This is a genomic window from Pseudomonas campi, from assembly GCF_013200955.2.
Classification (GTDB): Bacteria; Pseudomonadota; Gammaproteobacteria; order Pseudomonadales; family Pseudomonadaceae; genus Aquipseudomonas; species Aquipseudomonas campi.
In genome coordinates this window covers 1645286-1700295 of the sequence record NZ_CP053697.2, presented here as the reverse complement: position 1 = coordinate 1700295, position 55010 = coordinate 1645286, and the positions used below count along the sequence as shown (strand labels likewise).

Annotated in this window: 51 protein-coding genes and 6 tRNA genes (1 of these 57 cut by a window edge); 18 read left to right on the top strand and 39 right to left on the bottom strand. The window is 64.1% G+C overall.

What is annotated here, in order from left to right; all coding sequences use genetic code 11:
- Positions 1 to 1417: the 5' portion of an FAD-binding oxidoreductase gene (locus HNE05_RS07870; protein ID WP_173205266.1), read on the bottom strand. The gene continues 182 nt to the left of window position 1, outside the view; 1417 of the gene's 1599 nt are visible here — the first part of the coding sequence; its start codon is at positions 1415 to 1417; its stop codon lies off the left edge, out of view.
- A 126-nt stretch (positions 1418 to 1543) separates the two neighbouring features.
- Between HNE05_RS07870 and gliR the strand changes: the two genes are divergently transcribed.
- A complete protein-coding gene (gene gliR, locus HNE05_RS07865) occupies positions 1544 to 2572 on the top strand; it encodes an AraC family transcriptional regulator GliR (RefSeq protein ID WP_173205263.1) in 1029 nt (342 codons plus the stop codon).
- A 30-nt stretch (positions 2573 to 2602) separates the two neighbouring features.
- Here the strand turns inward: gliR and HNE05_RS07860 are convergent, their stop codons facing one another.
- Both HNE05_RS07860 and moaB read right to left on the bottom strand, forming a co-directional pair.
- Positions 2603 to 3799, bottom strand: a complete 1197-nt coding sequence (locus HNE05_RS07860; RefSeq protein WP_173205260.1) for a molybdopterin molybdotransferase MoeA — start codon at positions 3797 to 3799, stop codon at positions 2603 to 2605.
- Positions 3796 to 4335 (bottom strand): molybdenum cofactor biosynthesis protein B, encoded by a 540-nt coding sequence (gene moaB / locus HNE05_RS07855; RefSeq protein WP_173205257.1) that lies wholly within the window; start codon positions 4333 to 4335, stop codon positions 3796 to 3798. Before moaB ends, HNE05_RS07860 begins: the two co-directional genes overlap by 4 nt.
- A gap of 65 nt (positions 4336 to 4400) precedes the next feature.
- On the opposite strand from moaB, the gene mobA reads away from it, so the two are divergent.
- From mobA to HNE05_RS07840, 3 genes are all read left to right on the top strand, one after another.
- On the top strand, positions 4401 to 5000 hold the full coding sequence (gene mobA / locus HNE05_RS07850; RefSeq protein WP_173205254.1) for a molybdenum cofactor guanylyltransferase MobA: 600 nt from the start codon (positions 4401 to 4403) through the stop codon (positions 4998 to 5000).
- Between the two features lie 78 nt (positions 5001 to 5078).
- Positions 5079 to 5300: a YgdI/YgdR family lipoprotein gene (locus tag HNE05_RS07845; protein WP_173205251.1), complete on the top strand. Its 222-nt coding sequence runs from the start codon at positions 5079 to 5081 to the stop codon at positions 5298 to 5300.
- Positions 5301 to 5419: 119 nt separating this feature from the next.
- Positions 5420 to 5496 (top strand) — tRNA-Pro (locus HNE05_RS07840).
- 289 nt (positions 5497 to 5785) lie between these two features.
- On the opposite strand, the gene HNE05_RS07835 is transcribed toward HNE05_RS07840, so the two are convergent.
- Entirely contained in the window at positions 5786 to 6322 is a 537-nt protein-coding gene (locus HNE05_RS07835) for a methylated-DNA--[protein]-cysteine S-methyltransferase (RefSeq protein ID WP_173205248.1), read from the bottom strand.
- 120 nt (positions 6323 to 6442) lie between these two features.
- On the opposite strand from HNE05_RS07835, the gene HNE05_RS07830 reads away from it, so the two are divergent.
- On the top strand, positions 6443 to 6844 hold the full coding sequence (locus tag HNE05_RS07830) for a hypothetical protein (RefSeq protein ID WP_173205245.1): 402 nt from the start codon (positions 6443 to 6445) through the stop codon (positions 6842 to 6844).
- 115 nt (positions 6845 to 6959) lie between these two features.
- Here the strand turns inward: HNE05_RS07830 and HNE05_RS07825 are convergent.
- Positions 6960 to 7036: transfer RNA gene (locus HNE05_RS07825), tRNA-Arg, on the bottom strand.
- Positions 7037 to 7144: 108 nt separating this feature from the next.
- Between HNE05_RS07825 and HNE05_RS07820 the strand changes: the two genes are divergently transcribed.
- Both HNE05_RS07820 and HNE05_RS07815 read left to right on the top strand, forming a co-directional pair.
- Positions 7145 to 7624, top strand: coding sequence for a GNAT family N-acetyltransferase (locus tag HNE05_RS07820; protein ID WP_173205242.1), 480 nt, complete (start codon positions 7145 to 7147; stop codon positions 7622 to 7624).
- 240 nt (positions 7625 to 7864) lie between these two features.
- The gene (locus HNE05_RS07815) at positions 7865 to 8191 is read left to right on the top strand and encodes an Arc family DNA-binding protein (RefSeq protein ID WP_173205238.1); all 327 of its coding nucleotides are present in this window, start codon (positions 7865 to 7867) and stop codon (positions 8189 to 8191) included.
- An 87-nt stretch (positions 8192 to 8278) separates the two neighbouring features.
- Here the strand turns inward: HNE05_RS07815 and mgtE are convergent, their stop codons facing one another.
- Entirely contained in the window at positions 8279 to 9721 is a 1443-nt protein-coding gene (gene mgtE, locus HNE05_RS07810; RefSeq protein ID WP_173205235.1) for a magnesium transporter, read from the bottom strand.
- A 390-nt stretch (positions 9722 to 10111) separates the two neighbouring features.
- Here mgtE and HNE05_RS07805 point away from each other — a divergent pair, with 390 nt between their 5' ends.
- On the top strand, positions 10112 to 10552 hold the full coding sequence (locus HNE05_RS07805) for an outer membrane protein assembly factor BamE (RefSeq protein ID WP_240008832.1): 441 nt from the start codon (positions 10112 to 10114) through the stop codon (positions 10550 to 10552).
- A 39-nt stretch (positions 10553 to 10591) separates the two neighbouring features.
- Here HNE05_RS07805 and HNE05_RS07800 read toward each other — a convergent pair.
- The 23 genes from HNE05_RS07800 to HNE05_RS07690 all read right to left on the bottom strand — a co-directional run bounded on the left by HNE05_RS07800 (position 10592) and on the right by HNE05_RS07690 (position 34397).
- Positions 10592 to 10668: transfer RNA gene (locus tag HNE05_RS07800), tRNA-Arg, on the bottom strand.
- Between the two features lie 72 nt (positions 10669 to 10740).
- Positions 10741 to 10817, bottom strand: a tRNA-Arg gene (locus HNE05_RS07795).
- A 72-nt stretch (positions 10818 to 10889) separates the two neighbouring features.
- A tRNA-Arg gene (locus HNE05_RS07790) sits at positions 10890 to 10966 on the bottom strand.
- Between the two features lie 52 nt (positions 10967 to 11018).
- A tRNA-Ser gene (locus HNE05_RS07785) sits at positions 11019 to 11109 on the bottom strand.
- Positions 11110 to 11171: 62 nt separating this feature from the next.
- The gene (gene csrA / locus HNE05_RS07780) at positions 11172 to 11357 is read right to left on the bottom strand and encodes a carbon storage regulator CsrA (RefSeq protein WP_069517029.1); all 186 of its coding nucleotides are present in this window, start codon (positions 11355 to 11357) and stop codon (positions 11172 to 11174) included.
- A gap of 184 nt (positions 11358 to 11541) precedes the next feature.
- Positions 11542 to 12780 (bottom strand): aspartate kinase, encoded by a 1239-nt coding sequence (locus tag HNE05_RS07775; protein WP_173205228.1) that lies wholly within the window; start codon positions 12778 to 12780, stop codon positions 11542 to 11544.
- Positions 12781 to 12881: 101 nt separating this feature from the next.
- The gene (alaS, locus tag HNE05_RS07770; protein ID WP_173205225.1) at positions 12882 to 15506 is read right to left on the bottom strand and encodes an alanine--tRNA ligase; all 2625 of its coding nucleotides are present in this window, start codon (positions 15504 to 15506) and stop codon (positions 12882 to 12884) included.
- Positions 15507 to 15673: 167 nt separating this feature from the next.
- Entirely contained in the window at positions 15674 to 16666 is a 993-nt protein-coding gene (gene astE, locus HNE05_RS07765; RefSeq protein ID WP_173205222.1) for a succinylglutamate desuccinylase, read from the bottom strand.
- 157 nt (positions 16667 to 16823) lie between these two features.
- On the bottom strand, positions 16824 to 17111 hold the full coding sequence (locus HNE05_RS07760) for a topoisomerase II (protein ID WP_160490414.1): 288 nt from the start codon (positions 17109 to 17111) through the stop codon (positions 16824 to 16826).
- Between the two features lie 14 nt (positions 17112 to 17125).
- Entirely contained in the window at positions 17126 to 18472 is a 1347-nt protein-coding gene (gene astB, locus HNE05_RS07755) for an N-succinylarginine dihydrolase (protein WP_173205218.1), read from the bottom strand.
- A complete protein-coding gene (gene astD, locus HNE05_RS07750) occupies positions 18472 to 19935 on the bottom strand; it encodes a succinylglutamate-semialdehyde dehydrogenase (RefSeq protein ID WP_420826994.1) in 1464 nt (487 codons plus the stop codon). Before astD ends, astB begins: the two co-directional genes overlap by 1 nt.
- Before the next feature lie 2 nt (positions 19936 to 19937).
- Positions 19938 to 20960 carry an arginine N-succinyltransferase gene (gene astA / locus HNE05_RS07745; protein WP_173205215.1) on the bottom strand — a complete coding sequence of 341 codons (1023 nt, stop codon included), beginning with the start codon at positions 20958 to 20960 and terminating at the stop codon, positions 19938 to 19940.
- An 88-nt stretch (positions 20961 to 21048) separates the two neighbouring features.
- Entirely contained in the window at positions 21049 to 22065 is a 1017-nt protein-coding gene (gene aruF / locus HNE05_RS07740; RefSeq protein ID WP_173205212.1) for an arginine/ornithine succinyltransferase subunit alpha, read from the bottom strand.
- 161 nt (positions 22066 to 22226) lie between these two features.
- Entirely contained in the window at positions 22227 to 23447 is a 1221-nt protein-coding gene (locus tag HNE05_RS07735) for an aspartate aminotransferase family protein (protein WP_173205210.1), read from the bottom strand.
- Positions 23448 to 23773: 326 nt separating this feature from the next.
- Positions 23774 to 25591, bottom strand: coding sequence for a sensor domain-containing diguanylate cyclase (locus tag HNE05_RS07730; RefSeq protein ID WP_173205208.1), 1818 nt, complete (start codon positions 25589 to 25591; stop codon positions 23774 to 23776).
- A 260-nt stretch (positions 25592 to 25851) separates the two neighbouring features.
- The gene (locus HNE05_RS07725; RefSeq protein ID WP_173205206.1) at positions 25852 to 26838 is read right to left on the bottom strand and encodes a GlxA family transcriptional regulator; all 987 of its coding nucleotides are present in this window, start codon (positions 26836 to 26838) and stop codon (positions 25852 to 25854) included.
- Positions 26839 to 26855: 17 nt separating this feature from the next.
- Positions 26856 to 27620, bottom strand: a complete 765-nt coding sequence (locus tag HNE05_RS07720) for an ABC transporter ATP-binding protein (protein WP_173205204.1) — start codon at positions 27618 to 27620, stop codon at positions 26856 to 26858.
- Between the two features lie 40 nt (positions 27621 to 27660).
- Positions 27661 to 28359 carry an ABC transporter permease gene (locus HNE05_RS07715; protein WP_173205202.1) on the bottom strand — a complete coding sequence of 233 codons (699 nt, stop codon included), beginning with the start codon at positions 28357 to 28359 and terminating at the stop codon, positions 27661 to 27663.
- Positions 28360 to 28368: 9 nt separating this feature from the next.
- Positions 28369 to 29058 carry an ABC transporter permease gene (locus HNE05_RS07710; RefSeq protein WP_173205200.1) on the bottom strand — a complete coding sequence of 230 codons (690 nt, stop codon included), beginning with the start codon at positions 29056 to 29058 and terminating at the stop codon, positions 28369 to 28371.
- A gap of 139 nt (positions 29059 to 29197) precedes the next feature.
- Complete coding sequence (locus HNE05_RS07705) at positions 29198 to 29974, bottom strand: ABC transporter substrate-binding protein (RefSeq protein ID WP_173205196.1); 777 nt, start codon at positions 29972 to 29974, stop codon at positions 29198 to 29200.
- Between the two features lie 179 nt (positions 29975 to 30153).
- Positions 30154 to 30429, bottom strand: coding sequence for a hypothetical protein (locus HNE05_RS07700; protein ID WP_173205193.1), 276 nt, complete (start codon positions 30427 to 30429; stop codon positions 30154 to 30156).
- 73 nt (positions 30430 to 30502) lie between these two features.
- A complete protein-coding gene (gene acs / locus HNE05_RS07695; RefSeq protein WP_173205190.1) occupies positions 30503 to 32458 on the bottom strand; it encodes an acetate--CoA ligase in 1956 nt (651 codons plus the stop codon).
- Positions 32459 to 32843: 385 nt separating this feature from the next.
- Positions 32844 to 34397 carry a sigma-54-dependent transcriptional regulator gene (locus HNE05_RS07690; protein ID WP_173205187.1) on the bottom strand — a complete coding sequence of 518 codons (1554 nt, stop codon included), beginning with the start codon at positions 34395 to 34397 and terminating at the stop codon, positions 32844 to 32846.
- Positions 34398 to 34607: 210 nt separating this feature from the next.
- Here HNE05_RS07690 and HNE05_RS07685 point away from each other — a divergent pair, with 210 nt between their 5' ends.
- Entirely contained in the window at positions 34608 to 35405 is a 798-nt protein-coding gene (locus HNE05_RS07685) for a winged helix-turn-helix domain-containing protein (RefSeq protein ID WP_173205183.1), read from the top strand.
- A complete protein-coding gene (locus tag HNE05_RS07680; protein ID WP_173205179.1) occupies positions 35398 to 35904 on the top strand; it encodes a hypothetical protein in 507 nt (168 codons plus the stop codon). The genes HNE05_RS07685 and HNE05_RS07680 overlap by 8 nt, the downstream gene beginning before the upstream one ends.
- Positions 35905 to 35922: 18 nt before the next feature.
- Here HNE05_RS07680 and HNE05_RS07675 read toward each other — a convergent pair whose 3' ends face one another.
- The 3 genes from HNE05_RS07675 to HNE05_RS07665 form a co-directional block, all read right to left on the bottom strand.
- Positions 35923 to 37491 (bottom strand): ATP-binding response regulator, encoded by a 1569-nt coding sequence (locus tag HNE05_RS07675; protein ID WP_173205176.1) that lies wholly within the window; start codon positions 37489 to 37491, stop codon positions 35923 to 35925.
- 17 nt (positions 37492 to 37508) lie between these two features.
- On the bottom strand, positions 37509 to 38669 hold the full coding sequence (locus tag HNE05_RS07670) for a response regulator (RefSeq protein ID WP_173205172.1): 1161 nt from the start codon (positions 38667 to 38669) through the stop codon (positions 37509 to 37511).
- Positions 38670 to 38775: 106 nt separating this feature from the next.
- Positions 38776 to 42465: a PAS domain S-box protein gene (locus HNE05_RS07665; RefSeq protein ID WP_173205169.1), complete on the bottom strand. Its 3690-nt coding sequence runs from the start codon at positions 42463 to 42465 to the stop codon at positions 38776 to 38778.
- A 416-nt stretch (positions 42466 to 42881) separates the two neighbouring features.
- Here HNE05_RS07665 and phhA point away from each other — a divergent pair, with 416 nt between their 5' ends.
- The 3 genes from phhA to HNE05_RS07650 all read left to right on the top strand — a co-directional run bounded on the left by phhA (position 42882) and on the right by HNE05_RS07650 (position 45349).
- Positions 42882 to 43667, top strand: a complete 786-nt coding sequence (gene phhA, locus HNE05_RS07660) for a phenylalanine 4-monooxygenase (protein ID WP_173205166.1) — start codon at positions 42882 to 42884, stop codon at positions 43665 to 43667.
- A gap of 132 nt (positions 43668 to 43799) precedes the next feature.
- Entirely contained in the window at positions 43800 to 44156 is a 357-nt protein-coding gene (locus HNE05_RS07655) for a 4a-hydroxytetrahydrobiopterin dehydratase (RefSeq protein ID WP_173205163.1), read from the top strand.
- Complete coding sequence (locus HNE05_RS07650) at positions 44153 to 45349, top strand: amino acid aminotransferase (RefSeq protein WP_173205160.1); 1197 nt, start codon at positions 44153 to 44155, stop codon at positions 45347 to 45349. The genes HNE05_RS07655 and HNE05_RS07650 overlap by 4 nt, the downstream gene beginning before the upstream one ends.
- A gap of 143 nt (positions 45350 to 45492) precedes the next feature.
- On the opposite strand, the gene HNE05_RS07645 is transcribed toward HNE05_RS07650, so the two are convergent.
- The 3 genes from HNE05_RS07645 to selD are packed head-to-tail and all read right to left on the bottom strand — an operon-like array spanning position 45493 to position 48001.
- Positions 45493 to 45864, bottom strand: coding sequence for a hypothetical protein (locus HNE05_RS07645; protein ID WP_173205157.1), 372 nt, complete (start codon positions 45862 to 45864; stop codon positions 45493 to 45495).
- Entirely contained in the window at positions 45861 to 46967 is a 1107-nt protein-coding gene (gene mnmH, locus HNE05_RS07640; protein ID WP_173205155.1) for a tRNA 2-selenouridine(34) synthase MnmH, read from the bottom strand. Before mnmH ends, HNE05_RS07645 begins: the two co-directional genes overlap by 4 nt.
- On the bottom strand, positions 46967 to 48001 hold the full coding sequence (gene selD / locus HNE05_RS07635) for a selenide, water dikinase SelD (protein ID WP_173205153.1): 1035 nt from the start codon (positions 47999 to 48001) through the stop codon (positions 46967 to 46969). The genes mnmH and selD overlap by 1 nt, the downstream gene beginning before the upstream one ends.
- A gap of 170 nt (positions 48002 to 48171) precedes the next feature.
- Here selD and HNE05_RS07630 point away from each other — a divergent pair, with 170 nt between their 5' ends.
- From HNE05_RS07630 to HNE05_RS07610, 5 genes are all read left to right on the top strand, one after another.
- Entirely contained in the window at positions 48172 to 49023 is an 852-nt protein-coding gene (locus HNE05_RS07630; RefSeq protein ID WP_173205150.1) for a putative selenate ABC transporter substrate-binding protein, read from the top strand.
- Positions 49020 to 49817, top strand: coding sequence for a phosphonate ABC transporter ATP-binding protein (locus tag HNE05_RS07625; protein ID WP_173205148.1), 798 nt, complete (start codon positions 49020 to 49022; stop codon positions 49815 to 49817). Before HNE05_RS07630 ends, HNE05_RS07625 begins: the two co-directional genes overlap by 4 nt.
- Before the next feature lie 163 nt (positions 49818 to 49980).
- Complete coding sequence (locus HNE05_RS07620; protein WP_420826993.1) at positions 49981 to 50850, top strand: PhnE/PtxC family ABC transporter permease; 870 nt, start codon at positions 49981 to 49983, stop codon at positions 50848 to 50850.
- Entirely contained in the window at positions 50847 to 51614 is a 768-nt protein-coding gene (phnE, locus tag HNE05_RS07615) for a phosphonate ABC transporter, permease protein PhnE (RefSeq protein ID WP_173205142.1), read from the top strand. The genes HNE05_RS07620 and phnE overlap by 4 nt, the downstream gene beginning before the upstream one ends.
- A 136-nt stretch (positions 51615 to 51750) precedes the next feature.
- Positions 51751 to 52368, top strand: coding sequence for an eCIS core domain-containing protein (locus HNE05_RS07610; RefSeq protein WP_173205138.1), 618 nt, complete (start codon positions 51751 to 51753; stop codon positions 52366 to 52368).
- 136 nt (positions 52369 to 52504) lie between these two features.
- On the opposite strand, the gene HNE05_RS07605 is transcribed toward HNE05_RS07610, so the two are convergent.
- The 4 genes from HNE05_RS07605 to HNE05_RS07590 all read right to left on the bottom strand — a co-directional run bounded on the left by HNE05_RS07605 (position 52505) and on the right by HNE05_RS07590 (position 54951).
- The gene (locus HNE05_RS07605) at positions 52505 to 53479 is read right to left on the bottom strand and encodes a diguanylate cyclase (RefSeq protein WP_173205135.1); all 975 of its coding nucleotides are present in this window, start codon (positions 53477 to 53479) and stop codon (positions 52505 to 52507) included.
- Positions 53480 to 53525: 46 nt separating this feature from the next.
- Positions 53526 to 53939 (bottom strand): alternative ribosome rescue aminoacyl-tRNA hydrolase ArfB, encoded by a 414-nt coding sequence (arfB, locus tag HNE05_RS07600; protein ID WP_173205132.1) that lies wholly within the window; start codon positions 53937 to 53939, stop codon positions 53526 to 53528.
- Between the two features lie 162 nt (positions 53940 to 54101).
- Positions 54102 to 54518: a VOC family protein gene (locus HNE05_RS07595; RefSeq protein WP_173205129.1), complete on the bottom strand. Its 417-nt coding sequence runs from the start codon at positions 54516 to 54518 to the stop codon at positions 54102 to 54104.
- 10 nt (positions 54519 to 54528) lie between these two features.
- Positions 54529 to 54951 carry a YciI family protein gene (locus tag HNE05_RS07590; protein WP_173205126.1) on the bottom strand — a complete coding sequence of 141 codons (423 nt, stop codon included), beginning with the start codon at positions 54949 to 54951 and terminating at the stop codon, positions 54529 to 54531.
- Positions 54952 to 55010: the final 59 nt, after the last annotated feature.

Sequence of the window (55010 nt, the reverse complement as noted above, 5' to 3'; positions counted from 1 at the left end):
CCTGCTTGAGCTTGCTCCAGCGCGCCAGGGTCTCGCCGTAGCTGCTGCCGGGGCGGAACACGTAGGTGGTGTAGATGCTCGAACCCTGGCCATAGACATGCGACAGGTGGGTGAACACATGCACGCGCTCGCCCTCCTCGCTCAGGCCATGACGCAGACTGTCCTCGACCTTGTTCAGCAGGTTGTCAACATTGCTCCAGTCGGTGGCAGTTTCCAGGGTGTCCACCGCGTAACCAGCCTCCCATAGACCGTGGCGCAGGTAGGGGAAGCGGAAGCGGTTTTCCGCCCACTTCTTGCCCAGCAGGGTGCCGGTAAAGACCCCACCTTGAGTGCGCAGGATGCGCTTGGCCTGTTTCACCGAGAGCGCGTTCTGCGCGCGGTTGCCGGTGACACCGAAGGTCAGCATGCACTTGCCGGCACGGGCGCCGCGCAAGGCCAGGTATTTTTCCAGCCAGGCGATCTGCTCGGGGTGGCCGGCCAGGGCCAGCTGGGTCTCGGTCTCGATGGCGTTGGACAGGCGCAGCATCGACAGTGGCACGCGCGCCTGCACCAGGGCACGAATGCCGGCCAGGGCCTGCTGCCAGCTGGGCAGGAACACGGCGAAGAACTTCTCCTGCTCGGCCAGCTTGGTCACCCGCACCTTGACCTCGGAAATCACCCCGAAGCGCCCTTCCGAACCGAGGATCAGCTCGCGCAGGTCGGGGCCGGCGGCCGAGGCCGGGAAGGTCGGGATCTCCAGGGTGCCGGCGAAGGTCTCCACCTTACCGCCGGCGAACAGCTGCTCGATGCGCCCGTAGCGCAGCGACTGCTGGCCGCTGGAACGACTGGCCACCCAGCCGCCGAGGGTCGACAGCTCCCAGGACTGCGGGAAGTGGCCGAGGGTGTAGCCGCGGGCGCGCAGCTGCGCTTCCACCTGCGGGCCGTTGGCTCCGGGAGCGAAAGTGGCGATCAGGCTGCTCTCGTCGAGGTCGAGCAGCTGGGTCATGCGCTCCAGCGACAGGGTCAGCACCGGTTTCTCGGACTCGACCGGGTTGATGTGCCCGGCCACCGAGGTGCCGCCACCGTAGGGAATCAGGATCACGTCGTGCTGGCGGGCCCAGGCCAGCAGCTCGCGGATCTGCGCCGGCGTTTCCGGCAGGGCCACGCCATCGGGGAATACGCCGAAGTCGCCGGAGCGCATGGCCAGCCAGTCCGGCAGGCTCTGCCCGCGGGCATGCCGCACACGCACCTCGGCGTCCAGGCTGATCAGCGGATGACGTACGAGCAGGCGCGACGCCGGCACCTGGGCCAGCACCTGCGCCAGGCTGGCATCGGCCAGCGCCTGCCCCGTACCGACCCGCGCCTCGAGGAAGGCGCCGCCATTGGCCGGCAGCACCACCTGCGTGGCCTCGTCACCCCATCCGTTCCAACGTCGCATCTGCCGCTCCCCTGTGTGTTCCGCTGACCATCGATGGGTGCCTATACTAGCCGGCCGCGTCATCCGGTCACTGTCAGATCGGGACAGCGGTTATCGCCAATCAAGACAAGCAGAACAACAAGAACCATGCTGACCCTTGGCTATACCTCGGTTCCCGCCCTGATCAAATACCTGCGCCATGCCGAACGCCTCGGCCTGGACGTGGAAGCCGTGCGCACAGCGGTCGGCATCAGCGCAGAAGACCTCGCCGACAACGGCAAGCGCATCCCCAGCGAGCTGCACGAGCGCCTGCTCAGCCATCTGCTGGAAATTTCCGGAGACCCGCTGTTCGGCATGCGTTCGGCGCAGTTCGTGCAGCCCGGCTACTGGAGCGTGCTCGGCTACATCACCATGAACTGCGCCACCCTGGGCGAAGCCATGAGCCGCATCGTGCCCTACGAGAAACTGGTCGGCGACATGGGCACCAGCCAGCTGCTGGCCGCAGGCGACCACGTCAAGCTGGTCTGGAACTGCCGCCACGAACGCCCCGACATACGCCGGCACATGGTCGAGGGCGTCCTCGCTTCGTGGATGCTCTATGCGCGCTGGATCGCCGACATGGACAAGTCGCCGCGTGAGGTGTGGATGCAACATGCCCGCCCCGATGGCACCACCCAGGCCGATTACGAAGCCGTGTTTGGCTGCCCGGTGCTGTTCGAGCAGCCCTGCAACGCCCTGCTGGTGCCCATGGACTACCTGGCCATCCCCTTGCGCCAGGCCGACGCCAACCTGCTGCGCACCCTGGAAGAACACGCGCTGACCCTGATGGCCGGCCTCGACGACAACGAGCCGTTGCCGCAACGGGTGAAGAACGCCCTGCGCCTGCTGCTCAAGGACGGCCTGCCGCGCAAGGAGAAGGTCGCCGAGAAGTTCCACATGACCGTGCGCACCCTGCAGCGCCACCTGCAGAACGCCGGTACCAGCTACCAGGAAATCCTCGACCAGCTGCGCCAGGAACTGGCCGAGCACTACCTGCTACGCAGTGACCTGGCGATCGAAGATATCGCCAGCTACCTGGGCTTCACCGAAGCGCGTTCGCTGCACCGCAGCTTCAAGGCACGCACCGGCATGACCCCGGGCGAATACCGCGAACGGCACAAGGGCAATCTGCTGTAGCGCAGGGTAGGTGGCGAGCTGTGCTTTGCCCTACCCCAGCAGCTCGCTCAGCGGAATAAAGCGCAGCAGCTCACCTTCGGCATAGGTCCTGTCTTCCAGCACTTCCACCAGGCCATCGGCCCAGGCGGCGCTGCGCAGCACGCCGGAGCTCTGGTTCGGATAGAGCACCGCGCGGCCGCCTTCGAGGCGTGCGCGCAGGTACTCGCGGCGTTTGCCGGCCTTGCTCCAGGCGAAACCGGCCGGCACCTGAATGGCCAGCGGCTCGACCTCGACCACACCCAGGCGTCGCAGCAGATAGGGCCGCGCCAGCAGGCCGAAAGTGACCAGGGTGGAGGCCGGATTACCCGGCAGGCCGATCACCGGCACACCGCGGTAGTGGCCACAGGTCAGCGGCTTGCCCGGCTTGATCGCCAGCTTCCACAGGGTCAGCTCGCCGTCCTCCTGCAATACCTGGCCGAGGAAATCCGCCTCACCCACCGAGACCCCGCCGGTGGACAGGATCAGGTCGACATCGGCCAGCGCCGTCAGGGCATCACGGGTGCGCTGCAGGTCGTCGGCGAGGATGCCAGCATCCACCACCGCGCAACCCAGGCGACGCAACCAGGCGCACAACAGGCTGCGGTTGCTGTTGTAGATCTGCCCCGGGCCCAGCGGCAGACCGGGCTCGATCAGCTCGTCACCGGTGGACAGCACCGCAACCCGCGGTCGGCGCCGCACCGACAACTCGGCACGACCCAGGGAGGCGGCCAGGCCCAGCTCGACCGGGCCCAGGCGCGTGCCGGCGGCCAGCACCTGCTCGCCGGATCGGGTTTCCTGGCCCTGCGGGCGCACGTTCTGCCCCACCCGCAGTGGCTCGTTGAAGCGCACCCGGCCATCGGCCAGCACTTCGGCGTTTTCCTGCATTTCCACGCAGTCGGCGCCGGCCGGCATTGGCGCGCCGGTGAAGATCCGCGCGCAGGTGCCCGGCTGCAGCGGCGCGGGCGCCTGGCCGGCGAGGATGCGCTGGCTGACCGGCAAAGGCTCACCGCTGTAGTCGGCCAGGCACAGCGCGTAGCCGTCCATGGCACTGTTCGGCCAGGGCGGCAGGTCCAGATCGGCGATCAGCGCTGCGGCCAGTACGCGGCCATCGGCATCGGCCAAGGGCACGTTCTCGCACTCGTCAATCGGCGCCGCAGCGGCCTGGGCCAGCAGGCGCGCCAGGGCCTCCTCGACCGGCAGCAGGCTCATCCGCGGCTCTCGCAGGCCCCGACCGCCTTGAGGTGTGGCACGAAATTGCAGGGCCGGTGACGGTTGTCCAGTTGCTCGGCAAGGATGCCGTCCCAGGCCGTGCGACAGGCATTGGTCGAACCCGGCAGGCAGCACACCAGGGTGCCATTGGCCAGGCCGGCCAGGGCGCGCGACTGGATGGTGGAGGTGCCGATATCGGCCACAGAAATCTGCCGGAACAGCTCGCCGAAACCATCCACCTGTTTGTCCAGCAGGCAGCGCACGGCTTCCGGGGTGCTGTCGCGGCCGGTGAAACCGGTGCCGCCGGTGATCAGCACCACCTGCACCTGGTCTTCGGCAATCCAGCTGGCGACCTGGGCGCGGATCTTGTACAGATCGTCCTTCAGCAGCACCCGCGCGGCCAGGCTGTGTCCGGCGGCACTGAGGCGATCGACGAACAGCTGGCCCGAGGTATCGGTGTCCAGGCTGCGGGTATCACTGACGGTTAAAACGGCGATATTCAGCGGCACGAATGCCGCCTCGGCCTTGTGGCTCATGGCGCAATCCGGTTGTGGCGAAAACAGGCCGGTGTTATATCACAGGCCCCAGCCAGAGCACCGCCATGACCGACTCCAGCCCCCTTCCTGCCTGCTCCATCCTGCTCCTCGCCGGCGGTCGCGGGCAGCGCATGGGCGGCCAGGACAAGGGCCTGCTGGAATGGCGCGGACAACCGCTGATCGCCCATCTGCACGCCGTGGTGCGCCCGCTGAGCGACGACCTGATCATCTCCTGCAACCGCAACGCCGAGCGCTACGCGGCCTTCGCCGATCAGTTGGTGCAGGATGACGACGGTGAATTCCCCGGCCCGCTGGCCGGCATCCGTGCCGGTCTCAAGGCCGCCCGCCACCCCTGGCTGCTGGTTCTGCCCTGCGATGCCCCACTGATTGATGCGGCCTTGCTGCAGGCCATGCGCGCCCGCGCCGCCGAGGAGCCGGACAAGCCGCTGCTGATTCGTCGCGGCGAGCAGTGGGAGCCACTGTTCTGCCTGCTGCCACGCAGCCTTGCTGGCGCCGTCGAGCAGGCCTGGCAAGCCGGCGAGCGCAGCCCCCGGCGCCTGTTGCTGCAGCTCGGCGCCCAGTCTATCGCCTGCGCCGCAGACGACCCGCGTCTGGCCAACCTGAACACCCCCGAGCTGCTGGCGGCGAGTGCACAGCGAGGCTGACGGGCACTTTTTTGCGGAACTTGCCCAGCGCTACCCCGTCAGAAACCGGGTACCCACCGGATAAGACGGGAGAACCCCATGACTCGACAAACCCTTGCCAGCCTGTTTATCGCCCTTGGCCTCAGCACCTTGGCCGGCTGCGCCACGCCCAGCGTGATCACCCTGAATGACGGCAGCGAAATCCAGACCGTGGACGTACCGGAATATGACGACGAGGCGGGTTTCTACGAGTTCGAACAGCTCGACGGCAAACCGGCCAGAATCAACAAGGACGAGGTACTCAGCGTTAAGGAACTGTGAGCCTTCACCCCGTTCCCACGGCGGCTGCCCAAGGACCTGAGCAGCCACTGTGGGAACAAAAATCTTCGCGCTAACCCCTTGTGCAGCAAAACCTTTTCGGTACAATGCGCGCCATTGAACGGAGCGTAGCGCAGCTTGGTAGCGCGTCTCGTTCGGGACGAGAAGGTCGCAGGTTCGAATCCTGTCGCTCCGACCAAATCCCGATTTATAGCTGCCTAAAGCAGTCTATAAACCTCACAACAAAGCCCGCCTAGTGCGGGCTTTGTTGTTTCTGCCGCACAGGCTGCGCCGCACTTACCCACTGAACCCCAGGCGCGCTTAGCGGGCATCTACCAGCACCCGGGCAACCAGCAAGCCCAACGCCAGCCCCCGCTTAACCCGTTAAGAGCGGAATGGTAAAACTGCGTGGCGCGCCAATCACGAAGGGCGAGTCGGGGTGCATCAGAGCACCTTATGAGCACTTCAGATCTTTGCGAGACAGGCTCTCAGAGCAGCACCTGCTGACGCGCAGCCGTGTGCACACCTTCCAACTCCAGCAAGGCCAGCTTGCGCTGCAGTCCGCCGGCATAGCCGGTCAAACTGCCATCGGCACCTATGATGCGGTGGCACGGCACGATGATCGAGATCGGGTTGAGCGCGTTGGCCCGACCGATGGCCCGAGCCGAGGTCTTGTGTGGCAACAAGCGCATGCCCAGCTCGGCGTAGGTCAGGGTCACGCCGTAAGGCACCTGGCGCAGATGGCGCCAGGCCTCATGCTGATAAGGCGTACCACGCGGCGCCAGAGGCAGATCGAAGACCCGCCGCTGACCGGCGAAGTATTCGTCAAGTTGCCGGGCCACTGGCGCCACGGCGGCCGTATCACGCTGCCAGGTATAACCGTGCCACTGCGCGGGCACCTGATTGTCAGGCAAAAAATCCAGACGCAGCAACGCGCCCTGCTCATTCAGCAAAGCCAGCATCGGCCCCAGCGGGGAATCGAGCAGATCGCCGCAGACCGCTTCCTGATCAGTTGTTCTCGGCATAGGGCCTCATGCTGTCGGGCACTTGATTGCAATTAATGGCGATACCGCCCGTAATACCTGACGAGCAGCGGCGCCCAACCGATAGGCAAGCGGGCCGCCGCATGGCTATGATCGAACACCATGACCTCCCCTGTCCAAGTTCGCCAACCTTGTCCGCCCGGTGCCTGTAACTGTGGACGTGACGATCTGCTGGATACGCCCGGCGCCGATCTGCGCATCCTCCTCCTGACCCGTACTGAGGAGAAGCGCCTGCTCGATCGGCTGGAAAACATTGCCGACCTCAATGATCTCGAGCATCTGCAGCGGCGCCTCCATGAACAGCTAGGCATCCACCTGGAAGTCGCCCCTGGCTTCAACGAAGTCCGCAGCATGCGTGGCATCGCAATCAAGCTCGATGAACTGCCCGGACTGTGCCGCAAAACCCGCCAATCGATCCCGGCTGCAATTCGGCGCGGGCTGGAGAAACACCCGGAGATTGCCTACGAACTGCTCAACGCCCACGACCTCTTGCGGGATGCCTGAGGCAGTCGAACAGACGAATGCCCGGTAGACGCTGGAACAGCGCACTTAACGAAAAGAAGGGATTGGCACGACAGGCCAGAATCATCAACACAGATTCTGCAGCCGTTGAGTCAAATGGCGTCCCAGAGTGGGTTCGAACCACCAACCTTCCCCTTAGGAGGGGGATGCTCTATCCAATTGAGCTACTGGGACCTGTAAGAAGCGGCAAGCTGAGCCACCTTTGACGGGCCCGCATGTTAACGGGCATGCCTGGATTTGTCATGCCGTAGACCCTGTTTTACTCATCAGCAGGTACCCAGCATGCCGAGTCATTCCTCCCACAGCAAAACCACGGACTGCGATCTTAAAATTCGCCGCGCCCGACCCAGCGACGCCAGCCGACTGGTCAGTTTGCTCAAGCAGCTCGGCCACGATGAGCCGGCGGCAGACAGCATCAGGCTTGCACAGCACCTGAACCCAAGAGCCAACCGCGAAGTCCTGGTGGCAGAACGGGACAACCTGCTGCTGGGGACCTGCACACTGCACCTGATCGAGCACCTCGCCCATGGCTTCGCCCGCTCGGCAATCATCGAGGACATGGTCGTAGACAGTGAACAACGCGGTCGCGGGATAGGCAGAGCTCTGATGCTCAATGCGATCGACCAGGCAACCCTCTGGGGTTGCTACAAAGTCGGATTATCGAGCGCGGCATCGCGCCAGGCCGCCCATCATTTCTATCAGGACCTGGGCTTCGCGGAACACGGCATAAGCCTTGCCCTCAATCTGAAAGCGCCGCTCTAGCTCGGCACCCGGGAGATACTGGTACGATCGTTTTGCATAGTGGCACGCATTTCAGACAACTGGTGCTGGCAATGAGCCTGCATCCGGAGGCAAAATCTGACACGCAATTGGCGTCAAATAATCGACCCACTAACGAAATGTCGATGAGACGGTGAACGGCTAGTGCCAAACGCAGTCAGAGCAGTAACAATCGCATAGCCCAATGCCAGCATCGCTTTCCTGAACTAACCGGTTTAATGTATGCGCCCTATGAAACAAGCTCTCTATTCCAGCCGCACGGCTGACAAGTTTGTGGTTCGTCTCCCCGACGGCATGCGCGAGCGCATCGCTGACGTGGCACGCAACCATCATCGCAGCATGAACTCGGAAATCATCGCCCGCCTGGAGCAGACCCTGCTGCAGGAAGGCGTACTGGGAGATGACCAAGGCCTGCGCCTGGACAGCCCGGAGCTTTCCCTGCACGAGCGCGAACTGCTGCAGCGTTTCCGTCAGCTATCGCACCGTCAGCAGAATGCCCTGGTTGCCCTGATCGCCCACGATGCTGAGTTGGCTGCCGAACAGGCATAAGCCATAAACCGAAAAAGCCGGCTTGATCGCCGGCTTTTTCATGCCCATGAAAAAGCCGCCCGCAGGCGGCTTTTCTATTGCGGCGGACTACAGCAGGAAAATCGTGGCCAAGCCCAGGAAGATGAAGAAACCGCCGCTGTCGGTCATCGCTGTGATCATCACACTGGCACCTATCGCCGGATCACGCCCCAGGCGCACCAGCGTCATCGGAATCAGCACACCCATCAGCGCAGCCAGGAGCAGATTCAGCGTCATCGCCCCAGTCATCACCACGCCCAGAGACCAGCTGTCATACAGCAGGAAAGCCACCACGCCGATAACACCGCCCCAGACCAGGCCATTAACCAGCGCCACCCCGAGCTCCTTGCGCACCAGGCGGGAGGTATTGCCGGTGCCCACCTGATCCAGCGCCATGGCGCGCACGATCATGGTGATGGTCTGATTACCCGAGTTCCCCCCGATACCCGCCACAATCGGCATCAGCGCCGCGAGCGCCACCAACTTCTCGATCGAACCCTCGAACAGACCGATCACCCGTGAGGCAAAAAAAGCGGTGATCAGGTTGATCGCCAGCCAGGACCAGCGGTTGCCAAGCGACTTCCACACCGACGCGAACAGGTCTTCCTCCTCGCGCAGACCGGCCATGTTGAGCACTTCGGTCTCACTCTCCTCACGGATAAGGTCGACCATCTCGTCGATGGTCAGACGACCGATCAACTTGCCAGAGCCATCGACTACGGGAGCAGAAACCAGGTCGTAACGCTCGAAAGCCTGCGCAGCATCATAGGCATCCTCATCCGGACCGAAGCTGACCGGGTCGCTGGCCATGATCTCGCCGACCTGCTTTTCCGGGTCATTGACCAGCAGGCGCTTGATCGGCAACACACCCTTGAGGATGCCGTCATAGTCGACCACGAATAATTTGTCGGTATGGCCTGGCAGCTCCTTGAGGCGCCGCAGATAACGCAGCACCACTTCGAGACTGACATCCTCGCGAATGGTGACCATCTCGAAGTCCATCAGGGCGCCGACCTGATCCTCCTCGTAGGACAACGCCGAGCGCACGCGCTCGCGCTGTTGCGCATCGAGGGACTCCATCAGCTCGAGCACAACATCACGCGGCAGTTCGGGAGCCAGATCCGCCAGCTCGTCCGCATCCATTTCGCGGGCAGCCGCAAGGATCTCGTGATCATCCATGTCCGCGATCAGCGACTCACGGACAGCATCGGAAACTTCGAGGAGGATGTCGCCGTCGCGCTCAGCCTTGACCAGTTGCCAGACGGTCAGGCGCTCATTGAGTGGCAGGGCTTCAAGGATATGGGCGACGTCGGCCGAGTGCAGCTCATCAAGCTTGCGCTGCAACTCGGCGAGGTTTTGCCGATGAACCAGGTTTTCCACCAGGTCCCGGTGCTGGCCTTCCTGGCGATGCGCCAGGCCTTCGACCAGCTTGTGCCGATGCAGCAGTTCAACCACCTGCGCCAGGCGGTCCTGCATGCTCTCTTGCGGCTTTTTGGCTTCTACTTCAGTCATATGGCGCGCTCCACCCCAGCAGCAGAGCACGCCACGGGGATCAATCAGTCAATACGCGATTGGGCAATCGGGGTTTTGAGTAACTACTGGGTAAGTCCATGGTGGGAATCCACAAGCCCCGGCGGGGCTGACACAACAATGATAGCACTCCAGCCAGCCCGACAGGCGACAAAATCGCGGCAAGAACAAGCGCTTGCATCACATACCTCAGTAGCGATTACAGGCTTGGCTCTGACGTTTGCAGTGCGTCACAAGACACCACTGGCGCATTGAACCACCGCGACTAGGCTTGCCCAGTAACGTCAAGGAGGACGCCTTATGCTACGACTGATATGCGCAGGATTTTGCGCAGCCCTACTCTCCCCTAACCAAGACTCACTCGCCTCGACCGTGTTTCGCTGCGAGGATGCCAGTGGCCATATCACCTACACCCGCAACGGCTGCCCGCTAGATACCAGCCAGGCGCTGCAGAGCGCCGACAATCCAACCCCAGGCCAAGGCAAGCCGGTGCCATTGGCCAAGACCAGCAAGAGCCAGACCAGCAAGAGCCAGAGCAGCAAGAGTGATAAAAGCAGCAGCATGCAGGTGCTTGTCACAGGCGAGAAGCAGGACGGTTGCGGCAATCGGGTCATCGGCAGCGAGCGACGCAACGCCATCATCCGTCAGCAGGTGCGCAGCGGCATGACCCAGAGCGACGTGGAAAGCAGCCTGGGTAAGCCGGACAAGGTCACCACCCAGGATGGCCAAACCCGTTATCAATACACGGATACGGATGGCAATCGACGCCAGGTGACGTTCGATGAAGGCGGCTGCGTGAAGGGCAAACGCTGAAAAGCAAAAAGCCCGCATAAATGCGGGCTTTTTGGTGTTTGGTGCACTCAGGAGGATTCGAACCTCCGACCGCTCGGTTCGTAGCCGAGTACTCTATCCAGCTGAGCTATGAGTGCAAATGGCGCTTTTTAACCAGATCACCGCTGGCTGAAACAAAATGGCCTGCATCACTGCAAGCCATTTCAATTTGGTGCACTCAGGAGGATTCGAACCTCCGACCGCTCGGTTCGTAGCCGAGTACTCTATCCAGCTGAGCTATGAGTGCAAATGGCGCTTTTTAACCAGATCACCGCTGGCTGAAACAAAATGGCCTGCATCACTGCAAGCCATTTCAATTTGGTGCACTCAGGAGGATTCGAACCTCCGACCGCTCGGTTCGTAGCCGAGTACTCTATCCAGCTGAGCTATGAGTGCATGTAACGCTTGCACTGTGGCATCTAACATCAACGCCTACAGCACTAAATAATGGCGGAGAAGGGGGGATTCGAACCCCCGACACCCTTTTGAGGTGTACTCCCTTAGCAGGGGAGCGCCTTCGGCCACTCGGCCACCTCTCCGCAACACGGGGCGCATGATAACCATGTTTTCCCCGTTTGCAAAGCCAAAATTTCGATAAAAATTAGTGGCTTGGTTCGTCGCCCTTCTCTTTCTGAATACGTTGGTAAATTTCCTCACGGTGCACGGCAACTTCCTTCGGAGCGTTGACGCCGATGCGCACCTGATTACCTTTCACGCCTAACACAGTGACGGTCACTTCATCACCGACCATCAGGGTCTCTCCGACCCGGCGAGTCAGAATCAGCATTCCTTTCTCCTCACGGATTTAGTTCAGGACAACAAGTCTGCAGAAAATAAAATAGTGGCAGCCCCGCGAAGCTCTAATCGGAACCTTCACTCAAGTATTGACCAGTGCGGGCAAAAGGAAAGTTCCGCCGCACCACTCAAAAAGACAAAAGGCGCGGACTAGTCCGCGCCTTTTGGGCAACGCATCACTCGCCCTGTCGGGCGGGAGCGTCCAGTTCGAAGGCAGTGTGCAGCGCGCGCACCGCCAGCTCCAGATATTTCTCCTCGATCACTACGGAAACCTTGATTTCCGAGGTCGAGATCATCTGGATATTGATGGTTTCCTTGGCCAATGCCTCGAACATGCGACTGGCAACACCGGCATGGGAACGCATGCCGACACCGACGATGGAGACCTTGGCGATATTGGTGTCGCCGATCACTTCACGGGCACCCAGCTCGCGCGCGGTGTTTTCCAGCACGCCCATGGCGCTCTGGTAGTCGTTGCGGTGCACGGTGAAGGTGAAGTCGGTGGTGTTATCGTGCGCCACGTTCTGCACGATCATGTCCACTTCGATATTGGCGGCACTGATCGGACCGAGGATCTTGAAGGCCACGCCCGGAATGTCCGGCACGCCACGGATGGTCAGCTTGGCTTCGTCGCGGTTGAAAGCGATGCCGGAGATGATCGGCTGTTCCATGGATTCCTCTTCATCAAGGGTAATGAGGGTGCCTGGCCCCTCCTGAAAGCTGTGCAACACGCGCAGCGGGACGTTGTATTTGCCGGCGAATTCCACCGAGCGGATCTGCAGCACCTTGGAGCCGAGGCTGGCCATTTCCAGCATTTCTTCGAAGGTGATCTTGTCCAGGCGCTGAGCCTTGGGCACCACACGCGGGTCGGTGGTGTAGACACCATCGACGTCGGTGTAGATCTGGCACTCGTCGGCTTTCAGCGCCGCCGCCAGTGCCACACCGGTGGTATCGGAACCGCCACGACCGAGGGTGGTGATATTGCCCTCCTCGTCCACACCCTGGAAACCGGCTACCACCACGACACGACCGGCCTTGAGGTCGGCGCGAATGCGCTGGTCGTCGATCTGCAGAATACGCGCTTTGGTGTGGGCGCTGTCGGTGAGGATGCGCACCTGGTTGCCGGTGTAGGACACCGCCGGCACGCCCAGTTTGATCAGGGCCATGGCCAGCAGGGCAATGGTCACCTGCTCACCGGTGGAAACCATCACGTCGAGCTCGCGCGGCACCGGCTGACCGTCACTGACCTGCTTGGCCAGTTCGATCAGGCGGTTGGTTTCGCCACTCATGGCGGAAACCACGACGACGATGTCATCGCCACCTGCGCGGAACTTCTTCACCTTCTCGGCCACCTGCTGAATACGCTCGACGGTGCCGACGGAGGTGCCCCCAAACTTCTGTACGATCAAAGCCATGTCAAAAAGCCGCCTGATTCCTCGAAGGGCGCCCATTAAACCCGCATCGGGTCACACTGCCAAGGCCTGCCGGACGCACTGCAGGCCTGGTTTTTGCTGTTTTACAGCGCTTGTTCGACGAAGGTCGCAGCCAGCGCCAGCGCCTCGTCCAGTTTGCCGGCATCCACACCGCCACCCTGGGCCATGTCCGGGCGACCACCGCCCTTGCCGCCGACAGCCGCAGCAGCCTGACGCATCAGATCGCCGGCCTTGAGCTTGGCGGTCAGGTCCTGGGTCACGCCGGCAACCAGCACGACCTTGTCGTCTTGCACGCCGCCGAGCAGGATCACCGCACTGCCGAGTTTGTTCTTCAACTGGTCGACCATCGCCAACAGCGCCTTGCCGTCCAGACCATCGAGACGCGAAGCCAGCACCTTGATGCCTTTGATGTCGACGGCAGAACCGGCGAGATCATTGCCCGCCGCGCTGGCAGCCTTGGCCTTGAGCTGCTCCAGCTCTTTTTCCAGCTGACGGTTGCGTTCGATCAGGCCGGACAGCTTGTCCAGCACGTTGTCGCGACTGCCCTTGACCAGCGCAGCGGCTTCTTTCAGCTGCTCTTCCGCGCCGTTCAGCCAGGCCAGCGCTGCCGCCCCGGTGACGCCCTCGATACGGCGCACGCCGGCGGCCACACCGCCTTCGCTGGTGATCTTGAACAGGCCGATGTCACCGGTACGCGATACGTGGGTACCGCCGCACAGCTCAACGGAGAAGCTGCCACCCATGCTCAGTACGCGCACTTCATCACCGTACTTCTCACCGAACAGCGCCATGGCGCCTTTCTGCTTGGCGGTTTCGATGTCGGTCTCTTCGGTCTCGACGGCCGAGTTCTTGCGGATTTCGGCGTTGACCAGCTCTTCCAGGGCCTTCAGCTGCTCGGGCTTGATCGCTTCGAAGTGGCTGAAGTCGAAGCGCAGACGTTGGCTGTCGACCAGCGAACCCTTCTGCTGCACGTGCTCGCCGAGGATCTGGCGCAGCGCCGCGTGCAGCAGGTGGGTCGCGGAGTGGTTCAGCGCGGTGGCCTGGCGCACCGAGGCATCGACCACGGCCTGCAGCTCGGCGCCAAGGTTGATCGCGCCCTGAGCCACGATGACGTGGTGCAGGAAAGCACCACCGGCCTTGGTGGTATCGCGCACATCGACGCGCACGCCCGCGGTGGTGAGGTAACCGGTGTCGCCGACCTGGCCGCCGGATTCGGCGTAAAACGGCGTCTGGTCGAGGACGATCACGCCCTCCTCGCCTTCGCCCAGGCTGTCGACGGCAGCACCGGCCTTGAACAGGGCGACGACCTTGCCGGCACCCTGGGTACCCGCGTAACCGGTAAAGACGGTATCCACGTCGACCTTGACCAGGCTGTTGTAGTCCAGGCCGAAGGCACTGGCGGAGCGGGCGCGCTCGCGCTGGGCATCCATCTCGCGCTCGAAGCCTGCCTCGTCGAGGGTCAGCTCACGCTCACGGGCGATGTCGCCGGTCAGGTCCATGGGGAAGCCGTAGGTGTCATACAGCTTGAAGATCACTTCGCCGGGAATGACGCTGCCCTTCAGCTCGGCCAGATCCTGCTCGAGGATCTTCAGGCCCTGCTCCAGGGTCTTGGCGAACTGCTCTTCCTCGGTCTTCAGCACGCGCTCGATGTGCGCCTGCTGCTGCTTCAGTTCGGGGAAGGCTTCGCCCATCTCGCCGACCAGCGCGGCAACGATCTGGTAGAAGAAGCTGCCCTTGGCGCCCAGCTTGTTACCGTGGCGGCAGGCGCGACGGATGATGCGGCGCAGCACGTAGCCGCGACCTTCGTTGGACGGAGTCACGCCATCGGCGATCAGGAAGCCGCAGGAACGGATGTGGTCGGCCACCACTTTCAGCGAAGCCTGGGCCTCGTTGGCGCAGCCGATGGCCTTGGCCGCGGCATTCAGCAGGCTCTGGAACAGGTCGATCTCGTAGTTCGAGTTGACGTGCTGCAGCACCGCACTGATGCGCTCCAGACCCATGCCGGTGTCCACGCTTGGCGCCGGCAGCGCGTGCAGCACGCCATCCGCGGTGCGATTGAACTGCATGAACACGTTGTTCCAGATCTCGATGTAGCGGTCGCCGTCTTCTTCCGGCGAACCGGGCGGGCCGCCCCAGATGTGCTCGCCATGGTCGAAGAAGATTTCGGTGCAGGGGCCGCACGGGCCGGTATCGCCCATCGCCCAGAAGTTGTCGGAGGCGTACGGCGCGCCCTTGTTGTCGCCGATGCGGATCATGCGCTCGGCCGGGATGCCGACTTCCTTGTGCCAGATGTCGTAGGCCTCGTCATCGGTGGCGTAGACGGTGACCCAGAGCTTTTCTTTCGGCAGGTTCAGCCACTTGTCGGAAGTCAGGAACTCCCAGGCGTAGGTGATGGCATCACGCTTGAAGTAGTCGCCGAAGCTGAAGTTGCCCAGCATTTCGAAGAAGGTGTGATGGCGCGCGGTGTAGCCGACGTTTTCCAGGTCGTTGTGCTTGCCGCCGGCACGCACACACTTCTGGCTGGTGGTGGCGCGGGTGTAGGCGCGCTTTTCCAGGCCGAGGAAGCAGTCCTTGAACTGGTTCATCCCGGCGTTGGTGAACAGCAGGGTCGGGTCGTTCGCCGGGATCAGCGAGCTGGATGCAACACGGGTGTGCCCCTTCTCTTCGAAGAAGCGGAGGAAGGCTTCACGGATTTCTGCGCTTTTCATGTATTTCTTCCAGGCAAACGACGGCCACGGCAAGCCGGCAAAGGGCCGCATTATATCGGCCCTGCGCGGCAGGCACAGCCCGTTTGCAGGGAAAAAGGATAGAAAACGACTATCGACTGGATGAAGCGCGCAGAAAATGACTGGCGCGCCGGTTTTGCTTCAGCACTTCAGAGACTAGTGGGAACGATCAGGATCCCGGCGCGCAGGCCGTTCTTCACTTTCGGATTGGGGAAGATGATCCGCGCGCCCTGCTCTTCCACCAGCCAGCGGGTACCGGCGATGTCCTCGGCCAGCAGGTAGCCGACCGGCAGCTCGCTGAAGTTCTCCACGTCGCCGGGCAGGTTCAACTTGAAGGCATCGCTGTGCTTGATCACCTCGCGCGCCACGCTGAACAGCTGCAGTCCAGCGAGTCCGGCATCGGCCGGCTCGTTGTTCTCGATCAGTTGCTGCAGGCGCTTTTCCAACAGGTCGAGATTGACCTCCTGGTTCTGCCCGAACGGTCGCGCCTTGCCCAGTTCCAGGGTAAAGGCTTCGGCATCCAGGTGTGCGTAGGTATAGGAACTGAAGGTGATGCCAACTTTCTTCTGCAGCAGCACCGCATCGATACCGGCGGCACGCAAGCGCGCCAGCTCGCTGGCCGAGTGCTCACGCCCTTCTGCATAGGGATAGAGGGCGAACTGCTCGATCTTCGAGGCACGGATGGCGGTGTGCAGGTCGTAATGCAGGCGGGCACGCCCGGCCTTGCTGAAGAAGGCAGCAGCCAGGCGCTCCAGCTCATTGGCACGCAGGGCCTCGGGGCCACTGCTCTGCTCGTGACGACCACTGAACAGACGGTTGATGTCCTGCTCGATATAGCGCTCGCCGCGGCGCATGGCCTCGGGATTACCGAACAGGAAGAGAATGCGCGCCTGCGGAATCAGCTGCCCGGAGGCAATGCGTTGCAGCAGGCGGTCGAGTAATTCGATCGGGGCGGTTTCGTTGCCGTGGATACCGGCGGAAAGCAGCAGATCGAGACCACAGTCGACGCCGGCCGGCGGGGTCACTTCCAGCGCCCCGAGGCCCAGCCAATGCAGGCGCGCGCCCTCGCGAGTCAGCTGAATCTTCTCGGTCGGCTCGCGGCCGGCCAGGGTCAGTTCAAGCAGTTTGCCGAGGGCGAGCATGGCAGCAGATTCCCTTAGAGCCGGTTCAAAGTCTCGCGAGCTAGAGCCATGCAAGGCAAAAACAGGCGAGGAAGCGGAGTTTACGATCTGTAAATGAGCATTCCGAGCCTGTTTTTAACGCGGCAGGGCCGACGCGCAGCAGACTTTGAATCAGCTCTTAGTGGTTGCAGTCCGGACCATGCACATGGTCATCGTCTTCGTCGCCGACCTCGGCCGGTTCCATTTCCAGCTGCAGGCTGACCAGGTTGGTAGCCAGCGGGCGCAGCAGCAGGTTGGCGTATTCGGCGTCACCCTCCTCCACATCCACACCGATCAGCAGCTGACCGTTGCCGGCAGTCTGAATCCACACTTCCTTGCCCTGCCAGATGACGGCAAAGCGCGTGCAGGACGTTTCCAGCTGGGTGCCGTCAGTGTCTTCGAGGATGAGTTGCAGGGCGTCGGACATGAAATAAGTACTCTTTAAGCCAATTGGAAAGGATAAACCGCGCCTAGTTTAAGGATCTGCGTCAGTTCATCCAATGCTGTGCGGCATTCGATGAGCAGTTGCGGATCGGCCAGGTCGCTTTCCGACAGGCGATCACGGTAGTGCTTGCCGACCCAGCTGGTCAGGGTTTCGTACAGGCTCGGGGTCATGATCACGCCTGGATTGACCGCTGCCAGTTCGTTGTCCTTGAGCGCCACGCGCAAGCGCAGGCACGCCGGGCCACCACCGTTCTGCATGCTCTGCTTGAGGTCGAATACCTTGACCTCGCGAATCGGCCCACTGCCGCTGGTGAGCTGCTGCAGGTAGTTCCACACGTTGCTGTTGTTGCGGCACTCCTCCGGCACGATCAGCAGCATGTTGCCGTCGGCACGGGTCAGCAGCTGGCTGTTGAACAGGTACGAGCGCACCGCATCGTCCACCGTCACCGCTTCACGCGGCACGCACACCGCCTGGAAGTTGCCGCCACGACGAGCGAGTTTGGCGGCCAGTTCGGCCAGCACCTGCTCGGTGTCGAGGAAGGCATCCTGGTGGTAGAACAGCACTTCACCGTTACCCACCGCGATCACGTCGTTGTGGAACACACCCTGATCGATCACCGCCGGGTTCTGTTGAGCATAGACCACACCTTCGTCGCTCAGGCCATGCAGACGGGCGATGGCCTGCGAGGCCTCCAGGGTCTGCCGTGCCGGGTAGCGTTGCGGCGCCGGGTAACGGCTGTCGAAGGCACTGCGGCCGTAGACGAAGAACTCCACCCCGGCATCGCCATAGCCTTTGCAGAAGCGCGTGTGGTTGGCCGCGCCTTCGTCGCCGAACTGGCCGACTGCCGGCAACGCGGCGTGGTGGGCGAAGTGCTGCTGGCTGGCGAACATGGCACCGAGCACGCGGCTGGTGGTCGGGTGCTCGATGCTACGGTGGAACTTGCAGTTGAGGTTGGCGGCGGTGAAGTGCACGCGACCATCGGCGGTGTCGGCACTCGGGCTGACGGTGCAGGAGTTGGCCGTCCACATGCTGGAAGCGGAGCTGACGGCGGCCAGCAGCGGCATCGCCTGTTTCGCCGCCTGGGCGATCACCTGCGCGTCAGTGCCGGCGAAACCCAGGCTGCGCAGGGCGGCGACGTCCTGGCGTTCCTGCGGGGCGAATACGCCCTGCTTGAAGCCCATTTCCATCAGCGCCTTCATCTTGCCCAGGCCCTGCAACGCGGCTTCCTTCGGGTTGGACGCCACCTGGCTGTTGCTCTGCGACGCCACGTTGCCGTACGACAGGCCACCGTAGTTGTGGGTCGGGCCAACCAGGCCGTCAAAGTTCATCTCATAGGCGGACATCACAAACTCACTCCCGGGGTCAGGGTGGCGGGCAGGCTCAGGGTTTCACTTTCCAGCGAGGCGACCGGGTAGGCGCAATAGTCGGCTGCGTAGTAGGCACTGGCGCGGTGGTTGCCCGAGGCGCCGACGCCCCCGAACGGCGCGCTGCTGGCAGCGCCAGTCAGCTGCTTGTTCCAGTTGACGATGCCGGCGCGACTCTCGATGAGGAACTGCTGGTAGCGCTCGGCGGAGTCCGACAGCAGACCAGCGGCCAGGCCGAACTGGGTGTTGTTGGCCTCGGCGATGGCAGCGTCGAAATTGGCGTAGCGAATCACCTGCAGCAGCGGGCCGAAGAATTCCTCGTCGATGCGCTCGCTGACGGCGGTGACATCGATGATGCCCGGGGTCAGCAGTGCGGCGTTCGGCAACGGCTGGATCATCTCCAGCAGCACGCTGGCGCCCTGGTCGGCCAGTTGGCGCTGGGCCTTGAGCAGGTGCTCGGCCGCGGCCAGGGAAATCACCGAGCCCATGAAAGGTGCCGGCTGTTCATCGAAGGCGCCGACCTTGATCGTCGAGCTGACCGCCACCAGCCGCGCCAGCAGGGCATCGCCCCACGCGCCGGCCGGCACCAGCAGGCGCCGCGCACAGGTGCAGCGCTGACCGGCGGAGATAAAGGCGGACTGGATGATGGTGTACACGGCGGCATCCAGATCGGCGACCTGATCAACCACCAGCGGGTTGTTGCCGCCCATTTCCAGGGCGAGGATCTTGTCCGGGCGACCGGCGAACTGGCTGTGCAACAGATTGCCGGTACGGCTCGAACCAGTGAAGAACAGGCCATCGATGCCGGCGCTGGCGGCCAGGGCCACGCCAGTTTCGCGGGCGCCCTGCACCAGGTTAAGCACGCCAGCCGGCAGGCCGGCTTCGATCCAGCACTTGACCGTCAGCTCGGCGACTTTCGGCGTCAGCTCGCTGGGCTTGAACACCACCGCGTTGCCGGCCAGCAGCGCCGGCACGATATGGCCGTTGGGCAGGTGGCCAGGGAAGTTGTAGGGGCCGAACACCGCCACCACGCCATGCGGCTTGTGCCGCAGCACGGCGGTGGCGTCAGCCAGCGGGCCACTCTTGATACCGGTGCGCTCGCGGTAGCTCTGCACGGAGATGGCGACCTTGTTGACCATGCTGGTCACTTCGGTGGCGGACTCCCACAGCGGCTTGCCGGTTTCCTCGCCGATGGTGCGGGCCAGCTCGTCAGCGTGCGCCTTGAGGGCGGCAGCGAACTGTTCCAGCACGGCGATGCGCTCTTCCAGCGGGCGCCGCGCCCAGGCCGGGAAGGCGGCACGGGCGGCCTGCACGGCGCTCTCGACCTGTGCGGCACTGGCGCCCTGGCCAGCCCAGATACTTTCCTGAGTCACCGGATTGAGGGAGCTGAACGCCTCGCCCTGGCCGGATTGCCAGCTACCGGCGATGAAGTGAGTGGTCATTATTATTTTGTCTCCTTGGCCGACAGCGGTACCGCGCGCACCAGGGCACCGACGGCGAGTTGCAGGCGTTTGGCGGTCTGCGCATCGACCACCAGGGTGCCGGCGGCGACACGCGCCGGGGCGGCAGTGATGCGGCAGTCTTCACGCTTGCGGTTGTGGATCAGGTAAGGCGTGGCGTCATCGCCGGGCGTGCCGACGGCGAGCACCAGGGTCTGGCTGTTCTGCACCGCACGGATCTTGTCGGTGGGCACCTCGATGGCCGGGCCGGCGTCGAAGATGTCGACATAGCCCTGGTAGGCGAAGCCCTCGCCCTTGAGCATGGCCAGCGCCGGCTCGGTGTCCGGGTGGACGCGGCCAATGGTGCTGCGCGCCTCCGGGGAGAGGAAGCAGGTGTACAGCGGGAACTTGGGCATCAGCTCGGCGATGAAGGCCTTGTTGCCGACGCCGGTGAGGTAGTCGGCCTGGCTGAATTCCATCTTGAAGAAGTGCCGACCGAGGCTTTCCCAGAACGGCGAACGGCCCTCGGCATCGGACATGCCGCGCATCTCGGCGATCACCTTGTCACCGAACAGCTCGCGGAATTCGGCGATGAACAGGAAGCGTGCCTTCGACAGCAGACGGCCGTTGAGGCCGCTGCGATGCTCAGCATGCAGGAACAGCGAGCACAGCTCGGAGTTGCCGGTGAGGTCGTTGGCGAGGAACAGGGTGGGGATCTCGCGGTAGATCTTCAGCTCCTGCGAGGCGCTCACGGTCAGGCCCAGGCGGTAGTTGTACCAGGGCTCACGCATGCCCACGGCGCCGGCCACGGCGGAGATGCCGACGACCTTGCCGTCATCGTCTTCGAGCACGAACAGGTAGTCGGCGTCGGCGCGTTCGGCCTCGCCGCGGAAGGTCTTCTCCGCCCAGCTGACCCGGTGCGCCAGCCGCTCCATGTTGGCCGGCAAGGTGGTCAGCCCGGCGCCGGTGCTGCGGGCCAGGTCGAACAGCGCCGGCAAATCGGCACTACGGACGGGGCGAACGATCATAGATCCTCCGGATAGCGACCTGCCTGCGGCGGCCAGCTACGAGTTTGAAAGGCGTCCAGGCGTGCTGCATGCAGCACGCCGCTTGTATTTAAACCGCGACCAGCCTGACGCTGACGCCTTCACCGACACCCAGGGCCTCGGCCGCTTCGGCGGACAGAGTCACCGGCTTGCCGGGCACCCAGTCGAGGTCGGCGACTATGGCGCGGAAATCCTGCAGCTGACCGTTGCTCACCAGGTACTGGCGGCCACCCTTGCCCGGCTCACCGATGCGCACCGGCACCACGCGGCTCTGGGCGATCGAGCGGATGCCCGAGGTGCGCGCATGCAAGGTCGGGCCGCCATCGAAGATGTCGATGTAGTGGTCGGTCTCGAAGCCTTCGCGCATGAGGATGTCGAAGGTCACCTGGGCGCGGCTGTAGACCTGACCCATGGCCTCCTGCGCGCTATCGGGCAGCAGCGGCACGTAGATCGGGTAATGCGGCATCAGCTCGGCGAGGAAGGTGCGGCTCTTCAGGCCGCACAGGCGCTCGGCCTCGGTGTAGCTCATGTCGAAGAAGTTGCGCCCGACCGCATCCCAGAACGGCGAGTCGCCCTGCTCGTCGCTGGAGCCGACGATCTCCACCACCATGGCGTCGGCGAAACGCTCCGGGTGGCTGGCGACGAACAACAGACGGGCCCGCGAGTTGAGCTCGGCGAAGGCGCTATCGACCAGTTCGCGCTGCACGTAGAAGCTGGTCAGCAGGCTGTTGCCGGTGAGGTCGTGACACAGCGAGAGGACGTGGATCTTGTTGTGGATCTTCAGCTCGCGCGAGGCATGCACGAAGGTCTCGTTGCGGAAGCTGTAGAACGGCTCGGAGTAGCCGGCCGAGGCAACAATGCCGGAGCAACCGACCAGACGGCCGCTGGCGGTGTCTTCAAGGACGAAGAAGTAGCTCTCCTCGCCATTGAAGCTGACTTCGGCGGCGAACGAGGCCTCCGAGGCGGCGATCTTGTCGCTCAGGCGGGCAGCGTCGTCCGGCAGTGACGTGACACCTACCGGGCTATCCGCAGCCAGACGCTGCACTTCGGCAAGGTCGGACAGTTGCGCGGGGCGCATCACCAGCATGGCGTCACTCCTTCTTCAATAAAAGCTCCAGGCACTTCGACGGAAGACACTGGAGAAAGACCGGGCCTGGGCCCGATCACGCATGAAATTGCTCGTCCTGAGAAAGCAGGCGGCACTGCCTGTGCCGCCAACCGGCCGCGCCCGCTGGCGCGGCCAGGGCATCAGCCCTGTACCAGCTTGGCCACGGCGCGCTCGAAGCGGTCCAGACCTTCGTTGATGTCGGCGTCTTCGACCACCAGGCTCGGGGCGAAACGCACCACATCCGGACTGGCCTGCAGCACCATCACCCCTTCGACTGCGGCGGCATCCAGCACGGCCTTGGCCTTGCCCTTCCAGGCATCGGAGAGCACGCAGCCGAGCAGCAGGCCTAGGCCACGCACTTCGCTGAATACGCCGTACTTTTCGCCGATCGCCTGCAGGCGGCTGGTGAACTGCTGGTGCTTGGCTTTGACCCCTGCCAGTACGGCCGGGGTATTGATCACATCGATCACCGCCTCGCCAACGGCGCAGGCCAGTGGGTTGCCGCCGTAGGTGGTGCCGTGGGTGCCAACGGCCAGGTGCTTGGCCAGCTCGGTGGTGGTGAGCATGGCGCCGATCGGGAAACCGCCACCCAGGCTCTTGGCACTGGAGAGGATGTCCGGGGTCACGCCGTAGTGCATGTAGGCGAACAGCTCGCCGCTGCGACCCATGCCGGTCTGTACTTCATCGAACACCAGCAGCGCGTTGTGCTCGTCGCACAGCTTGCGCGCGCCTTCCAGGTAGGCCTGGTCGGCCGGCAGCACGCCGCCCTCGCCCTGAATCGGTTCCAGTACCACGGCGCAGGTCTTGTCCGAGATCGCCGCTTTCAGCGCGTCCAGATCGTTGTACGGAACGTGGCTGATGCCCTGGATCTTCGGCCCGAAACCGTCGGAATACTTCGGCTGGCCACCGACACTGACGGTGAACAGGGTGCGCCCGTGGAAGCTGTTGGTCGCGGCGATGATCTCGCACTTGTCCTCGCCGAACTTATCGAAGGCCACGCGACGGGCCAGCTTGAAGGCGGCCTCGTTGGCTTCGGCGCCGGAGTTACAGAAGAACACGCGGTCGGCGAAGGTCGCGTCGACCAGCTTGTGCGCCAGGCGCAGGGCCGGCTCGTTGGTGAACACGTTGGAGATGTGCCACATGGTATTGGCTTGCTCGGTCAGCGCGCTGACCAGTGCCGGATGGCAGTGACCCAGCACGTTGACGGCGATGCCGCCGGCGAAGTCGATCAGCTCTCGACCGCTTTGATCCCAGACTCGCGAACCCTGACCACGCACCGGAACGAAAGCGGCGGGCGCATAGTTGGGGACCATGACCTGGTCGAAATCGGCGCGTTGCACCGGATCGTGCTGAACGGACATCTGAGCTCTCCTGAATAAGCAGCACCGGCACTGAATGGCAGGTGATGAAAGGATTGTAGGGGCTGGTTACGGGCCCGCATTGCCGCCATGCGACAACTTCTTACAGCGGCAACCCGTGGTTTTCCGGGGCTTTCGGCAATGCGACAGAAAGCAGCGGAATTGCGCAGTTTAAACGCTGCGCAGCGGCATCGGCGGTGCCGAGGGGAAAAAAGCAGGAGGCGCAAATGGGCAATTGCAGTGTGCCGGACGGCGACTCAAGCCCCGCCGAGCACCTTCACCAGCTGTCACAACGCGACAACCGCGCCCGGCACCACGCAGATCGCGGCCTACACCGCGCCCAAGCGCACCTGATTGCGCCCTTCCTGTTTGGCCCGATAGAGCGCGGCATCCGCAGCGCCAACCAGGGCCACCAGTTCATCCTCGGCTGGCGAACCGGGAATCGCCGAGGCCAGGCCGATGCTGACGGTGACCCTGAGCAGGTTGCCCACCACTGGAATCTCCAGCTCAGCCAGGCCCTGGCGAATCCCTTCGGCAAGCGTAAAGGCACCTTCGCTGCTGGTATCCGGCAAGATCACCATGAATTCCTCGCCGCCATAACGGCACACCACATCGGCCTTGCGCTTGGCAAAATTCTTGATATGCGCCGCGACCGTCTTGAGCACGGCATCACCCGCTTGGTGCCCATAGTTGTCATTGACGCGCTTGAAATGGTCGATGTCGACCATCAGCACGGACAGCGGGCCTCTCTGCCGGCAGGCGCGCGCCCACTCTGTCGCGAGGACTTCTTCCTGGTGGGCGCGGTTAAACACACCGGTCAGCCCGTCGATCGTGCTCAGCTCGCTGAGCTGGCGGTTTTTGTCGCCCAGCTCGCGCAGGGCACTGTTGAGCTCCTCCGTACGCTCGAGCACACGCTGCTCAAGCAAGACCCTCGCCTCCTGTTCGATGCGCAGATTTTCCTGCTTCAACAGGCGCATGCGATCGGCCAGCGCCACCATCAACAGGATCATCTGCAACGCAGAGCCGATCTGCAGGGCGTGTTCCGTGAGAAACGTCCCCGGGAGCACATGAAAGGTCTTCAGTGCATAAAGCACCATGCCCAGCAGCAGCACCGTGAATGCCAGCAGGAAGAAACGCGACTGGCGATAGCCGGCCCAGAAGATCCACACCGCTATTGCAAACACCACCAGCGGAGAAATCACCGCCGACGCCGTGCTCAAGCGGATAGCCCAGTTATAGGGCATGACCAGACACGCCAGCGCCAACGCCACATACAGCCACTGCACCAGCCGCAACAGTCCATCGATACGCGGCACCAGCGTGCGGGTCTGCAGAAACGAACGCGTGAGCAAAATCAGGGTGAGCGTGGCCACCGAGATCGCCAGGGGGAGCATGCGGTTGTTCCAGCCCGGCCACTGTGGCCAGAGGTACTCGAAGGCCAGGCCATTGATCGTCAACTGGAACAGCCCGTAGGCGGCAATGTAGACAATGTAATAGAGGTGGCTGGCATCCCTGACCGACAGATAGGTCAGCAGACTGTAGAGCAACATCGACAGCAGAGCGCCGTAATAGAGACCCAGCAGGTAGTACTCACTGCGGGTATTGGACACATAGCGGGGTGCGCTGTAGAGCACCGCCGGCATCTGCAGGGAACCCTCGGTCTGTACCGCCACATACAACCAGACCGGTTCATCGAGCGGCAAGGGCAACTCCACCGTGAACTGCCTGCTTTTGATCAAGCGCTGAGCAAACGGTCGCCGATCCCCGCCATGCTCAACGACCAGCATCTCGCCCTGCTGATCAAGCAGAAACACGTCGATGTTATCCAGGGGCGGGTAATCAAACTCCAGGAACCAGCTCTCATCACCACTGCTCTGCTGCAACTGAGTGCGGAACCAGTAACGCTGCTCGGTAAAACCGAAGTTCGGCACTCCACTAGCGTGGCGAGTGAAGCGCTCGGCAGGCAGCCCGTGAACGGTATAGACATCGCCGGTCGAGCTTGGGTCGGCGATAAAGTCCCAATAGGTATTGAGCTCGACGCGCGAGCTTTCGCCATTCAGGTGCAGCAGCGCATCACTCTCGGCGGGAGCGGCATGCACCCCAGCACTGCTCATCCAGCTGAACAGCAGAATCAGTAATAAGCGCATTCTTATAATTATCCGACTGGTCCCGCTTTGAGCATAGGCTTATTTAGGATGCAGACAAAGCGCCACACGGCCAGCTACGCCCCACCCGCCCAGGTGCCACCACCAATACGCGCCACTTGAGTGGGACTGGCTCGTGCAGCGATCTTCAGCAAGTGCAAACCCAGGCCAGCTCCTCATACCGACACCCAAGCCAGGTGCCACCGCATCACTTCAAGCAGAGCAGCGACCTAGCGCCCGAAACAAGAACCTCGCCGCCCAGCTCAACCGCGTTCGGACGGGCTCGGCGCGATGTCGAAGGGGCTGGTGCTGCGGCGCTGGTTGCGGTCTTCGCGCGGGGTGGCGCCGAAGAAGTTGCGGTAGGCGCTGGAGAAGTGCGGGCCGGAAGAGAAGCCGCAGGACAGGCCAATCTGGATGATCGACTTGCTGGTCTGCATCAGCAACTGGCGCGCCTTGTTCAGGCGCAGCTCCAGGTAGTACTGACTCGGCACGCGATTGAGGTACTGCTTGAAGATGCGTTCCAGCTGGCGACGCGACACGCATACATGGGTGGCGATCTCGTCGGTGGTCAGCGGCTCTTCGATATTGGCTTCCATCAGCAGCACGGCCTGGGTCAGCTTGGGATGGCTGGAGCCAATGCGGTTCTGCAGGGGAATACGCTGGCGCTCGCCGCCTTCGCGGATGCGCTCGACCACCAGCTCTTCGCTGACCGCGCCGGCCAGTTCGGCGCCATGGTCACGGGCCAGCACGGCCAGCAGCAGGTCGAGCACGGCCAGACCGCCGCAGGCGCTGAGGCGATCACGGTCCCAGTCGAACAGGTGACTGGTGCCGATGACCTTGGGGAAACGCTCGGTGAAATCATCCTGCCAGCGCCAGTGCACGGCGGCGCGGTAGCCGTCGAGCAGGCCGAGCTGGGCCAGCGGATAGACCCCGGCCGACAACCCGCCAAGCTGCGCGCCGGCGCGGGCCAGTTGCTTCAATGCGGAAGCCAATGCCGGCGCAACAGGCACCGGTGGCTCGTCGGCCAGCAGGAACAGTTTCTGGCAACCCTCCAGGCGCCCGGCCCAGGGCTCACCCGGCATCTGCCAGCCGCCTTCGGCCAGAGGCTCGGCGTGCAGGAAGCGCAGTTCGTAGACCACTTCCGGGTGCACGCGCTGGGCCACGCGCAGGGCTTCCTCGGCCAGGGCCAGGGTCATGGGCCTGGTTTCTGGCCAGATAAGGAAACCGATGCAGTGGGAAGTGGCGGTCATGGCTCGCAGTCTAGTTCCTACTTCAAGCTGCCGGAAAGGAACTGCTTGAGACGATCCGACTGCGGATTGGCCAGCACCTCTTTCGGGCAGCCGGTTTCTTCGACTATGCCCTTGTGCAGGAAGATCAGCTGGTTGGACACCTCGCGGGCGAAGCCCATCTCGTGGGTCACCACGACCATGGTGCGACCTTCCAGGGCCAGGTCCTTCATGACCTTGAGCACTTCGCCGACCAGCTCCGGATCGAGCGCCGAGGTCGGCTCGTCGAACAGCATCACTTCCGGCTCCATGGCCAGGGCACGGGCAATCGCCACGCGCTGCTGCTCACCGCCAGACATGTGCGCCGGGTAGGCATCCTTGCGGTGCGCCACACCGACCTTGGCCAGGTAGTGTTCGGCCTTTTCCAGAGCTTCCTTCTTCGGCACGCCGAGCACATGCACGGGCGCCTCGATGACGTTTTCCAGGGCGCTCATGTGCGACCACAGATTGAAGTGCTGGAACACCATGGACAGGCGCGAGCGCATGCGCTGCAGCTGCTTGGGATCGGCGGCCTTGAGCGCGCCGTCCTTGCTCTTGACCAGCTTGAGCTCTTCGCCGTTGAGCAGGATCTTGCCGCCATAGGGCTGCTCGAGCATGTTGATGCAGCGCAGGAAGGTGCTCTTGCCCGAGCCGCTGGAGCCGATGATGCTGATCACGTCGCCGGCCTTGGCCGCCAGGGACACGCCCTTGAGCACTTCGTGGTCGCCGTAGCGTTTGTGCAGATCCTGGACTTCAAGTTTGTACATGGTCTCGGCTCTCGTATGCGAATGCAGTGAAATCGGTGGTTCAGGCTTTGCGCGGGGCCAGATAGGCCAGCCAGCGACGTTCGGCCAGTTTGAACAGGCGCACCAGGATGAAGGTCAGCACCAGATAGAACAGACCGGCAGTGATGTAGGCCTCGAACGGCATGTAGTACTGCGAGTTGACGGTCTTGGCCGCACCGGTGATGTCGACCAGGGTGACGATGGACGCCAGGCTGGTGGTGTGCAGCATCATGATCACTTCGTTGCTGTACTGGGGCAGCGCACGGCGCAGGGCCGAGGGCAGCAGAATCCGCCGGTACAGCTTGAAGCGCGACATGCCCATGGCCTTGGCCGCCTCGATCTCGCCATAAGGTGTGGCCTTGATGCTGCCGGCGAGGATCTCCGCCGAATAGGCGCTGGTGTTGATGGCAAAGGCCAGGCAGGCACAGAAGGTGGCATTGGACAGGTACGGCCAGAGCACGCTCTCGCGCACCGCCTCGAACTGAGCCAGGCCGTAATACAGCAGGTACAGCTGCACCAACATCGGCGTGCCGCGGATGGCGTAGGTGTACAGCCAGGCCGGGAAGTTCACGGCCGGCTGCTTGGATACCCGCATCAGCGCCAACGGCACGGCCAGGGCCAGACCGAAGGCCAGGGCAATCACCAGCAACTTGAGGGTGACCAGCACACCGTCGAAGTAGAGCGGCAGGCTGTCGAGTACCACGTTGTAGTCGAAAATCATGGCAGCCCCTTAAATTTCCATCGCCTTGACGCCGACCGAATAGCGGCGTTCGAGGTAGCGCAGGACGAGCAGGGAAACACTGGTGATGGCCAGGTAGATAGCCGCCGCCAGCAGGATGTAGGTGAACGGCTCGCGGGTCGCATCGCCGGCGCTCTTGGCGCGGGCCATCATGTCCTGCAGGCCGACCAGGGAGATCAGCGCGGTGGCCTTGATCAACACCAGCCAGTTGTTGGTGAAGCCGGGAATCGCCAGACGGATCATCTGCGGCACCAGGATGCGCAAGAACACACGCAGCGGACTCATGCCGTAAGCCATACCCGCCTCGCCCTGCCCTTTGGGGATGGCCATGAAGGCACCACGGAAGGTCTCGGACAGGTAGGCGCCATAGATGAAGCCCAGGGTGCCGACACCGGCGATGAACGGGTTGATATCGATGAAACCGTCGTAACCCAGCAGCTGCACCACGCGATTCATCAGGTCCTGGCCGCCGTAGAAGATCAGCAGGATCAGCACCAGATCGGGAATCCCGCGAATCACGGTGGCGTACGTCTCACCCAACAGCGCCAGCCATTTGATCGGCGACAAACGACAGGCCGCACCGAGCAAGCCGAGAGAAATAGCCACCACCATCGACAGCAGAGCCAGCTGCAAGGTGAGCCAGACACCATCGAGAATGGTCGAGCCATAGCCGTTGAGCATGAATTAATCCTCAGGGAAAAACAGGAGGAACGCCCCTGCGCCAGGGGAGCGGGCCACTGCAGTGGCGCCCGATAACGGCGCCCTGTAGCCGGCCCGGCGGAGCACCTACCTTCGGCGGCGAAGGTAGGTCAGCCCGGCCTTACTCGCCGTAGACGTTGAACTTGAAGTACTTGTCCTGCACTTCCTGGTATTTGCCGTTGGCGCGAATGGCCAGGATGGCGGCGCTGATCTTGTCGGCCAGGGCCTTGTCACCTTTGCGCACCGCGATGCCCGCGCCGTTACCGAAGTATTTCTCCTCGGTGTAGTCCGGACCTACCAGGGCGAAGCCTTTACCGGCGTCGGTCTTGAGGAAGCCGTCATCGATATTCACGACATCAGCCAGGGTGGCGTCCAGACGGCCGGAGGTCATGTCCAGGAAGATCTCGTTCTGCGAGCTGTAGCGCACCACTTCCACGCCGGCCGGGACGAACACGTCGGTGGCGTAGCGGTCGTAGATCGAGGCGCGCTGCACGCCGACTTTCTTGCCTTTCAGGTCAACCAGCGGGTCGTTCAGCACGGTGCCGGCCTTCATCGCCAGCTTGGCCGGGGTGTGGTAGTACTTGCCAGTGAAGTCAACCGACTTCAGGCGCTCTTCGGTGATCGACATGGACGACAGTACGGCGTCGAACTTGCGCACTTTCAGGGCCGGGATCAGGCCGTCGAATTCCTGCTCGATCCACTTGCACTCGACCTTCATCTCGGCGCACAGGGCCTGACCGATGTCGTAGTCGAAGCCGGTGATGCTGCCATCAGGCTGCTTGAAGGCGAACGGTGGGTAGGCCGCCTCGATACCGATACGCAGCGGCTTGTCTTCTGCCTGAACCAGCGCACTGAACGCGGACAGCGCCAGGGCGCCGAGAAGTACGATCTTCTTCATGGTGTGACTCCTTCGAATGGGGACATCGTTTGGCAGAATGAGGTTCGCCAGGGCCGTGGGTAAATTGTAGGAAGTGTCACCAGCTTTGCCGCCTCGCAAGGCGCCACAAGTGGTGCGGCCAGGTGGGCGGCATTCTAGCGAGCAGGGGAATACCGATATTTCCTCAAAGCGACAACTAATTACAGAACCACAGGAGAGGCGCGCAAGGCGGCTTGACAGGTCGCTAGAAACATGACCAGAGAGACAGAAACATTAACCTTGTATGACAGCAATATCCACGCCACAAAACTCTGAAAGCCCATTCCACGGGGATTTTCAGCGATCTCAGCGGAATTTTTCGGCGACTTTTGCGCACCCTCCCGGCGCACAGTGTTTCCGCCCTCCCCGAAACGGCGCAGCGCGTTACCGCCAGGTGTTACGTCGCCGGCCAGATTCGGACAAATCCCGATATTCATCCCCCTTCCCCGCCAGAAAAGAAAAACCCCGGCTTGTGGCCGGGGTTGTGCACGCTGCGCGGAAGCTGACGAATCAGGCCGCCTGCATGGTGCGATGGGTGTCGACGAGATGCTGCACCACACCAGGATCGGCCAGCGTGGAGATGTCACCGAGGGCATCGTATTCGGCGACGGCGATCTTGCGCAGGATGCGGCGCATGATCTTGCCCGAGCGGGTCTTAGGCAGACCAGGCGCCCACTGGATCACATCCGGCGAGGCGATCGGGCCGATCTCCTTGCGCACCCAGTTCTTCAGTTCCTGACGCAACTGCTCGGAAGGCTCCTCGCCGTTGTTCAGGGTCACGTAAACGTAGATACCCTGCCCCTTGAGGTCATGCGGCACGCCAACCACGGCGGCCTCGGCGACTTTCGGGTGGGCGACCATGGCGCTCTCGATCTCGGCGGTACCCATGCGGTGGCCGGACACGTTGAGCACGTCGTCGACCCGCCCGGTGATCCAGTAGTAGCCGTCTTCGTCGCGACGGGCACCGTCACCGGTGAAGTACATGCCCTTGAAGGTCTTGAAGTAGGTGTCGACGAAGCGGTCGTGATCGCCGTAGAGGGTACGCGCCTGGCCCGGCCAGGAGTCGATGATCACCAGGTTGCCTTCGGCGGCGCCCTCGACCAGGTTGCCCAGGTTGTCCACCAGCGCCGGCTGTACGCCGAAGAACGGTCGGGTCGCCGAGCCCGGCTTGAGCGCCGTAGCGCCCGGCAGCGGACTGATCAGCACGCCACCGGTTTCGGTCTGCCACCAGGTGTCGACGATCGGGCAGCGCGACTGGCCGACGTTCTCGTAGTACCAGTGCCAGGCTTCCGGGTTGATCGGCTCGCCGACCGAACCGAGCAGGCGCAGGCTGGAACCATCAGCACCCTCAACGGCGGCCTTGCCCTGGGCCATCATGGCGCGGATGGCGGTCGGCGCTGTGTAGAGGATGTTGACCTTGTGCTTGTCGATGATCTTGGCGACGCGGGTCACGTCCGGGTAGTTCGGCACGCCCTCGAACATCAGGGTGGTCGCGCCGTTGGCCAGCGGGCCATAGACGATGTAGCTGTGGCCGGTGACCCAGCCGACGTCGGCGGTGCACCAGTAGACTTCGCCCGGCTTGTAGTCGAACACCCGCTCATGGGTCAGCGCGGCATACAGCAGGTAGCCGGCGCTGGTGTGCAGCACGCCCTTGGGCTTGCCGGTGCTGCCGGAGGTGTAGAGGATGAACAGCGCCTCTTCGGCGCCCATCTCCTTCGGCGCGCAGACGCTGCCGGCGACCTTCATCAGGTCTTCGTACCAGATATCGCGATGCGGGTTCCACTTGATCTCGGAGCCGGTGCGCTGGCACACGATGACCTTGGTCACGCTGCTGGTTTCCGGGTTGGTCAGGGCGTCGTCGACGTTGGCCTTGAGCGGGGTCTTCTTGCCGCCACGCAGGCCTTCGTCGGCGGTGATCACCACTTTCGACTGGCAATCAATGATGCGCCCGGCAAGCGCTTCAGGGGAGAAGCCGCCGAACACCACCGAGTGAATGGCGCCGATGCGGGCACAGGCGAGCATGGCGACCACGGCTTGCGGAATCATCGGCATGTAGATGGTCACCACATCGCCACGGTGCACATCCTGGCCACGCAAGGCGTTGGCGAACTTGCACACCTGCTCATGCAGTTGGCGGTAGGTGATTTCCTCGTGCTCGGACGGGTCGTCGCCCTCCCAGATGATTGCCAGCTGATCGCCACGCTCGGCGAGGTGACGGTCCAGGCAGTTGGCCGAGACGTTGAGGGTGCCATCGGCAAACCACTTGATATCGACGTGGTGGTCGTCGAAGGAGGTCTGCTTGACCTTGCTGAACGGCTTGATCCAGTCCAGGCGCTTGGCCTGCTCACGCCAGAAGCCGTCGGGGTTGATCACCGATTGCTGGTACATGGCTTTGTAGGTCGCCTCGTCGGTCAGTGACTGGGCAGCGACCTCGGGGCGCACGGGATACAGGGAAGCGGCACTCATGGTTGGAACCTCGGTGACAGTTGTTCTTGTGAGTGGAGGCATTTGTAGCCAACCCCAGCTTGAACAACCATTCGACCATCGTCTTACCACGAACAGACGATGAATCCGGGCACTTGCTCCATGTTCTCGCCTGAAATATCACAGGCAAAAAAAAGGCGACCCGAAGGCCGCCTGCCAATTCATTCCGGGGGAGGAATGCTAGAAACGCCGTCCGGGATTCGCAGGAACCGGATGAACACATTCTTAACGCTCCTCGCCTTAGCGCCTATTGCACCAAGGTCGTAGAGACGGCGCGCGCAGCCGTAGGAGCGAGCTCTGCTCGCGAAGCCTTTACGCGGCGAATATTCGCGAGCAGAGCTCGCTCCTACAGGTACCAATACCGCCCTTACTCTTTGCCCAAACCATGCTGGCGCAGCTTGTTGGCGATGGTGGTGTGCGACACCCCCAGGCGCTTGCCCAGCAGGCGGCTGCTCGGGTGTTCGTGGTAGAGGCGCTCCAGCACCGCCTTCTCGAAGCGGCCGAGGATATTGTCCAGCCCGCCTTCCAGGGAGAAATCGCCGAGCGGCTGCGGCGCGCCGTAGTCCGGCAGGCGGATATGCTCGACCTTGACCGTGCCGCCGTCGCACAGCGACACAGCCTGGAATAACACGTTCTCCAGCTGGCGCACATTGCCCGGCCAGTGGTAGTGGCTGAGCTTGTCCAGCACCGCCGGCGCCAGCTTGGGCAGCGGACAGCCGATCTGCCGGCTGGCCTGGTCGAGGAAGTGCTCCACCAGCGGCGCCAGACCATCCAGGCATTCGCGCAGCGGCGGGATATGCAGGCTGAGTACGTTGAGGCGGTGGTAGAGGTCCTGGCGAAATTCGCCCTTGCTGCACAGCTCGGACAGATCAACCTGAGTGGCGCAGATCACCCGCACATCCAGGTACACCTCCTCGTCGCTACCGACCCGGCGGAAACAGCCGTCCTGCAGGAAGCGCAACAGCTTGGCTTGCAGGCGCGGGCTCATCTCGCCGACGCCGTCGAGAAACAGCGTGCCGCCCGCAGTCAGCTCCAAGAGGCCGAGCTTGCCTTCCGGCCGCGCGCCCTCGAAGGCGCCGGGGCCGTAGCCGAACAGCTCGGTCTCGGCCATGGATTCCGGCAAGCCGGCGCAGTTGAGCGCCATAAACGGCGACTGCCCGCGCGGGCTGGCCAGGTGGCAGGCGCGCGCCAGCAGCTCCTTGCCGGTGCCGGTCTCGCCCTCGATCAGCAGCGGTGCATCCAGCGGGGCCATACGCCGCGCCTCGCGCACCACCGCGGCCATCACTTTCGAGCTCTGAAAAATCGAATCGAAGCCGCGCAGCTCCTGCTTGCGCACGTTGTAGATGCGCTCACCAACACGATCCGCGCGGTGCAAGGTCAACACCGCGCCGGCCAGGGCATCGCTTTCGTCATGCTCGGTCTGCAGCGGGGCGATATCGGCGAGAAACACATCGCCCTTCACTTTCACCCGCAGGCCATTGATCCGCGACTTGTTGGCGCGCACCAGCTCCGGCAGATCGAAGTCCTCGGCATAGCGCGACAGCGGAATGCCCGGCACTTCATCCACGCGCACGCCGAGCAACTGCGCGGCACTGCGGTTGGCGGCAACGATGGAGCCGCCCATGTCGATCGACAGCACCGGAAAATCCAGCGCGCCAAGCAGCGCATTCAGCTCCAGGTGCCGGCGCTCGCTGGGCATCAGGCCGACGCGCTTGACCCCGAACACCCCGCCGATGCCTTCCAGCTTGGGGCGCAGCGCCTGGAACTGCAGGTTGATCAGGTTCGGGCAGTGCAGGTAGATCGCATTGCCCTGCTCGCCACCGACTTCGCCACGGGCGACGTTGATGCCGTAATCGACCAGCAGGTTGAGGATGTCGCGCAGGATGCCGACGCGGTTCTGGCAGTGGACTTTGATACGCATGGCGGATTCCGGGATCTGTAGGTCGACTCGGGGAGCGACGTTTTCGTCAAGAATATCTGACAGAAACCCCGACAACCACCGCCAACCCGCCACCACACCCACAGATTCGTAATCTTTTCATTACGCAGCGAGCGCGACTTCACCCGGCACCAATCGACGGCTAACCTGCTAGAGCCGCCAGCCCTCAGGCGCTCTAACCACGGAAGCCCTATGAGCACCTACGTCATCAATCGCCTGATCTACTTCGACAACGAAGCCTTCGTGCTGTACGCGGCAGCTGCTCCCGAAGAAGTGCTGCGCATCGGCGCCATCGCCAGCCGCTGCCTGGACCAGCTGCTGCAGGCCAACGGACAGATCGTCAGCAAGCGCGACCTGATGAGCGGCGCTTGGGGGGCCTTCGGCCTGGAAGTCACCGACAACAGCCTGGCTCAGGTGGTGCGCCAGCTGCGCGTGGCGCTGGAGAAACTGCAGCCGAACCACGAGCTGATCGTCACCATCCCACGCATCGGCTACAAGATCAGCGAACAGGTGGAGCTGCTCGACGAGACGGCCACCCCTGCCCTACCGCTGGTGCCCGCGGCACCTATGGAAAGCGAACCGCAGCCCGCCACCCAATTGCATACACCGACGCCGCTTCGCGAGCACCGCCATGAGCAGAGCATGGACCTGCTGCTAGGCTTCGCCGCCATCGCCTGCTGGGTTGCGCTGTTCCAGCTGCCGGGCCTGCTGCGCGCACCTACCCTGCCCGAGCGGCCCTTCGTCGAACACCAAGCGGAGAGCATCGACGGGATACGGGTGCACCTGGAAGACATGCCCGGCGGCGCCCTGCAGCCGGACAACCGCCAGCTGGTGGCAGAGGTGAAGAAACTCGCCCCAGTGCTGGACCTGGGCACGCAGGACCTGCATATCTATCGCTTCGCCGACCGCTACCGCAGCCTGGATCTGCTGTGCCAGGGCCAACTGCTGGCGCCCGACAGCCAATGCCTGGGAGTGCAGCCCGATGAGTAGCCGGCGCTGGCGCCACCTCTGGGTATTCCTCGTCGTCGGCGCCCTGAGCCTAGGCGCCGGGGCGCTGGTCAAACGACCGGACGCCCCGCTCGATCTGCTATGCAGCGGGCGCAGTGCGCACATGCTCAAGGCGCCCGCCGGGGCGCAGTGGTTGTTGTATCAGTACTATCTCGACCTACGTGCCGAGGGCCTGGGCGACTACAAGACCAGTGCGCGCCTGCTGGACACCAGCAGCGGCCAGGTCCTGGGCCACCTGCACCGCACCGCCAGCTTCGAGCACCGCCGCGAGGGCCGGCGCCTGCTGATCCATGTGCAGCACAGCGGCAAGAGCGAGACGGACAACCTGCAGGAACCGCAACTGGCCAACCTCGGCCTGTTCCTGTTTACCGAGCAGGCGCGCCTGACCTACCGGGTGCGCCACCTCAGCGCAGACAGCGTGCTGATCAGCAACGGCCTGGGTGCCGTGCTGTTCTGCGAACAGAACCTGCCGCGAAACTGACCGCAGCAGCGCGCAGCCTCAGCTGGCGCATTCCAGCAGCAGCTCGTGGCCGAGGCACGGCAGCGTCAGCAGCAGGCAGGTGGTGTCCTGGGCATCATCCACCTGCAATTCGAGCGCCCCATCCTGGGCCAGCGCCAGCTTCTTCGCCGAATAGGTACCGAGGCCGCTGCCGTTCTTCTTGCCGAGGCTGCTGTACTTGTCAAAGAAGTGCGGGCGGAAGGCTTCGGCCACTGCCGGCTGGTTTTCCAGGCGAATATTGATTTGCTCACCCACCTCCACCGCCACCCGCACGCGGCTGCCTTCGGGGGCCGCCTCGCAGGCGTTTTTCAGCAGGTTGTTGAGCAGCGAATAGCACAGCATCCGGTCGCCCAGAGCCTGGGCGGGCTCGCCCTGCTCCGACTCGGGCAGGCTCAGTTCGATCACCAGCGACTTGGCCTGGTAGGTCATCCGCGCGGCCTCCACCATGCTGCCGAGCAGCGGCGCCAGCTCCACGCAGGCCGGCTGCAGCTTGAAGCGACCGGTCTCGATGCGGTGCAGCACCGCCGACAGCTCGAGCATGTTAAGCACCTGCTGACCGCTGTCTTCCAGCAACCACAGCATGCGTTCCTGCCCCGGCAGCAGGTTGCCACCCTCGAGCAAGCCCTGGGCCAGCCCGAGTATGCCGCTGAGCGGCGCCTTCAGATCATGCCGGGCGATCTGCTCGATCTCCTCGCGCAAGCGTGCCAGTTCCAGCTGCTCGTTGTAGTCAGCCTGCACCTGGCAGTGCCGCTCCACGTGGCGCAGCAGGTTGCTGACCCGCAGGCGCAGCAGGTGCGGGTCGATCGGCTTGCTGACGAAATCCACCGCACCCAGTTCCAGGCCGCGCTGCCGGGCCTCGGGTTCGGTCATGGCGGTGATAAATATCAGCGGGATATGGCTGGCCCGTGGATGGCTGCGCAGCTGGCTGGCCAGCTCGAAGCCGTCCATGTTCGGCATCATCACGTCGAGCAGCAGCAAATCCGGCGGATCATCCGAGGTGCAAATGGCCAGGGCGGCGTTGCCGTCCTGCGCCACGCGCACCCGGTAGTCGTCACGAAACAGGCCGGCGATCAGGCTGAGGTTGTCGGGCATGTCATCCACCACCAGCAGGGTGGGTCGGCGCGGCTCCACCTTCGCCGGCAATGGGGCGGGCTCAACCTGCACGGCTGCCACCGGTATGGGTTGTGGTCGATGACGCATGGCCCGGCCCAGGTGCTGCACGAGGTCCTGGGAGTTATAGGGTTTGACCAGGATGCTGCTCACGCCGCTGGCAATCAGCTGATTGACCTGATCGCGCTCGCACTCGGCGGTGATCATGATGAACGGCAGGTGTGCCAGGCTCTCGCTCGAACGCACCCGGTGCAGCAGATCGAGCCCCGACATCACGGGCATGTTCCAGTCAGAGATCACCACGTCGACATGGCGTGATTCGAGAATTTTCAGGGCTTCCAGGCCATTGTTCGCCAGCAGGATCTGCCGCGCACCGAGCCGGGTCAGCTGGCTGCTGTTGATCCGGCGCATGGAGTCGGCGTCATCGACGACGAGGAAAACGGTTTGCTCGGTAATCATGGGGCTACTCCAGGGCGTCAGGCGCAGTCGGCAACGACGTGCAGTTGGCTAACGCTGAGCTGCTCGGCCTTGGCGTGCAGGGTCTCGTCGGTATCGGCGTAGCGCCGCGCGATGTCCTGGAACTCCAGTTCCAGGCTGAGGAAGGCATCCACCGCAGCCGGATCGAAGTGCCCGCCGCGGCCCTCACGGATGATCGCGACAGCTTTCTCGTGGGGCATCTCCGGCTTGTACACCCGGCGACTGATTACTGCGTCGTAGACATCGGCAATCGCCATCAACCGGGCGCTGAGGGGGATCTCATCGCCACTCAGGCCCTGCGGATAGCCGCTGCCATCCCACTTCTCGTGGTGGCAGAGGGCGATTTCCTTGGCGATGCGCAGAAACGGCACCGGCATGCCGAGCATTTCCTCGGCATGCACCAGCGCCTGATAGCCCAGGCGCGGGTGGTGCTTCATCACTTCGAACTCGTGCGGTTCGAAACGCCCCGGCTTGAGCAGGATGTGGTCGGGAATACCGACCTTGCCGATATCGTGCAGCGGCGCCGACTTGTACAGCAGCTCGATACTCTGCGCGTCCAACTGCGCGGCGAAGCGCGGCTGCTCGCTGAGCCTCTGCGCCAGCACGCGCACATAGTTCTGGGTGCGGCGCAGGTGGTTGCCGGTCTCGTTGTCGCGGGTTTCCGCCAGCGAGGCCAGGGCCAGAATGGTCACGTCGTGCACCGCCTGCAGCTCGCGGGTGCGCTGCGCCACCTCTTCATCGAGATGGGCATTGCGCAGGCGCAGCTGGTCGGCGGCCGCTTTCAGGCGCAGCTGACTGCGCACCCGCGCCAGCAGCACCGTGGGCTCGAACGGCTTGCTCAGGTAATCGGTGGCGCCCAGTTCGAGGCCGTGCCGCTGGTCCTCGGCCTGGTCCTTGGCGGTGAGGAACAGCACGGGGATGTCCTGGGTCAGCGGATTCGCCTGCAGCTGACGGCAGACCTCGTAGCCGTCCATATCCGGCATCATCACGTCCAGCAAGATCAGGTCCGGCGGATTGCGCCAGGCAATTTGCAAGGCCTTGTCGCCGCTGGCGGCCACCCGCAGCTGATAGTGCGGACGCAGTAGCTCGCTCATCAGGTGAAGGTTGGCCGGTACGTCGTCGACCACCAGCAGGGTGGCCTTGCGCTCGCTGATACTCATCCTAGCGTCCTCGAAATAGGCAAATTGCAGATGCAGCGATTAGCCCACAGCGCCGCCTGAGCTGCTCTGAATAGGCCTGAATCGCGCTGAATTTCCATGAAAAGCCTCAGGCGACGCGGCTCAGCCGGCTATCGACGGCCTCGTCCAGACAGGCCAGCGCCTTGTCGAAGTCGAAATCATCGAGTGCCGCCGCCAGTCGCACGACCTGCGCAGGAAACGCCGCACGCAGCAACGGCGCGTGGCTGGCGAAACAGGTCTGCGCCTCGGCATCGTTGTCCGTCAGCAGGTCGGACAGCCGTTCGCACGCCTGCTGCAGCTGCTGTTCATCCACCGCGGTGGCAACCTCCTGCTCACTGGCCGGCAACTGGCGCAGCTGGTCGAGCAAGGGATTCAGCTGCGCCGCCAGCGCGACCAGCAGCGTCTCGCTAGCGGCGCCCGCGCCGTGGCGCAGGTGTTGCTCCAGCGCACCGGCGGCCTTGGCCAGGGCATTCGCGCCAAGCGTGGCGGAAACACCTTTGCAGCCATGCGCCAGGTGCTCTGCAGTAGCCGCGTCGCCCTGCTCTATGGCGCTCTGCAACTGCTCGAGCAGCGAGGCCTGCCCGGTCAGGAACTGGCCTAGCAGCTGCCGGTACAGGGCCTCGTTGCCCAGTACTCGACGCAAGCCGGCCGCCACGTCCACCCCGCTCAACTGCAGCGTCTGCGCCCGATCCGCGACAATCTGCGGTCGGCTCCAACGCTGGCCCAGCCAACGCTGGACCACCGCGTGCAAGGTCTGCGGCTCGAAGGGTTTGCTGATGAAGTCGTTCATCCCGGCAGCCAGGCAGGCCTCGCGGTCCTTGCGCATGGCGTTGGCAGTCATTGCCACCACTGGCAACTCGGCAAGCTCGGGGCGCAGTCGCAGCTCACGGGTCGCGGCCAGGCCGTCGAGCACCGGCATCTGCATGTCCATGAACACCAGCTCATAGTGGTGCAGCGCCAGCCGATCCAGGGCCTCGCGGCCATTGCCGGCAATATCCACCTGACAACCCATGGCGCGCAGCAGCTCGGCCGCCACCTGCTGGTTCAGCTGGTTGTCCTCCACCAGCAGCACGCGGCCGCCCAGCAAAGGCTCCTGGGTCAGCGGACTGCTGGCCAGACTCTCGCTACGCAGCGGCGCATGTGCCGGCTGCAAGTGAGCGGTGAAGCTGAAGGTACTGCCCTGGCCAGGCACGCTGCGCACCGCCACGTCCCCGCCCATGAGCGACGCCAGCTGCTTGGCAATAGCCAGGCCCAGGCCGGTACCGCCATAACGGCGGGTGGTCGAGGCATCGGCCTGCTGGAAGCTGGTGAACAGCTGCCCGCACTGCTGCTCGGTAAGGCCAATGCCGGTATCGCTGACCTGGAACTCCAGGCACAGGCCACGTGCATCGGTGCCACGCAGGGCCACGGCGATCCCGATCTGTCCGCGCTCGGTGAACTTCACCGCGTTGCTCAGGTAGTTGAGCAGGATCTGGCGCAGGCGCAGCGGGTCGCCATGCAGCTGGTCCGGTACCTGCGGCAGCACCTGCAGGTCCAGCGCCAGGCCCTTGCCGAGGATGCGCGACTGCAGCTGGTCGGTCACCTCGTGGAGCAGCTGTTCGAGGCTGAAGTCCTGGGTGTCCAGCTCGAGCTTGCCGGCCTCGATCTTGGAGAAGTCGAGGATGTCGTCGAGCACGCCCAGCAAGTGCCGGCTGGAGTTCTGCACCTTGCTCAGGTAGTCGCGCTGGCGCTCGTCCAGCGCGGTCGTCAGGACCAGGTGGGTCATGCCGATGATGGCGTTCATCGGCGTGCGGATCTCGTGGCTCATGTTGGCCAGGAACTCGGCCTTGACCCTGGCCGCCGTCTCGGCCAGCTCGCGCGCCTCGCGCATCTCGGTGGCTGCAGCCTGCTGCAGCGAGATGTCCTCGACCACCCAGATCGAGCCCTGGGAAAGGTCGCCGGGGCTCACCGCTCGTGCACTGAGGGAAGCCCAGAAGCGGCTGCCATCCTTGTGTTGCACCTTTATCTCGCGGCGGAAAGTCTCGCCGTCATGCAGCTGCCGGCGAATTTCGTTCATGTCCTCTTTGGCCATGGCCGCGCTGGCCCAGATGGTGGGCGGTTGCTGCAGCAGCTCGCCTTCGGCATAACCGAATACCTCGTGCAGGCTGGAGTTGGCCTCCACGATCAGGCCGTCGCGAATGAAGGCGATGCCATAGGGCGCCGCCATCAGCATCGCCCGCTGCTGCTCGTGGGCCAGTTGCAGGTGCCGCTCATGCTGCTTGCGCAGGCTCAGGTCGCGGATCACCGCGCACAGGGACAGGCTATCGCCACTCAGCGAAGGCAGGTCCGAGAGGCGTACCTCGATCGGGAACTCGCTGCCATCGAAGCGCAACGCCCTGCCCTCGCCCACGCTGATCGTGGCGGGGTCGGCGTAGAAGTTCTGCATGATGCTGGCCAGCGCTTCACGCTGGCCGCTCGGCACCAACTCCTTGAAGTGCAGCCCCAGCAAGCCCGCGCTGGGATAGCCGAAAATCCGCTCGCACTCGAGGTTGGCCAGGATGATCCGCCCCTGCTCATCGAACACCAGCATGCCATCAGGCGCCGCCTCGACTATGCCGCGGAACCAGCTTTCCGTGGCCGCCAGGGCCTGTTGCTGCTGCTCCAACTGCTCGGCCTGATGGCGTGCCTGATGCAGCAGCTCTTTCTTGTGTTCACGCTGCAGCAGCAAGCCCCACCAGGCGCAGACCGGCTCGTGCAGGGCGTTCAGCAGCTCCAGCTGCTGGGCGTTCGGCCGCTGGGCCAGGCGCAGATCGACGATGCCGCGCTGCTGGCCGTCGTGCAGCAGCGGCAGGTGATAGTGCAGGCAGTGCTCAGCGTCCGTCACACTCGGCTCGCCCTCGCTGAAAGCGGCGCTGGTGCCCGGCAGCCACTGGCTCAGGCGCTCGATCAGGCAGGCGATGAAGGCCTCCAGGCTGGGGCTAGAGGGCAGTTCCTGAGCCAGCTCGCCGAGACGGTCCTTGGCCCATTGCTGGTTCAGCACCTGCTGGTTGACCTGCCGGTAGGCGTTCAGGGCGCGGGCCAGGGCACCCAGCTCGTTGCGCGCCTGGCAGCCACTGATGCTGCTGATCGCTTCACCCGCCTGCAAGCGCAGCGTCTGCTCGGTCAACAAGCGCAAGGGTTTGATCAGACTGCGCCGCACGAACAGCAACATCGCCAGCACCACATAGGCCATGGTCAGCCCCAGCATCAGTGCGGCGAGGGCCTGGGCCTCTCCGGCCTGCTTGACCGACTCGTTCACCAGCCGGTTATGGCGGGCAGAAATGCTGGCACTGAACTCTTCCAGCAGCGCGCCGACTTCAAGCTCGCTGTGCACGTAGGTGCTCCGCTCCAACTGCAGGCTGGTGCCACTGGTGTGACGCTCCGCCATCGCCTGCTGCTCGGCTTCCATCTGGATTTCGTTGAGCTCGACGGCTTGTCGCAGCAGACGCTGCTCCATCGGCAGCAACGTGTGGGCCTGCAGTTCCTTGAGGGCCTTGGTGAACTTTCGGTCCGCGTGCAGCTGGAAATAGTGTTCGCGATAGAGCTCATCTCCCGACTCCACATAGAGGCGAGCAAACTGAGTCATCCGCCGGTTCTCCGCCAGCAGCAGTGAACTTAGGGTGGTCACTTCGAAGCGCTGCTCGGCCATCCGCAGGCTGTGCTGGTAGTACTGGTCGGCATACCAGACGCTACCCAGGCAGGCGGTGCCAATGATCAGCATGCCGGCGGCCAGCCATTTACTGAGTCTGTCGAGGCTCATGGAAGTCTCCCTCAAGTGGGCGGGGCCAGGCGTGGAACCGGGCCATCCGAGTGAGACGATTGACTCATGGGGCGTACGCAGGGCGCTGTGAAATCCCCTGAATGCGCCTGAAAGACTATGAAATGGCCGCTGAAAAGCGCTGAAAGACCGGCCCCAGGCACCGCCGCGGCGAGTTGGGATCGACAGCTTTTTTGCCAAACGCCTGCGATTAGCCGTCAAGAATGTGTGACAAGCAAGCCATGCAGAGCGCAGATACCGCTTACCGCCGCAGAGGCCGTAATCATTTCTTTACGAAATAGCTTCTCACCACGCCTGATCCACCAGTCCTGCCCTGCTGCGCCCAGACGACATCTGCGGTACTGCTAAGGCAACACAACAAACCCTGTGGCATGTACCGCAGATGAGGAGGCGAGGCGATGAAAACCACGCAGTACGTGGCCCGGCAACCGGACGAACACGGCTTCATCCACTATTCGGACACCGAGCATCAGGTGTGGAACACCCTGATCACCCGGCAGATGAAAGTGCTCGAAGGGCGTGCCTGCCAGGAGTACTTCGATGGCATCGACCAGCTCGGCCTGCCCACCGAGCGCATCCCTCAGCTCGGCGAAATCAACCAGGTGCTGGGTGCCACCACCGGCTGGCGCGTGGCCCAGGTGCCGGCGCTGATTCCGTTCCAGACCTTCTTCGAGCTGCTGGCCAGCAAGCAATTCCCGGTGGCGACTTTTATCCGCACGCCCGAAGAGCTGGATTACCTGCAGGAGCCGGACATCTTCCACGAGATCTTCGGCCACTGCCCGCTGCTGACCAATCCCTGGTTCGCCGAGTTCACCCACACCTACGGCAAACTCGGCCTGGCCGCCAGCAAGGAACAGCGTGTGTACCTGGCGCGGCTGTACTGGATGACCATCGAGTTCGGCCTGGTCGACACCCCGCAGGGCCGGCGCATCTACGGCGGCGGCATCCTCTCCTCGCCCAAGGAAACGGTCTACAGCCTGTCCGAGGCGCCCGAGCACCAGGCTTTCGACCCGCTGGAATGCATGCGCACGCCGTATCGCATCGACATCCTGCAACCGCTGTATTTCGTCCTGCCGCAGCTCAAGAGTCTGTTCGAGCTGGCCCACGAGGACATCATGGGCATGGTCCAACACGCCATGACCCTGGGCCTGCACACGCCGAAGTTTCCGCCGAAGGCCGCGTAGGCTTTAACTCTGGAGGGAGGGGCGAACCGCAAAGCACCCTCTCCCTAATCCTCTCCCGCAAGCGGGAGAGGGAACAGTTCGCGATTAACCTCACCTTCTATGCTCTGCCCACGAATCCCAGAGGAACCCGACATGACCACCCTTGCCCAAGCCCAATGCGAAGCCTGCCGCGCCGATGCGCCGAAAGTCAGCGATGACGAGCTGGCCGAACTGATCCGCGAAATCCCGGACTGGAACATCGAAGTACGCGACGGCCACATGGAGCTGGAGCGCCAGTTCCTGTTCAAGAACTTCCGCCATGCCCTGGCCTTCACCAATGCGGTGGGCGCCATCGCCGAGGAAGTCGGCCACCATCCAGGCCTGCTCACCGAATGGGGCAAAGTCACCGTCACCTGGTGGAGCCACGAGATGAAAGGCCTGCACCGCAACGACTTCATCATGGCCGCACGTACCGATCTGCTCGCCAGCACTGCCGAGGGCCGCAAGTGAGCCACTTCGCCAGCGTCGCCCGGGTGCCCGGCGACCCGATCCTCGGCCTGATCGACGCTTATCGCGCCGATAGCAACCCGGCCAAGCTCGACCTCGGCGTGGGCGTGTACAAGGACGCCCAGGGCCTGACGCCGATCCCGCGCGCGGTGAAGCTGGCCGAGCAGCGGCTGGTGGATAGCGAAACGACCAAGACCTATATCGGCGGCCACGGTGCGCCGGAGTTTGGCGAGCAGCTGCTGCGCCTGGTCCTCGGCGCCGATAGCGCGCTGCTGCGAGACGAGCTGGCCGGCGCCACCCAGGCCCCCGGCGGCACCGGCGCCCTGCGCCTGGCCGGCGAGTTTATCGCGCGCAACCTGCCAGGTCGCGGCATCTGGCTAAGCGACCCGACCTGGCCGATCCACGAAACCCTGTTCGCCACCTGCGGCCTCAAGGTCGGCCACTACCCCTATGTCGACGCCAGCAACCAGCTGCAGGTGGAAGCCATGCTCGCCGCCCTGGCCCAGGTGCCGGTCGGCGACGTGGTGCTGCTGCATGCCTGCTGCCACAACCCGACCGGCTTCGACCTGAGCCAGGCCGACTGGCGCCGCGTGCTGGAAGTGGTCAAGGCGCGCGAACTGCTGCCGCTGATCGACTTTGCCTACCAGGGTTTCGGTGCTGGCCTCGACGAAGATGCCTGGGCCGTGCGCCTGTTCGCCGCCGAGCTGCCGGAACTGCTGATCACCAGCTCCTGCTCGAAGAACTTCGGTCTGTACCGCGAACGCACCGGCGCGCTGATCGTGCGTGCCGCCGACAGCAGCCAACTGGCCGATGTGCGCAGCCAACTGGCTGCCATCGCGCGCAACCTGTGGTCCACCCCGCCGGCCCATGGCGCCGCCGTGGTCGCCACTATCCTTGGCGACAGCCAACTGCATGCTCTGTGGGCCGAGGAAGTAGAAGCCATGCGCCTGCGCATCGCCAGCCTACGCAGTGGCCTGGTCGCAGCGTTGCAACCGCATGGTCTGGATGAACGCTTCGCGCACATCGCCGCGCAGCGCGGCATGTTCTCCTACACCGGCCTGAGCGCGGCGCAGGTACAGCGCCTGCGTGAGGAATTCAGCGTGTATATGGTCAGCAGCGGCCGCGCCAGCGTGGCGGGGATGGCGGAACAGCGCCTGGAATACCTGGCCGCGGCGATTGCCAGAGTCTGCGCCTGACTCGGAGCTTAACGACCCCCTATCCCACTTGTGGGATAGGGGTCGAAGCGATCACTCCAGCTCGTAGCCCGGATGCAATCCGGGGAACCGGCAACTCCGCTCCCGGATTGCATCCGGGCTACGGGATTGCGTGAGCTACGCGATCACTCCAGCGTTTCGTCGTCGCGGATCAGCACGTAGCTGCCATCCGCCAGGTCATAGACGTAGTACATCTGCACTTCGCCATCGACCACCACGGCCGCGTAGTCACCCGGCTCGGCGACGAAATAGCCCTGAGTGCCCTTGACCGCCTCGCTCTCGATGCGCGCGGTAACGAACAGCTCTTCCTCATGGCCATCGAAGTAGTCCTCGCGGGCCAGGGCGTCCCAGTCGGCCGGCGCCACGAAAGCGCCGGTGAAGAGGATGCGTGCATCGCCCAGTTCCAGCTCGTCGGCATCCGGATCGAGATCGTCCGGGCGGTAGACCGTGCAATCCTGGGCATCGGCGTGGTCCAGCAAGCTGTGTGGCGTGGTCATGACTTTCTCCGTAGGGCACGGTCACGCAGGTAGGCCACCACGGCCGCCTGCTCACCGGCAAATTCAATGCGCCCAGCCTTGCTGTCGCGCTGGAAGGCGTACATGGGGTCGTAGTACTCGCGCAGTAGGCCTTCAATCCAGCCGCGATGCAAATCCACGCTACCGCTGCCCTGTTGTTCGGCCAGCGCCGCCTGCATGATCGCCAGCAGGCGCTGGTAACGCTCGCCACCCAGGCGCTTCTGGATATTGCCCAGGCTCTGCAGCAGGCGCTCGGCAAACAGGCGGAAGCCGTCTTCCTCGCCATGCACACCGATGAACTCGGCGCACAGACCGATCACGTAATCGCCGAGGATGCGCTCGACGCGACCTTCGAAGCTGTCTTCCAGCCACACCAGCGGATACGCCTGCATGCCCTGGTGCAGCTCCAAGGGTAACGAGCAGCTGCCGACCAGGCGGCTCTCATCCTCCAGCACGAATTGCTCGATGCCGGCGGCGCGCTGCTTGAGAATGTCGATGGCCAGGCGGTTCTCGAAGTCGATCTGCCCCGGCTGGCCAGTGGCGCGTTTGCCGAAGCTGGAGCCGCGATGGTTGGCGTGGCCTTCCAGATCCAGGCTGTTGCCCAGTTGCGCGATCACCTCGGTCTTGCCGGTGCCGGTCATGCCGCCGACGATGACGAAATCGCACTCGGCCACCGCCTGCTGGGTGGTTTCCAGGAGGAAGGTACGCATGGCCTTGTAGCCGCCGATCACCCGCGGATAGTCGATGCCCGCCTCCGCCAGCCACTGCTGGGTGATCTGCGAGCGTAGGCCGCCACGGAAGCAGTACAGGTAACCCTCGGGGTTGGCCTTGGCAAACGCCGCCCAGGCTGCGACCCGCTCGGCCTTGATCTTGCCGCCGACCAGTTGGTGGCCGAGGGCAATGGCGGCATCCTGGCCATGCTGCTTGTAACAGGTTCCGACCTTCTGCCGCTCGATGTCGTTCATCAGCGGCAGGTTGACCACACCGGGGAAGGCGCCCTTGTGGAATTCCACCGGGGCGCGGGCGTCCATCATCGGCAGGTCATTGAGGAAGATGTCGCGGTAGTCGCTGCTGTTGTCGCGCATCACAGCACCTCTACCGCATGGGTCTGTCGCTCGACCAGCTTACCGATGGGCGAAAGATTCAGGCCCAGCTCGGCGGCCACCGCAAGGAACTCGGCCTCGCCCTCGGGGGTGACGGCGACCAGCAGGCCGCCGCTGGTTTGTGGGTCACAGAGCAGATCGCGCTGGGCGTCGCTGATCGGCGCGATCTTCTCGCCGTAGCTGTCGAAGTTGCGCAGGGTGCCGCCCGGCACGCAGCCCTCGGCCAGGTAGTAGTCGACCCCCGGCAGGCGCGGCACGGCGGCGTAGTCGAGCTGCGCGGTAAGGTTCGCGCCATCGGCCATCTCCACCAGGTGGCCGAGCAGACCGAAACCGGTGACGTCGGTCATCGCAGTAACGCCGGCCAGCTTGCCGAAACGCGAACCGGGCTTGTTCAGCGTGCACATCCAGTCGCGCGCCAGACCGACGTCTTCGGCGCGCAGCTTGGCCTTCTTCTCGGCGGTGGTGAGGATGCCGATGCCCAGCGGCTTGGAGAGGTACAGCTGGCAGCCGGCCGTGGCGGTGTCGTTGCGTTTCATGTTTTTCTTCTCGACCACGCCGGTCACCGCCAGACCGAAGATCGGCTCCGGGGCATCGATCGAGTGGCCGCCAGCCAGCGGGATACCGGCCGCATCGCACACCGCGCGGCCGCCACGGATCACTTCGCGGGCCACTTCCGGCGGCAGCAGGTTGACCGGCCAGCCGAGGATGGCGATGGCCATCAGCGGGTCGCCGCCCATGGCGTAGATGTCGCTGATGGCGTTGGTCGCGGCGATACGGCCGAAATCAAACGGGTCATCGACGATCGGCATAAAGAAGTCAGTGGTCGAGACCACCCCGCGCTCGTCGTCCAGGGCATACACCGCCGCATCGTCACGCGAGGCATTGCCGACCCACAGCTTGGGGTCGAGGTTCTGCGCGCCGCTGCCGGCGAGGATCACTTCCAGCACCTTGGGGGAAATCTTGCAGCCGCAACCGGCTCCATGGCTGTACTGGGTCAGGCGGATCGGCTCGCTCATCGGTCAGGCTCTCGGCAAATCGGAAACAGGCGCGGATTCTAGCAAAGCTGTTCTTTGTCGCCGCGCCTCATATAATCGCCGCCGTTTCTACTACCCTGACGAAGCGCAGGCGCAGCCCACTGCTCGCCCGTTGTCCCTCGTTTTTTCCGCTATTGAACCGGAGAACTCCCATGCTCAAGCGTACTTTGGCGCTCGCCGCCGGCTTTGCCCTGTCCCTGTCCGCCAGCCTGACCCAGGCCGCCGACGTGCTGCGCGTCTCCGCCATTCCCGACGAAGCGCCGACCGAACTGCTGCGCAAGTTCAAGCCGTTGGGCGCCTACCTGGAGCAGCAGCTGGGCATGAAAGTCGAATTCGTCCCGGTCGCCGACTACCCGGCCGTGGTCGAAGCCCTGGCCACCGACCGCCTGGACCTGGCCTGGCTCGGCGGTTTCACCTTCGTTCAGGTACGCCTGAAAACCGGCAACGCCATCCCGCTGGTACAGCGCGAGCAGGACGCCCAGTTCACCAGCAAGTTCATCACCGCAGACGCCAACGTGAAATCCCTGGCCGACCTCAAGGGCAAGACCTTCGCCTTCGGTTCGGTGTCCTCCACCTCCGGCAGTCTGATGCCGCGCTACTTCATGCTGCAGGACGGCATCAAGCCGGAAACCTTCTTCAGCCGCGTCGGCTACTCCGGTGCCCATGACGCCACCGCCGCCTGGGTGCAGGCCGGCAAGGTCGACGGTGGCGTGCTCAACGCCAGCGTGTGGGACAAGCTGGTCGCCGCCGGCAAGGTCGACACCAGCAAGGTCAAAGTCTTCGCCACCACCCCGACCTACTACGACTACAACTGGACCGTGCGTGGCAGCCTCGACCCGGCCCTGGCCGCGAAGATCAAGGCCGCCTTCCTCGCCCTCGACCCGGCCAACCCGGAGCACAAGGCGATCCTCGACCTGCAGGCCGCCAGCCGCTTTATCGAGACCAAGCCGGAGAACTACAAAGGCATCGAGGACGCCGCCCGCGCCGCCGACCTGCTGAAATGACCCTGCGCCTGTCCGGCGCCCGCCTCAGCCACGGCAACGGAGTCCACGCCCTGCGCGGCGTGGACTTGCACATCGCCGCCGGCGAGCGGGTCGCCATCATCGGCCCGTCCGGGGCCGGCAAGTCGAGCCTGCTCAACCTGCTGGCCAGCGCCCTGCAACCGAGCAGCGGCGAGATTCAGCTGCTCGGCGAGCAGCCCTGGCAACTGTCCAGCCGCCAACGCCAACGCCTGCGCGCGCGTATCGGCCTGATCCACCAGGCGCCGCCATTGCCGGCGCGGCAACGGGTGGTTACCGCCGTACTGGCCGGCAAGCTCGGTCAGTGGAGCCTGGGCAAGAGCCTGCTGAATCTGCTGCATCCCGTGGATGTTCCCGGCGCTCGCCGCGAGCTGGCCAAACTGGACCTGGCCGACAAGCTGTTCGCCCAGTGCCAGCAGCTTTCCGGCGGCCAGTTGCAGCGCGTCGGCATCGCCCGCGCGCTGTACCAGGCCCCCGAACTGCTGCTGGCCGACGAGCCGGTGTCGGCCATGGACCCGGTGCTGGCCGAGCACACCTTGAACGTACTGTGCCGGCATGCCGAACAGCACGGCGTGACCCTGGTCGCCAGCCTGCATGCGGTGGAGCTGGCCCTGGCCCACTTCCCGCGGATCATCGGCCTGCGTGACGGACAGATCCTCTTCGACCGCCCTGCCAGCGAAGTCGACCAGGCGCAGCTCGACGCCCTGTATGCCAATGAGCAACTGCTCTCACCGCCCGCGCCCAGCGTGACCCTGAGCCTGCAGATCCCGCGATGCTGAATACCACTACTTTTGCAGTCGCCTGTAGGAGGGGCCTTGGCCGCGACGCTCTTGCGCTGCCCGGGTCGCGGCCAAGGCCCCTCCTACAAAAGCAGGACCGGACAGCGTGGGAGCGGCTTCAGCCGCGATGCCTTTGCGCTGCACCATTCGCGGCTAAAGCGGAATGCCGCCCGGCCGCTCCCCCAGAAAACCTGTACCGCACTGGAACCGCGCAATGCTGAGTCGCGACCCGGCCGCCCTGCCACGCCTGCTGCTGACCCTGCTGGCGCTGGCCCTGTTGTGGCCGGGTATGCGCATGAGCGAGCTGGATCTGGGCGTGCTGCTGCAGGCCGACAGCCAGAGCGAGATGGGCCGTTTCGTCGCCGCCTTCTGGCCGCCGGCGCATGCCCCGGACTTCCTCCAGCTGTTGCTCGACGCCACCCTGCAGACCCTGGCCATCGCCACTGCCGGCATGGCCCTGGCCCTGCTCCTGGCGATTCCGGCCAGCCTGCTGGCCAGCCGCGCGCTGTCGCTGTCCGCCGCCGCCCGCGGCGGGCGCCCCAAACCCTTGGCGCAGTTGCTGCGCTGGCCGGTGCGCGGCCTGCTGATCTTCCTGCGCAGCGTGCCGGAAATCGTCTGGGCCCTGCTGTTCGTCCGTGCCGTCGGCCTCGGCCCCACCGCCGGGGTGCTGGCCATTGCCATCACCTACAGCGGCATGCTCGGCAAGGTCTATGCGGAAATCTTCGAGTCGGTCGACCAGCGTCCGGCCCACGCCCTGCTCCAAGCCGGCAGCGGCCGGCTGGCGGCCTTCGTCTACGGCATCCTGCCGAATGCCGCGGCGGAGCTGACCTCCTACACGGTGTACCGCTGGGAATGCGCGATCCGCGCCTCGGTGGTGATGGGCTTCGTCGGCGCCGGCGGCCTGGGCCAGCAGATCGACCTGTCGATGCGCATGTTCGCCGGCGGTGAAGTGGCCAGCATGCTGCTGACCTTCCTGCTGCTGGTGCTGCTGGCCGACCAGCTCAGCCGCGTGCTGCGCGGGAGGCTGGCATGAACCGGCTGATCAACCTGTTGCTGCTGCTCGGCATCGGCGCGGCGGTGATCGCCTCGTTTGCCTATCTGGGCATCGACCTGGGCGTGCTGATCCAGGGCGACAGCCTGGGCCAGATGGCCGGCTATGTGCGGCGTTTTCTCAGCCCGGACCTGAGCACCGCGCACCTCGCCGCCATCGGCCGTGGCGCAATGGAAACCCTGGCCATGTCGGCCCTCGGCACCCTGCTCGCGGCGGTGTTCGGCCTGTTGCTGGCCTTGCCCGCCGCCGGGCGCTTCGGCTGGTCGCTGCAGAGCGCCGCGCGTTTGCTACTGAATGCCCTGCGCGCTATTCCCGAGTTGGTCTGGGCCGCGCTGATGGTGCTGGCCGCAGGCCTAGGTCCAAATGCCGGCACCCTGGCCCTGGCCCTGCATACCGCAGGCGTACTCGGCCGCCTGTTCGCCGAGGCGCTGGAAAACACCCCGACCGCACCGGCCGAGGCAATTCGTTTGCAGGGCGGCAGCCAGGTCGCGGCGTTCTGCTACGGCACCCTGCCCAACCTGTGGCCACAGCTGTTGGCCTACTGCCTGTACCGTTGGGAAAACAATATCCGCATGGCCAGCGTACTCGGCTTCGTCGGCGCCGGCGGCCTGGGGCAGATGCTCTACGTCAGCCTCAGCCTGTTCCAGGAGGCCCAGGCCAGCACGGTGATCCTGGCCATGCTGGTGCTGGTTTTCGGCGTCGATGTGCTGAGCGGCTGGACGCGGCAGCGCTGGGTACGGGCGTAGGGCGGGTGAAACCCGCGGTGCGCGCCACGCGGGTTTCACCCGCCCTACTCGGCACCAAAGCTGGTCACCACTGTCCAACCCGGCGCGGCACCGCTCAGGCGGCACGGGCCGGTCATCATTGTTTCGGGAGCTGTCCTTGCCTTCTGTTTTCTCACGTCGCCCCTTTCGCCTGACCGCCTTGCTTGGCGGGCTCGGCCTGGCCGCCTCGGTGCTGGCCTGCCCGAGCGGGCAGCAGCAGGTCTGTGCGGTGGTGTGCTTCTGTGCGCCGATCAGTCAGGCGGACATCGAGGTGCTCTACGAAGACGTCAGCCAGATGGCCGCCTCGGGCCTGGAGCAATGGCTGCTGCAGTCACGCGAGACGGCGGCAGCCAGCGGCACCCTGCCCATCCCCCTGCATATCCGCGCCCAACTGGAGCCCTACTACGGCATCGGCGTACTCGACGCGGCGCGCTACAAGGTGGGTGACGGCGAAACCCTGAGCGCCGCCAACACCATGCTGCAGAACCCCGATGTGCAGGCGGTGACGCTGATCGACATCATCGTTTTCCGTAACGCCGCAGACGCGCAGGACAACCTCGCGCTATGGGCCCACGAGCTGTTGCATGTGCAGCAATACCAGCAATGGGGCGTGCGCGAATTCGCCCGCCGCTACACCCGCGACCACGACGCCATCGAAGCCCCCGCCTACAAGCTGCAAATCGAAGTCACCCGTGCGCTGCGCGCCCAGGTGGCGCAGCGCGCTCCGGCACGCTAGGGCTTCGTCAGAAAGGCGCGTGATAGGTGCGGTGCGCGTTGGCCGCCTGAATTCCCGGATGCAATCCGGGGCAGAGCCGCCTGAGGTCCCGGATTGCATCCGGGCTACGATCTCCCGCCTCCGGCTCGCGAGGCCGTCAGGCCTGGCAGGCGTCCGCTTCGCCTCCCCCGCAGTGGCCATACTGCAGGCGGTCGCGGCCCTGTTGCTTGGCCTGATAGAGCAGGCGATCCACCGCCTCGATAAAGGCCAGCGGCGTGTCGTGCGCTTCGGGAATGATGGTGCCGACGCCCAGACTGACCGTCACCAGCTGCGCCACGTTGGACTGCTCGTGGGCAATCTGTTCCTTGCGCACCAGCTTGCGACAGCGCTCGGCGATCTTCTGCGCCGACTCGCCGTCGGTCTCCGGCAGCACCAGCACGAACTCCTCGCCACCGAAGCGCGCCACGCAGTCGCGCGGGCGCGCCGCCGCACTCTGTAGGGTTTGGCCGATGCGTTTGAGACAGTCGTCGCCGCGAATGTGGCCGTAGTGGTCGTTGAACTGCTTGAAGTAGTCGATATCCAGCAGGATCAGCGACAGCGGCCGGCGGGTACGCTGGGCGTTGCCCCATTCGATGTCGAGGATCGAGTCGAACATGCGCCGGTTGTTGATTCCGGTCAGGCCGTCCTTGTAGGAGTACTCCTCCAGCTGCCGCTGCAAAGCCAGCAGTTGTTCCTCGGTCTTCTTGCGCTCGCTGATGTCGAACATGAAGCCGACCAGCGCCTCGGTCTCGCCGTTGGCGTCACGCATTACGTGCACCACGTCGCGGATCCACACGTAGTCGCCATTTTTGGTCAGCGCCCGGTAGTCGGCCTCGTGGTCGATGCCGCACTGCGACTGGGCGATGCAAAAGTTCACCACCCGCTCGCGGTCCTCTTCATGGATGCGCTCGGCCCAGTCGTTGGCGCTGATCCAGCTCTGCTGCGTCCAACCCAGCAACGGCTCGATCTGCGGGCCGATATAGGCAAAGGTCATGCTCTTCCAGTCGATCTTCCAGGGAATCGCCTTGGTCGACTCGAGCAGGGTCTTGTACACGGCGTGATCCGCGTCGGCGGGCAATATGGGGTCGAGCATGGCGGCATTCCTCAAGGCTATGCCGCAGAAATTATGCCGGGTGGCGCTAGAAGTCCACCTTGCCGCGCCCGGCCTTGATCGCCCCGCGCTTGCTCTTGCCTTCCAGGCGGCGCTTCTTCGAGCCCAGGGTCGGTTTGGTCGGACGCCGTGCCTTCTCGGTCTTGCCGGCGCTGCGGATCAGCTCGGCCAGTCGCTCCAGGGCATCGGCGCGGTTCTGCTCCTGGGTGCGGTACTGCTGGGCCTTGATGATCACCACGCCTTCGGCGGTGATACGGTTGTCGCGCAGTTCCAGCAGGCGTTCCTTGTAGAACGGCGGCAGCGAGGAGGCCTGGCTGTCGAAACGCAGGTGCATGGCGCTGGACACCTTGTTGACGTTCTGCCCGCCGGCGCCCTGGGCGCGGATGGCGGTCAGCTCGACTTCATCGTCAGGCAGGTGGACGCTGTTGGAAATCACCAGCATGGACAGGGCCAGGAACGGCTGAGGGGCGCTCAGGATAACCCGGCGCCCGTCGTTCCCGCGCGTGTTCCCGTCGCGCACGCCGCTGCAGGCGCTAGAGCCAGCGGAACGGCTCGGTCGTCTCCCGGGCTGCCTTGAGGCCGGACGGCAACCCCCGCCTGGCATTCACCCCTGGCAGTCGCCGGTGCAGTTGACCATCCACGGCACGCTAAAACGGTCGGTGAGCATGGCGAAGCCCTCGGCCCAGAAGGTCTTCTGCAGTTCCATCTGCACCGAGCCCTGGGCTGACAGCGCCCGATACAGGCGCTCGGCCTGGACCATGTCATCGGCCTGGATCGAGATATGGCAGCCCTTAATGCCGTCATAGGCATCACCGGGCATGGTGTCTGAGCCCATCAGCAGCTCGCCGCCGGTGTTCAGGCTGGCGTGCATGGTGCGGTCGCGGTGCTCCGGCGCCACGTCACTGCAGGCCGGGCTGTCGCCGAAGGACATCACCACCAGCTCGCCGCCGAGCACCTCCTGGTAGAAACGGAAGGCCTCGGCACACTGGCCGTTGAAGATCAGGTAGGCATGGATTTTCATGATGGACTCCTTACGTTTTGCTCATCTGCACCCGCAGGCGCTCTTCCTGCTCGCGCAGTTCGGGGGTGAACTCGGCGCCGAAATCCTCGGCCTCGAAGATCTGCCGGATCTCGATTTCCGAATCGCCCGGCATCGGGTTGGGACAGCGCTTGACCCAGTCGATGCAGGCCTGCAGCGACTCCACTTCCCACAACCAGAAGCCGGCGATCAGCTCCTTGGTTTCCATGAACGGGCCATCGACCACGCTGCGCTGGCTACCGGAGAACTTCACCCGCACCCCTTTGCTGCTCGGATGCAGCCCCTCGCCGGCCTTCATCACGCCGGCCGCCACCAGTTCCTCGTTGTATTGGCCCATGGCCGCCAGCAGTTCCTCGCTGGGCATCACACCGGCTTCCGAATCCGCAGTGGCCTTGACTATCACCATGAATCGCATCGTTGATTCTCCTTGTTGGTCATTAAAGGAACCGAGTTGTGCAACGGTTCTAGCCAATA

What these genes read in the sequence shown, in the direction of transcription:
- gliR (WP_173205263.1), top strand. Translation starts at nt 1,544, where the DNA reads ATGCTGACCCTTGGCTATACCTCGGTTCCCGCCCTGATCAAATACCTG.
- HNE05_RS07860 (WP_173205260.1), bottom strand. Translation starts at nt 3,799, where the DNA reads ATGAGCCTGCTGCCGGTCGAGGAGGCCCTGGCGCGCCTGCTGGCCCAG.
- moaB (WP_173205257.1), bottom strand. Translation starts at nt 4,335, where the DNA reads ATGAGCCACAAGGCCGAGGCGGCATTCGTGCCGCTGAATATCGCCGTT.
- mobA (WP_173205254.1), top strand. Translation starts at nt 4,401, where the DNA reads ATGACCGACTCCAGCCCCCTTCCTGCCTGCTCCATCCTGCTCCTCGCC.
- HNE05_RS07845 (WP_173205251.1), top strand. Translation starts at nt 5,079, where the DNA reads ATGACTCGACAAACCCTTGCCAGCCTGTTTATCGCCCTTGGCCTCAGC.
- HNE05_RS07835 (WP_173205248.1), bottom strand. Translation starts at nt 6,322, where the DNA reads ATGCCGAGAACAACTGATCAGGAAGCGGTCTGCGGCGATCTGCTCGAT.
- HNE05_RS07830 (WP_173205245.1), top strand. Translation starts at nt 6,443, where the DNA reads ATGACCTCCCCTGTCCAAGTTCGCCAACCTTGTCCGCCCGGTGCCTGT.
- HNE05_RS07820 (WP_173205242.1), top strand. Translation starts at nt 7,145, where the DNA reads ATGCCGAGTCATTCCTCCCACAGCAAAACCACGGACTGCGATCTTAAA.
- HNE05_RS07815 (WP_173205238.1), top strand. Translation starts at nt 7,865, where the DNA reads ATGCGCCCTATGAAACAAGCTCTCTATTCCAGCCGCACGGCTGACAAG.
- mgtE (WP_173205235.1), bottom strand. Translation starts at nt 9,721, where the DNA reads ATGACTGAAGTAGAAGCCAAAAAGCCGCAAGAGAGCATGCAGGACCGC.
- csrA (WP_069517029.1), bottom strand. Translation starts at nt 11,357, where the DNA reads ATGCTGATTCTGACTCGCCGGGTCGGAGAGACCCTGATGGTCGGTGAT.
- HNE05_RS07775 (WP_173205228.1), bottom strand. Translation starts at nt 12,780, where the DNA reads ATGGCTTTGATCGTACAGAAGTTTGGGGGCACCTCCGTCGGCACCGTC.
- alaS (WP_173205225.1), bottom strand. Translation starts at nt 15,506, where the DNA reads ATGAAAAGCGCAGAAATCCGTGAAGCCTTCCTCCGCTTCTTCGAAGAG.
- astE (WP_173205222.1), bottom strand. Translation starts at nt 16,666, where the DNA reads ATGCTCGCCCTCGGCAAACTGCTTGAACTGACCCTGGCCGGCCGCGAG.
- HNE05_RS07760 (WP_160490414.1), bottom strand. Translation starts at nt 17,111, where the DNA reads ATGTCCGACGCCCTGCAACTCATCCTCGAAGACACTGACGGCACCCAG.
- astB (WP_173205218.1), bottom strand. Translation starts at nt 18,472, where the DNA reads ATGTCCGCCTATGAGATGAACTTTGACGGCCTGGTTGGCCCGACCCAC.
- astD (WP_420826994.1), bottom strand. Translation starts at nt 19,935, where the DNA reads ATGACCACTCACTTCATCGCCGGTAGCTGGCAATCCGGCCAGGGCGAG.
- astA (WP_173205215.1), bottom strand. Translation starts at nt 20,960, where the DNA reads ATGATCGTTCGCCCCGTCCGTAGTGCCGATTTGCCGGCGCTGTTCGAC.
- aruF (WP_173205212.1), bottom strand. Translation starts at nt 22,065, where the DNA reads ATGCTGGTGATGCGCCCCGCGCAACTGTCCGACCTTGCCGAAGTGCAG.
- HNE05_RS07735 (WP_173205210.1), bottom strand. Translation starts at nt 23,447, where the DNA reads ATGTCCGTTCAGCACGATCCGGTGCAACGCGCCGATTTCGACCAGGTC.
- HNE05_RS07730 (WP_173205208.1), bottom strand. Translation starts at nt 25,591, where the DNA reads ATGCGCTTATTACTGATTCTGCTGTTCAGCTGGATGAGCAGTGCTGGG.
- HNE05_RS07725 (WP_173205206.1), bottom strand. Translation starts at nt 26,838, where the DNA reads ATGACCGCCACTTCCCACTGCATCGGTTTCCTTATCTGGCCAGAAACC.
- HNE05_RS07720 (WP_173205204.1), bottom strand. Translation starts at nt 27,620, where the DNA reads ATGTACAAACTTGAAGTCCAGGATCTGCACAAACGCTACGGCGACCAC.
- HNE05_RS07715 (WP_173205202.1), bottom strand. Translation starts at nt 28,359, where the DNA reads ATGATTTTCGACTACAACGTGGTACTCGACAGCCTGCCGCTCTACTTC.
- HNE05_RS07710 (WP_173205200.1), bottom strand. Translation starts at nt 29,058, where the DNA reads ATGCTCAACGGCTATGGCTCGACCATTCTCGATGGTGTCTGGCTCACC.
- HNE05_RS07705 (WP_173205196.1), bottom strand. Translation starts at nt 29,974, where the DNA reads ATGAAGAAGATCGTACTTCTCGGCGCCCTGGCGCTGTCCGCGTTCAGT.
- HNE05_RS07700 (WP_173205193.1), bottom strand. Translation starts at nt 30,429, where the DNA reads ATGAATATCGGGATTTGTCCGAATCTGGCCGGCGACGTAACACCTGGC.
- acs (WP_173205190.1), bottom strand. Translation starts at nt 32,458, where the DNA reads ATGAGTGCCGCTTCCCTGTATCCCGTGCGCCCCGAGGTCGCTGCCCAG.
- HNE05_RS07690 (WP_173205187.1), bottom strand. Translation starts at nt 34,397, where the DNA reads ATGCGTATCAAAGTCCACTGCCAGAACCGCGTCGGCATCCTGCGCGAC.
- HNE05_RS07685 (WP_173205183.1), top strand. Translation starts at nt 34,608, where the DNA reads ATGAGCACCTACGTCATCAATCGCCTGATCTACTTCGACAACGAAGCC.
- HNE05_RS07680 (WP_173205179.1), top strand. Translation starts at nt 35,398, where the DNA reads ATGAGTAGCCGGCGCTGGCGCCACCTCTGGGTATTCCTCGTCGTCGGC.
- HNE05_RS07675 (WP_173205176.1), bottom strand. Translation starts at nt 37,491, where the DNA reads ATGATTACCGAGCAAACCGTTTTCCTCGTCGTCGATGACGCCGACTCC.
- HNE05_RS07670 (WP_173205172.1), bottom strand. Translation starts at nt 38,669, where the DNA reads ATGAGTATCAGCGAGCGCAAGGCCACCCTGCTGGTGGTCGACGACGTA.
- HNE05_RS07665 (WP_173205169.1), bottom strand. Translation starts at nt 42,465, where the DNA reads ATGAGCCTCGACAGACTCAGTAAATGGCTGGCCGCCGGCATGCTGATC.
- phhA (WP_173205166.1), top strand. Translation starts at nt 42,882, where the DNA reads ATGAAAACCACGCAGTACGTGGCCCGGCAACCGGACGAACACGGCTTC.
- HNE05_RS07655 (WP_173205163.1), top strand. Translation starts at nt 43,800, where the DNA reads ATGACCACCCTTGCCCAAGCCCAATGCGAAGCCTGCCGCGCCGATGCG.
- HNE05_RS07645 (WP_173205157.1), bottom strand. Translation starts at nt 45,864, where the DNA reads ATGACCACGCCACACAGCTTGCTGGACCACGCCGATGCCCAGGATTGC.
- mnmH (WP_173205155.1), bottom strand. Translation starts at nt 46,967, where the DNA reads ATGCGCGACAACAGCAGCGACTACCGCGACATCTTCCTCAATGACCTG.
- selD (WP_173205153.1), bottom strand. Translation starts at nt 48,001, where the DNA reads ATGAGCGAGCCGATCCGCCTGACCCAGTACAGCCATGGAGCCGGTTGC.
- HNE05_RS07630 (WP_173205150.1), top strand. Translation starts at nt 48,172, where the DNA reads ATGCTCAAGCGTACTTTGGCGCTCGCCGCCGGCTTTGCCCTGTCCCTG.
- HNE05_RS07625 (WP_173205148.1), top strand. Translation starts at nt 49,020, where the DNA reads ATGACCCTGCGCCTGTCCGGCGCCCGCCTCAGCCACGGCAACGGAGTC.
- HNE05_RS07620 (WP_420826993.1), top strand. Translation starts at nt 49,981, where the DNA reads ATGCCGCCCGGCCGCTCCCCCAGAAAACCTGTACCGCACTGGAACCGC.
- phnE (WP_173205142.1), top strand. Translation starts at nt 50,847, where the DNA reads ATGAACCGGCTGATCAACCTGTTGCTGCTGCTCGGCATCGGCGCGGCG.
- HNE05_RS07605 (WP_173205135.1), bottom strand. Translation starts at nt 53,479, where the DNA reads ATGCTCGACCCCATATTGCCCGCCGACGCGGATCACGCCGTGTACAAG.
- arfB (WP_173205132.1), bottom strand. Translation starts at nt 53,939, where the DNA reads ATGCTGGTGATTTCCAACAGCGTCCACCTGCCTGACGATGAAGTCGAG.
- HNE05_RS07595 (WP_173205129.1), bottom strand. Translation starts at nt 54,518, where the DNA reads ATGAAAATCCATGCCTACCTGATCTTCAACGGCCAGTGTGCCGAGGCC.
- HNE05_RS07590 (WP_173205126.1), bottom strand. Translation starts at nt 54,951, where the DNA reads ATGCGATTCATGGTGATAGTCAAGGCCACTGCGGATTCGGAAGCCGGT.